Here is a 57389-nt window from a genome sequence, read left to right as displayed (position 1 = left end):
GCCAGAGGTCGATGACGCCGTCGTGGATCGAGGCGTTCAGCGCGGAGTAAACGGTGGCGACAGACATAGATTACCTCGGAGAAAAAACTGGAGCTTCAGCACGACCCATCAGGGACGCGGGGTCAGACGACGCAGGTTGCGCTGTGCATGTGCAGGCGCGCGGGCGGCCCCGTTGGCGGGCGCAGGTGCTGGCGGCGGGCTGGTTCTGGCAACCTCGTCGGCCAGAGGAACGCTGGCGAAGGCCTCGGCGAGCTGCTTGCTGCTCTTGGGCAGGCGGTTGCTGGAAAAACCGATGAAACGGATGTTGCGCTGGTCCACGGAGGATTGCGCAGTCACCTCGTAGCCCCAGTTCATGCCTTCGGCGAACGCGGCGGTCGGGGCCGTCAACTCCTTGGCCGGAGGGAAGCTGAAGTTGCCTTTCTTGGTTTCCCGCCCCCAGTACAGGTTGGTGTAGTAGTTCTGGTCGGTCTGGTAGGTGTAATTGGTATTCAGCGCGCCCTGGGTGTTGGAAAGCGGTACGTCGAAGTAGGTCGAGACCAGGTGATTGGGCTGGACATGTTCATCGGCCCACCAGGGGCCGCGATGGTCGGCGAACGGCAAGAACGCGTTGATGGTGTCCAGGGAGGGATGGTCATGGCTGGTGTCTGCGCTGACGATGATCGTCGCGCCGTAGGTCAGCGAGGCGAAGGTCCTGACCACTTGCGCGGCCTCCTTGCTGATGAGCGCGTTGGACACCTTCAGCCCGAAGGTTGTAGAGCGGCTGCCATGGTGCGGTGCCTGGAGCATGAAAGAATTGGACAGCCAGACTTTGTGTTCGAGGAAATGCCGATTGACGAACTGGAAGGTCGAAAAGGTCGCGTCGCCGAAGATCACCGCGCCGACGTTGAACATCTGCAGGTAGATGCCCAGCGAGGTCGAGTTGGCCAGGTTGCCGTCGGGCTCATCGTAGGCTGCGTAGGCAACATCGACGTCTACTCCCTGTTTGGTATCGGCCATCGGTGTATTGACCGCGATCACATAGGCATTGACGCTCTCGTTGCCCCAGATCGAGTGCCAGTGCTGCGGGTCGCCCGTGGGGAAACTGCTGGTGCCTACGGCGAAGTTCAAGACGTGGGTGCTGGCATCCTCGGTACGCTTGCCCAGTTCGCCCAGCACATTCTTGGTTTTCTTGCCGGCGTACCACTTGTAGCGACCGCTATGGAATACGTGGCCGATCTTCATGTTCGGCAGTTCTTCCAGCAGGCCGCGGATCAGGTTGATGTGGTCGGCATCCTTGTGCGAAAGAAAGACCGCGTCCAGGTAGCCTTCGTCGTCATCGCTGCGCGCGATGATCCGCTGCTTGAGAAACTGGATGGTCGGGCGTCCCGCACGGCGGCGGGTTTTTGTCGAGCCGAGGTCGAAGAGGGCGTTGGCAATGACGTTATCGTCGTCGTCATACCCTTCGAAATAGGTACACATGCCCTGGCCGACATCCAGGCAGTAAAGGCGTTGTTTGCTCATGGGCAGCGTCCCTTGCTGTTGATTTTCAGATAACCGGCGGCGTGCGCCGTCCGGAACGCGCCAGGCGCTTGCTGTCCGGCGTTCGCCGGGCCACCTGGCGCGGTGCCGGGGCGGCAAGCACGGCTTGCTGTTTCTTCTTGTCCTCATCCTTGAGGTAGGCCGCGTACCACCCCAACGAAGTCTTCGGGCTGCCGGGAGCGCCGAACAGCATCAAGTCGGCATTGCCCGGCGGGAAGCTCCAGGCCAGCACCGACAGGGCGAAGCGGCGCATGCGCAGCAGGTAGTTGAGGCGGTTGTCGCTGTCGCGCCAGGTTTCGAAGAGGAAGGTGCGAAAGCCCAGCTTGAGCACGCCCTGCAACGGCAGGCTGCCATTGATGGCATTGGACATGCCCAGCTTGATCCCGAAGTAGACCGGTGGGTCGCCGGCCACCGGTTCCGGGCCCCAGGCGGCGAGCACGGTGATCTTCAGGCCGATGGCGCCGCTGAGGGCGCCGAGGGTGCCCATGTCCAGGGCCAGGCTGAGGCCGAACCAGGGCGCCGCCAGGGGTTGCTGGTCCAGGGGCGCGCCGATGGAGGTGAAACCGAGGCTTTCCGGGGTGGCCCCTTGCGGCGGCTGGCCGACGGGGGCCAGGTCGGGGGCGGCGACCAGGCCGTCGAGGCGCAACGGAAAGTTCTCCACCAACGAGGCCGGACGCGCCAGCGAGGCGCCGGGGCCGGTGTTGAAACCGACCCCGGCCTCGCCGGAAGTGAAGCGTTGCTGCGACGGATCCTCCATGGCAAAGGACATGGCCACCACCAGCCCTTGAAAACTCAGGTAGCCGTTGACCGCGTCGCCGGGGCCATAGCCGAACAGGTCGAACTCGGGAATCTCGACGAAGGCCAGGCGCCCCGCCAGCACGAAGTTGGCGGTGAGTAGGCCGTCCACCGGGGCGGCGGCGGTCTCCAGCCGGCAGTCGCGGATATCGATGGAGGCCAGGGCCGCGCCATTGCTCTGGAACACGTTGTTGCCCAGCAGGCTGAAGGAATAGCTCGGCTGGCCACCAACACGCTGATAGCTGCCAGTGAGGATCAGGTTGTTGCCACGGGCCCGATCGACCTTGGCCAGCCATGAGGCGAACAGGCGGTTGACCATCAGTTCGGCTTCGGCGGAGAAGTCCACCACCCGCGCATTGTCGAAGCGCACGCGCATGGAGAGGGTCTTGTAGCCGAAGGGGATGGTGGTGGAGGCCACCAGGTCGTCCGGGTCGTTGTAATCGATCAGGCCGAACACGGCGGTCTGGCCCAGGTCGATGATGCCGTTTTGCGGCGTGTACGGGGTCAGCGAGAAGCCGACGTGATGGGCGTAGAAGCGCGAGCGGTCGACCCCAGCGGCCATGAAGCGCAGGGCCGAGGGCATGTCCTGGAAGTCGATCGGCGCATTGAGGAACAGCACGCCGTTCCAGCGCGGGTTGTCCAGCACCTCGTGATAGAACAGCACCAGCGGATCGCTGTCGCCGATATCCGGGTCGAGAACGGCCAGGCGCGCCTTGCTGATCACCGCGTCGAGTGCGGCCTGGGTCGGGGCCAGCGAGCCGTCCGCAGCCTGCGCGACTGCTGGCCAGCACCAGGCGCCGGTGTCCGCTGCGAGGTCGGTGATGGCCCGGCCGCAGTACTTGAACAGCATCAGCGTCGGGGTCAGGGCGTCGTTGCGCCAGGAGCGCGGCGAGAGTTGGAAGGTCCAGCCTTCGATATCGGCGCGCAGTAGGCCCGCCGCCGCTTGCGCCGCGGCCAGGTAGTCGCCGGCGCTGGCCGCCACTACGGCATCGAACGCGGCTTCGTTGGGGAATTCCGGGTAGCCGAGTGCCTTCAGGGCATTGTTGATCGCCTGGGCCTGGGCGGCCGGGACCCCGGCGGCGAGCAGGCGCGAGACGGCGTTGGCGGCGGTCAGTTGATAGGCCACCGAGCTGCCCTGGTCCATGAAGGTGTCGACGTCGGCCACCACCATGAACAACTGGTTGGATTGCAGCGCGGCCTGGAAGGGCGGCTTGACCTCGGTGAGGATCAACTGCCCGGTATCCGACTGCGGCATGTTGGCGAACAGCACGCCGGCCCATGCCGATTGCGCGGCGTCGAGCACGGCGATCAGGCCGCTGGGGGTAACGCCCAGCGGTGGGGTGTCGGCATTCGCAGCCTCGGCCGGCACGCCGAGGCGCAGGCGTCCGGTGGGCGCGCTGCGCGGTGCTTCCAGTGGCGGCAGGCCGATCAGCTTGCGCCGGATGGGCGCCAGGGCGGCGTCCTCCAGATGGGCGGCCTGGTCGATCGCCTGCGGTGCAATCCGTGCATAGACCCCCATGGGCCAGACCACCGGCGTGCTCTGCTGGCTCGCCTGCAAGGTCGGCAGGGTGGCGGCGTTCATGTTCAGGTAGGAGAGGAAACCCGCCACCGGCACCCTGGCTGCGTTGAACAGCGGCGAGCGCGGCGGCTGTGCTTCGTAGCTGCGGCCACCGCCGCCATCGGACAGCACGGTGGCCCAGGCGGTGGTGCCGAGGTCGCTCAGGGCTGCGCCGTTCGCCTCCTCGCTGGCGGGCGGCAGATAGGCCGCGCCATTGGCCTGGAACAGCAGCAGTGAGGTGCTGTCCTGCGGCAGCACCACGGTCTCGGTACCGGCGACGCCGAGGATCAGGCGTGTGTTGCCATCGCTGCTGTGCGCCTGTTGGGGCGTGCCGAGGTCGAACAGGCCATCCGGCGCCAGGTGCCAGACCAGGTTGGCACTGGCGACATCCGCGGCATCGAACAATGGAGTACGCCCGAAGCTCAGGCGCGCCCCCGGCAGGTCGCCGCTGCTGGCGCGTGGCGTGGCCAGGGTGGTGTGTCCGGTATTGCTCAGTTGGGCAAATCCCAGGGTCGGCACGCTGCCTTGCCCGGTGGCGAAGACCAGCGCACTGCGTTGCGGCAGTTCGGGGTTCAGCGGATCGAAGGCCACGGCCAGGTCGAAGGGCGTGGCGTCCAGTTGGCGGAACAGCGGCATGTCGATCAGGTTGACTTCGCCCACCGGGCTGTCGATATCAGCTTCGCCGTAGCGCAGCATGACGCCGAGACGCTGCATGTCGTCGGCCTCCTCGTCGAGGCCATTGCCGGCGCGGATACCGAAGGTCAGGCAACCCAGCTGCGTACCGTTCAAGGGCAGTGGGCATTGGGGTTGGGTGGCGGCATAGACGCCACCCGGGGCGAAGAAAGACAGGCCAGCGCCGTCGAACAGCAGGCTGTCGCTGCCGGCGACCAGGCCGCTGCCACCTTTTATCGCCACCGCGTATTGGCCGAGGCCGAAGCGCATATCGCGCACTACCCGCCAGCCGCCGCTCGGCTCGCCAACGGGCAGCGCGTCGATGCCCTGGGTCTGCCACTGGCTGGCGCTGTCCGCCGGGTTGGCGATCCACAGCAGGCGCAGCCAGCCCTTGGGCGACAGGCGCGGCCACAGTGCGCGCAGGTCAGCGACGAACGTCGCCGGATCGGCGGGGGCGTTCGCGCAGAACAGATAGGCGCCGCCCTGGTCGGCCCAGGTCTGCGCCAGGCTGGCGCTGGCGCCGAGGTCGCTGCCGGGGCTGGCCAGATAGCCTGCCCAATAGTGCTCCAGGCCACTCTCTGCGAGGGTGGAAAGGCGGTAAAGACCCGCCGTGACGTGTTCGAACACCGGTACGCTCATGACGGCTCCCTGTCGCGAGGCGGTGATGGATCAGGGCTGGGTGGTGATAACGGCATCACCCGGCAGCAGTGGTACGGCCAGCGGTGTCCAGCCTGGGGCATAGTTGCCCAGCCCGCTCCAGTCCAGGCGCAACGGCCAGGCGCCGGTGCCCAGGGCTGCGGTTGGGTCCAGCACGGCGGCACCCAGCCCGCGCAGCACCCGCACGCCATGCACCGGTAGCGCCGCAGGCACTGGCATGCGCCCGGCCAAGGCCAGCAGGTTGGCCACGGTGGTGCCCACCGGTACCACCAGCGGCGTGCCGTCGAGGGTGACCCGCAGGCACGCCTTGGGCACCGCGCGACCGCGGAAAAAAGCCACCGGCACGGTGCCGCCGGGCACGTTGCTGGCGCTGTTCAGGGCGGTGAAGCTGGCGGCTGCGGCGAGCGTGAAGTTGTTGGTCGTGGTAGTGATTGCCGGGTCGCTGGCGCTGGCCAGGGCAGACGGCGAGAACAGGCGGTAGAACGGGGCGATGAAAGCCGGGAAATACAGGTCGGCGGCATCGGCGACCCCGCCCATCTGCTGGGTGCTGTCATGGGATGGCGGCGGGTTGACCGAGAGTGCGCCGCCGCTGACCAACTGACCGATAAAGGAATCCCAGCCGGTGCTGATGCTGCCCGAGCTGTCGACGAACTGGCCGACCGGGTAGTCCACCGTCGGCCCGGCGACATAGCCGTTGCTCCACTTCAGGTCCGAGGCGGTCGAAGAGATAGTCTGGAAGGGGCTGGCGGCCACCCGCAGGATCATCCCCGGCCGCAGGTCCACCGAGCCGAGGGTAGCCCCGGTATCGGGGGAGGGGAACGCCAGGCCGAAGCCGTAGTACAGCGATTCCTCGAAGGTCTGCGGCATCACTCGAGCCAGGGCGTCCTGCACGGCGATGATGCCCCACGCAGCGGCACCGGCGCTTTCCAGGGCCTGGAGAAAGGCCACGTAGGCCTTCAGCAGGCCGCTGCGCAGGGGGCTGCTGTCGAAGGTCCAGGGCGAGTCGATGCCGCTGGAGGCGATGGCGAGACTGTAGGGGTAGGTGGCACCCGGGGCCGCCGCCAGGGTGAATGGGCCGTTGCTGATGGGCAGGCCGCTGAGGCTGCCGGTCTTGCCGATCTGCGGCAGGTACAGGGTCAGCGCGGCGGCCGGTGCGTTGCCACTGAGGGCGGTGCTCAGGGTTTGCGCCGGGATCAGGTGCGGGAAGCTGGTCGAAGCGGCTTGCGCGGATGGAATGAAGGCGCTGCGGTACAAGGCCGAGGCCTGGTTGGACGGGCCGATATTGGGGGTGCCGAGCACCGGCTGGTTGGCCTGGACCACCACGCTCAGGCTGGCCTCGGCGTTGCTTGGGGTGTAGGCCCAGCTTTGTTCGAGCACCCCGGCGCTGGAGGTGAAGGCCTGGTCCACGCTGGTCGTGCCGGTCACGGTTTTCAGTACCGAAATCCGATAACTCTGCCCCTCACTCACGGCGCTCCAGCGGGCGCTGAGGGTGGCGCCGTCGTAGTCCACCGCGACATCCCGCACGGGCGTGGTGGCCAGGGCGAACGGCGCGCTGGCAGGGCCGACGAGGGTGCAGCCATTGACCACACCGGCGCTGCGCAAGGTGACGCGCGCCGGATTGCCGCCGCTGGCCAACTGGGCGGGGGTAAGCGTGGTGCTGGTGCCGCTGAGGTCCAGGTGCTGGCCGCCGGGCAGGCTCAGGCGGTAGCCAGGAGCGCCGCTCAGGACGGCCCAGCTCAGGGTGCCGCTGCCACTTACCGCATCGGTGTCCCAGGTGCTGATCTGCGGGATCGTCAGCGGCACGCCGAGGGCCGTGGTGCTGGTGTTGCGCACCACGCCCGTGGCGGGCGCCAGGCCGACGCTGAGGGTCGCGCCGTCGACGTTGACCGGCAGGGCCAGGCGTGCGGTATTGCCGTTGACGCCGAGGCTGCTGATGGCCGCGCCGTTGAGCAGCAGGCTGACCGTGGTGAGTGCGGGGCTGGTCAGCGACGTCGGGGCTTGCCAGGTGACATCGATACTACCGTTATCGGCGCTGACCACCAGGCTGGTGAAGCTGGCGCTGCCGGTGATGATCGGCAGCAACTGGCCCTCGGCGCCGACGCCGCCGTCGGTGCCGAGGGCGATGATCTGCGCGACCCAGGCCTGGGCGCTGTCCAGTGCGGTGTTCAGGGTGATGCTGCCCGAGGTGGCGCTGGCATCGCTGACCGTCGCGGCAAAACTCTGCCCGCTGGACAAGGACACCGCCTGCAGGGTGTAACCGGTCACGGCCGGGTTGTAGGGCATGACCCAGTCGAGCTTGAGTGCGCTGCCGTTATAGTCGACCGCAGTCAGCACCGGGCGCGTCGAGACGATGGCGGTCAGCGGGCTGACCAGGCCGGCGCCGCTGGCGGTGAGGGCGGTGACCGAGAGCTGGAAGTTCAGGCTGTCGGCCAGGGCGGCGGGCAGGGCCAGGGTGGCGCTGCTGGCATTGCCGCCGGGGACGTCGACGCTGTAGCCGGTGGCGCTGGCCAGGTTGCTGGCGCTCAGGCGGTAACCGACGATTGCGCCGGCATCGCTGCCGGTCCAGCGGGCGACGATACAATTGCCGTCGCGGTACAGGTTGGTCTTGCCCAGCACCGGGCGGACCATCGACGTCGGCGGAAAACTCGCAGCGTTGGAGCGTGCGCTGGCGCTGTTCTCGCCGACTGCAGCGACGTACACCTGCCACTCCGAGTTGTCGCCCAGACCGCCGCCGAGCTTGTCGTTATCGACCACCGCGAAGCCGGTCTGGGCGCCGCTGACCGGGATGTTGTAGGTGGTGCCGATACTCTGCGACACCACGACGATTTCATAGCCGGCCGCCGCCTGCGACGAGGGTTGCCATGTCACTCGCAGGCCGAGGCCGTCGTACAGCGCCTCGTCCAGGGTGGGGCGCACGGTGGGCAGGATCACCGGTGCGCTGTTCTGCCCCGAACTGGTGCCCCACTGCGCCTGGACCACCACTTGGTAGGTGACGTCGGTGTTCAGTGGCTGGTTCAGGGGCAGGTTGCCGATCCCGGTGTTCCGGCCCTGGAAGACCGGGCTCTGGTAGGCGACCACGGGAGTGCCTCCGCCCAGCCAGGCCAGCTGGATGATGTAGCCGGTGACGCCAGTGTCGCTCGAGGGGGTCCAGATCACCCGCACGTTGCTGCCGTCGTAGATGGCGGACTGGATAACTGGGTCGTTGCTGTTGTTCTGAACTTGTGCGTGGACGGCCATGCGTGCCTCCGGAAGAAGGGCTGGAAAGAGGAAAGCCGGAATAGAGGGGCGTCAGGGGATGCGCTGGCGCATCCCCGCTGGCGTCACTGGTCGGGGGTATTGTCGAAGTCCTGCAGCCACTCCTTAGGCAGGGTGGCGCGGATTTCGGCGCGGCTGCGCAGTGGCATGCGTTCACCCACCGAGGCCAGCGACTGCTGCATATTGGCGTCGCCGGTGAGCAGGCCGCCGGCGTAGTAAGTGCCTGCGGTCGGGTAGGGTTGGGTCAGCAGGTTATGGACCTTGCCGCTGTACTGCTCCAGGTTCAGTTCGGTGACCATGGCCTTGCCGTCGATGCTGCTCAGTTCATCGCCGACCCGCAGGTAGCGGGCCTGTACCGGCAGGCCGTTGGCAAGGATCATCGGGTGAGTGCGGGTGACCAGGACGTTCTGCCCGCCATCGGTCTTGATCCGGATCATCGGATGGGGTTCGGTGCCCAGGGTGGTGCCGTACACGTCGTTGGTCTTGCCGTCGGCGCTCTTCACCGACTCGCCGCCCTTACCGGTAAAGGCTTCCACTGGGCGCTTGCTGCCGTCGGCCAGGGTGATCTCGGTGCCCTCGGCCAGGCAACCCTGCATGATGTATAACGGCGGGATGATATTGACCCCCGGGGTGCCGAGGTAGGTGCGGTCGCTGGTGAAGTTCAGGGTGCCGAATGGCGGCTGCTGGCCCGGGCTGCCGTTGAGCGAGACATAGGCGGTAACCCACAGGTTGGCGGCGGTGCCGTTGTAGTAGTTGATGCAGTTGCCGGTGTTGGGGAAGGCCGAGGCCGGGTAGTTCCACGAGATGGTCTGGTCCTTGGCTGTCCAGTACTGCTGCTCGAGCACGGTGCCCTGCTGGAAGTACACGTTGCAGCCACCGCCGGCGGGGTTCTGGATATAGATCGAGGTAACCCCGGCCGGTGGCGAAACCACGGTGTTGGCGAAAGTGGCCGAGCCCGACAGCGGGAAGACGAAGTTGGTCGGGTGTGCGTCGGCGTTCCAGTAGTCGCATTCCTGCTGGCTGCCGCGGTACCAGCACAATTTGATCGGCGTGGTGTTGGCCTTGGTGTTGGTGCAGGTGGTCTCGTAGGTGCCGGTGCAGTTGCCGTTGTTGCGCACGCAGTAGTTCGGCTGGTTGAGGCAGGCGCTGGTGGGGTTCAGGGTGTCCTGGAAGGTCTGCACGAAGACCACCGGCGGTTCGATCGGACCGGCGTTGGCCGGGTAGTAGTAGAACAGGCCCTTGGCCTGGGTGGTCGGGTTACCGTCCGCAGCGGGCAGCAGGCCGGAGACCTGCACACGGAAATCCGTGCCCTGGCTGAACTGGCTGCTGGACTGGGTGGCGTAGACCTTGCCGGTTTCCACCTCGTACAGCTCCATGACGATGGACGTGGAGGTGGTCCCGCCTACCACCGAGGAAATCCCCGTGGCCTGGTAACCGGGCTGGGCGGCCGCGAGGGTCGCCTTGGCCTTGTTGGCGCTGGAACCGTTGTCCTGGGAGAAGGTGGCGATGAAGTTGAGGTTCTGGATGCCGTCCGTGGCAGTGGCATTGACTGCCAGTGCGCGGTTGGGGCGGGCGGCGTTTTTCTTCAGCTCGGCGACACCGATGTCCCGGCCCTTTTCCAGGCTGCGGAATAACTGCGGCGAGTTCTCCGGGGTTTTCCCGGCGCGCTTGAAGGTTTTGGTGATGTACCGGTAGTGCAGCGGATTGGCCAGGTCGAGGCGATGCGGGATGCCGGGGCTGACTTCTGCATCCAGGGCCTTGATGTCGGTCAGGGTCTCGGCACTGAGTGCTTTGCTGTCGGGGGTCTTGTAGGCGGCCTGGACCGGAGCGATCGCCACGGGGGCGAGTACGGCCAGAGTGAGAAAAGCGTGACGCACAGCTCGAACGAAATCGCGAGTCGCCATGATGTCTTCCCTGAGGTGGTGGCTAGCGGCTCACTGGCACCCTGTGCCAATCCTTATGAGCGCTGGGTACTCAAAAACATAGTAGGGGGGGTAGGAAATTGCAAATTAATATTTCAGCGGTTTTTAGCGTGCTAAATAGCGTTGCGTTCTGAGTAAGTGCCCGTAAATATTGTGTCAAAAGGCTTTTTGTGACCGGCTGGTCAGCCTTGGGGCGGCGGAATTCGAGGCTTATAGCGGGGAGGGTGGCGAAGTCTGGTGAGGCTTTTTGACATCATCTTTGCCGAGGTATTGAGCAGGGGAATCGGAAGTGTTTGCTGAAAAAAACTTCTTCGTCTGTTCCGGTTTCATCGTCGTGAGCCATTTCTAGACGCGTCCATGATTCAACCATCATTGACACCTTGCTTATCAGGTCGGCGTGAAACGTTGGCCAGGGTTCGTCCTTTGAGTGGGTCACATCTTGCCTAGTTGTCTCTGCGAAATGCTCGAACGGTGTCCAAGAATGACTTGAGTAGCGGTGATGGGTCGTCGAATCGATAAATACAGTTCAGGTCAACACCGGCGTTTTCCGGAAGGTCAATCAATGGACGATACACGACCCCGGACAGCGCCAGTACGGTGGCGGACTCCGGTACCAGGCATACGCCGAAATTACTGGCGACCAGCGCCACGCCCGTTATCGTGTCACCTACCTCCTGAGCGACGTTTGGCGTAAAGCCTGCCTGCTGACACAGGCTCATCACCTTGTCGACAAAGCTGGGGCGCGGCCCGGACGGAAAGACGATAAGCGGATAGTCAGCCAATGCTCGAAGCGGGATCGAGGCCCGGTGCGCGAGCGGCGATGTTTCGTTGACCGCCAGCAGCAGCCGTTCGGTCGTGACCACCTCATTGGCGATGTCGTTCGACGGTGAGATGAACCGGTTAAAACCGGCGTCGATCCGCTTCTGCCGCAAGGCTTGAATCTGCGCCTCTTTGTTCATGTTGTGCAGCACCACCTTCACGTCTGGAAACGCGCTGCTGAACGTCAGCAGCAGCTTGGGGATCGTGTCAAGAATGCCCGAGCCGAACACGGCGATATCCAGCCGTCCAAGCTTGCCCTGGCCCGCCCGCTGGGTGCGTTCGGTGGCCTGTTCCACCACTGAGCGAATGTTGCGCGCCTCTTCGAGCAGCAGCTCGCCGGCGGGGGTCAACTCCATCCCGCGGGGTGTGCGGTTGAACAGTTGCACGCCCAGGTCTTCTTCCAGTTGCTGAATCTGGCGGGTCAGCGGTGGCTGGGAAATATGCAGGCGAACGGCCGCGCGGCCGATATTTTTTTCCTCGGCAACGGCGACGAAATAGCGGAGGTGACGAAGGTCCATCAGGCAGGCCTTTTCTGGGGGGATCGGGAGCGCTGCAGGCAATCGCGCGAGCGTTTTTGAGCAGACTACGCGAACCGATCAGCGCCGTGAACGGCCCTCTTAGCCTACCTATAGAAATACCTAAAAGGTATTGCTCCATTGGTTTTATGGTATTGGACGGTAATCCTCGACGGTAATAATTTGTGATTCGAGAGCACATACCAGCAGGCGCCCCACGCGTCTTCGAGGTGTGTGACCCCCCACATAAAAATAACAAGTCGAGGATCTCAACATGCTGTATGGAGCCCGTCTGCCCAAATTTCCCCTCAAGACGACCTTTCTCGCCCTTGCCAGCGCCTGTGCCACGGGACCGGCTCTTGCATTCCAGATTGATGCTGGCAACCCTGACCTGCGTATGTCGTTGGACAACACCGTTAAATACAGTGCGGCCTGGCGTGTCGAAGGCGCCAAAGGCAGCGTGGCGGACAATTCCGTCGGGGTGCAGGCCAACACCAACGATGGCGATCAGAACTTTGGCAAGGGGCTGATCTCCAACCGTTTCGACCTGCTCTCCGAGTTCGACCTGCGCTACAAGCGTAATTATGGGCTGCGCTTGAGTGGCGCGGCCTGGTACGACGATGTCTATAACAAGTCGAACGACAACCCCGGTGCGTTGGACGGCGCGTTGGTCAATTCCAGGTCGGTCAAATACAACCAATTCACCGACGACACCCAGAAACTACACGGTCGCAAGGCCGAACTGCTGGATGCGTTCCTCTATGGCAGTTTTGCCCCCGGCGACATGGGCCTCAATCTCAAGGCCGGGCGTTTTACCCAGTTGTATGGGGAAAGCCTGTTCTTCGGCAGCAATGGCATCGCAGCGGCGCAGACTTCGCTGGACCTGATCAAGGCACTGTCGGTGCCCAACTCCCAATTCAAGGAAATTCTGCGTCCGGTGGGGCAGTTTTCCGGCCAGTTACAGATCACGCCCGATGTGTCGATCGGCGCCTACTATCAACTTGAATGGCGCAAGAGCCGGCTGCCCGGCGCCGGCAGTTATTTCAGCTTTGCCGACTTTGTCGATGAAGGCGGCGAGACACTGATCCTGGGGCCGGGGGTCAGCGCGCGGCGCGGTGATGACATCGATGCCAAAAACTCGGGGCAGGGCGGCCTGCAGTTGAAAGTCAAGTCGGGTGACTTCGAGTACGGCCTTTACGCCGCGCAGTTCCACGACAAGATGCCGCAGTTTTACCTGCACCCGGATACCGGTGTGTACGAGCAGGTCTACGGTGAGGACATTCGTACCGTCGGCTTCAGCGTGAGCACGCTGGTGGGCGAAACCAACGTGGCGGCGGAGATGTCCTTTCGCGACAACATGCCGTTGGTGGCGTCCGGCAACACGGTCATCGTGCCCGAGAGCGCCGGGGCTGATGGCAACAAGCACGCCGCGTTCCCGGTCGGCCGCACCCTGCATATGAACCTCTCGGCCGTTTCGGTGTTGAGTGCAAGCCCGATGTGGGACGCCGCCTCCTTTCTCGGTGAGATCGCCTTCAACCGGCGCCTCAGCATCACGGATAACAAAGACCAACTCGACCCGCTGGCCACCCGTGACGCCACGGCCCTGCAATTCATCTTTTCGCCGGAGTACTTCCAGGTCCTCCCGGGCCTCGACGTGCAACTCCCTGTTGGCTTGAGTTACGGGCTGTCCGGGCGCTCGTCGGTCAACGGGGTGCTGTTTCCTTCCGAGCATGGCGGCAACGTCAGCTTCGGCATCAAAGGCGAGTACCAGAAGACGGTCCAGGCCAGCCTGAACTTCACCCACTACTACGGTCCGGCTGGCTCGATCATCCGCTACGACACCCCTGCGCCCGAGCTCTCCTACAAAAACTTCCACGGTGACCGCGATTTCATTTCGCTGTCGATTCAACGCACGTTTTGAGTTGGACCCCCCTGGTTTAAGGACAATAACAATGCATAAGAAAACAGCGATTTATCTGACCCTCACGGCCTTGATCTTCAGCGCCAACGGTGCGCAGGCAGCGGTCAGCGCCCAAGAGGCCGCGACCTTGAAAACCACCCTGACGCCCATGGGGGGCGAGCGTGCCGGCAACAAGGACGGCAGCATCCCGGCGTGGAGCGCGACCCCGACGATAGCGGCAGCCAGCGACAAAATCGGCGATATTCCCACCAAGGTGTTCGCCAACGAAAAAGTGCTGCTGCAGATCAACGCGCAGAACATGGCGCAATACGCCGACAAGCTCTCGGATGGCACTCAGGCGCTGCTGAAAAAGTATGCGCAGAGCTTTCGCCTCGACGTGTACCCGACCCACCGCACCGGCCTCGCCCCGCAGTTCGTGTACGACAACACCGCGAAAAACGCCACCCAGTGCCAGATCAAGGATGGCGGCAAGTCGATGCAGGGCTGTTACGGCGGTGTGCCGTTCCCGATTCCCAAGGAAGGCGTAGAAGTCATCTGGAACCACTTGCTGCGCGTGGAGAACGAAGCCACCGACGTCGCCAGTTTCAAGAACGTCATTCTGACCGCCGACGGCTCGCGCACCATCGCCACGGAAAACGACCAGTCCAACCAGTACCCGTATTACTACAAGGACGGTTCGCCGGAAAAATGGAACGGCGAGTACTTCCTCCAGCGCTTCAGCACCATCGCGCCGCCCTTCAAGTCGGGTGAATCCCTGGTGTTCCGCGACAGCATCGACGTCAAGCAGTCACGCCAGGCCTGGCAGTACCTGGTCGGGCAGCGTCGGGTCCGGCGCGCGCCCACCGTGGCCTATGACACTCCGGACTTCGTCGCTTCCGGCGCCAACTACTTTGACGAGGTGCTGGGCTTCCTCGGCCATGTGGATCGTTTCGACTGGAAACTGATCGGCAAGCGCGAGATGTATGTGCCGTACAACGACAACGCACTGGTCACCGCTTCGGTGGATGAAGCCTACGGCGCCCATCACCTGAACCCGGACAAACTGCGCTGGGAACTGCATCGGGTCTGGGAAGTGGAAGCCACGGTTGCCAACGGCAAGCGCCACGCGGTGCCCAAGCGCAAGTTCTACATCGACGAAGACTCGTGGATGGTGCTGTTGGTCGATGGCTACGACAGCGAAGGCAAGCTCTGGCGCACCAGCCAGGTGACGCCGTTCGTGTTGCCGCAGGTGCCGATGCTGGCCATGAAACCGGCGAATATCTTCAACTTGCAGGCCAACACCATGAGCTCGACGCAGTCGCTCAACGGCGCGACCTACACGATTGTCCCGCGCCATCCCGAGGCCCATTTCACGGGGGACGCGGTCGCCGCCGAAGGCGTGCGCTAAGGCCGTTGTCTACCTGCAGTTCCGGCATCCGGCGCTTGTTCGGTTGCCGGTTCCTTTGCCATGACTCGCCCCGTCGGCGCCGCGCATAGCGGCGACGTCGCGGGGACGTTTTGAAGTCGAGTACGTACCATGCTCACCCAGAATCTGCTTTTCCGGCGCTCGTTGTCCGCTGTTGTTGTCCTCTTCATCGCCGGGTTGTCGAGCGTTGCCCAGTCTGCCAATACCCCGTCCGTTCCTGATCTGCTGGATCTTCCCGCGTTGGAAAGCCAACGCGCCCAACAGGCACTGCAACTTGCGGTCACCCGTGCCGGCGACCGCCTGGTGGCGGTGGGCGAGCGCGGCATCGTGCGGCTTTCCGATGATCGCGGGCGCACGTGGCGCCAGGCCAGGCACGTGCCGGTGAGTGTGGCGCTGACGGCGGTGGTGTTTGTCTCCGCCACCGAAGGCTGGGCGGTGGGGCACAGCGGTGTGGTGCTGCACAGCGCGGACGGCGGTGAGACATGGACACGCCAGTTGGAGGGCAATCAGGTCGCGCAGATCGTTGTGCAGGACGCCCGTGAACGCGCGGCAGCAGGCGAGGCAGGCGCAGACCAGCAACTGCGTAGCGCCGAAGCGCTGGTTGAGGAAGGCCCGGATAAACCGTTTCTCGATGTGGCGTTCGTGAGCGCCACGCAGGGGTATGTGGTGGGGGCCTATGGACTGGCACTGCAAACACGCGACGGCGGCACCCATTGGCAATCGCTGATGGGACGGGTGCCGAATCCGCGCGGCCGGCACTTGTATCAGGTGCAGGTGCTCGACCAGCAACTGCTCCTGTGTGGCGAACAGGGAGCGCTGTTCCGTTCCACGGATGGCGGGCGCAGCTTCGCCGAAATCCGCACCCCTTACAGCGGTACGTTTTTCGGTGCGCTGCTGCTCGACGGTCACGGCTTGCTCGCCTATGGCCTGCGCGGAAACGCCTGGCGCAGCCTTGACGATGGCCTGACGTGGCAGAAGGCGCAGATCGGCCAGCCGGTGACACTGAGCGCCGGATTGCGCCTGCGCGATGGATCGTTGTTGCTGGCTGACGAAAGCGGTCGCCTGCTGCGCAGTACCGATCATGCCGCCGATTTTGCAACGTTGCCCCTGCACCCCGGTACCGGTATCACCGGTCTGGTGCAAGCGAGTGATGGCGCGTTGATCCTCTCCAGTTCGCGGGGAATGTCGCGAATCGAGCCCGAGGCAATTGAAGCCGGAGTCAAGCCATGAGCCATATGCCGTCCCTGCCCGCCGATGCGGTGATTGCCGATCTGAACAAGTTCGACCAGCGCTCGGGCACCTTCGCCGAACGGCTGCTGTTCAACAACCGTCTGGCGATTACGCTGATCTGCCTGCTGATCACCCTGGTGCTGGGTTACCAGGCCCTGGGGCTTTCGCTGAATGCCGCTTACGAAAAGATGATCCCCACCGGCCATCCGTACATCGCCAATTTCCTGGAAAACCGTAAACAACTGGCCGGGATGGGCAACACCTTGCGCATTGCGGTGGAGGCCAAGGAGGGGTCGATTTTCGACGCCGACTACCTGGACACCGTGCGTCAGCTCAGCGATGAGGTGTTCCTGATTCCCGGCGTCGACCGGCCTTACATGAAGTCGCTGTGGGCCCCGGCGGTGCGCTGGACCGGCGTGACCGAAGACGGCCTGGACGGCGGCCCGGTGATTCCCGACGACTTCGACGGCTCGCCCCAGAGCCTCGAACAGGTGCGTATCAACGTCGAGCGCTCCGGTGAAATCGGGCAGTTGGTGGCGGCCAACTACAAGTCGAGCATTATCCTGGTGCCGCTGCAGGAGAAGATCGCCGAAACCGGCGAACGCATTGATTATCACGCGTTGTCCCAGCGTATCGAGCAACTGCGCGCCAAGTATGAGTCGGACAAAGTCGCCATCCATGTCACCGGCTTTGCCAAGGTCGTGGGGGATTTGATCGACGGTCTGAAGCAGGTGCTGGTGTTCTTTGCCGCCGCCATCGCGATCTGCACCGCGGTGCTGTTCTGGTACACCCGATGCCTGCGCAGCACCTTGCTGGTGGTGTTGTGCTCGATGGTGGCGGTGGTGTGGCTGCTGGGTTTGCTGCCGACGCTGGGGTATGAGTTGGACCCGTACTCGGTATTGGTGCCGTTTCTGGTATTCGCCATCGGCATGAGCCACGGCGCGCAGAAAATGAACGGCATCATGCAGGACATCGGGCGTGGGACCCACCGGCTGGTGGCGGCGCGATACACGTTTCGCCGCTTGTTCCTCGCCGGCATGACTGCATTGCTGGCCGATGCGGTGGGCTTTGCGGTGCTGATGGTGATCGACATCCAGGTCATCCAGGACCTGGCCATCACCGCGAGCATGGGGGTGGCGGTGCTGATTTTCACCAATCTGGTGTTGCTGCCGATCCTGCTGTCGTACACCGGTGTCAGCCCGGCGGCGGCTCAACGCAGCCTGCGGGACGAGCTGCAGGAGCGTGACGACAGGGCGCACAAGAAACACCCGTTCTGGGCGTTCCTCGACCTGTTCACCCGTCGCCCCTGGGCCACGGTCGCCGTGGCGCTCGGGCTGGTCCTGGGGGGCGTGGGCCTGGCGGTGAGCACGCAGTTGAAGATCGGCGACACCGACCCGGGCGCGCCGGAGTTAAGGCCGGACTCGCGCTACAACCGCGACAATGCCTTTATCGTCGCCAACTACGCCGCGAGCAGCGACGTGTACATCGTGATGGTCAAGACCCCGCAATATGCCTGCGCCCACTACAGCACCTTGCACACCGTGGATGCACTGGAGCGCGAGTTGCAGCAACTGCCGGGGGTCGAGACCACCAGTTCGCTCGCCGGGTTGGCCAAGACCGCCAATGCGGGCATGAACGAGGGCAGTCTCAAATGGTTCGAGATGCCGCGCTCCCAGGACATGCTCAATTCGATCATCACCCGCGCGCCCCGGGAAATGTTCAACCAGAACTGCGATCTGCTGACCCTTTACGCCTACCTCAAAGACCACAAGGCCGACACGCTCACCAGTGTGGTCAATACCGTGGAAGCCTTCGCGGCCAAGTACGGCACGGACGACATCCGTATCCTCAATGCCGCCGGGAATGCCGGGGTCGAGGCTGCGACCAACATCGTGGTGAAGAAAGCCAACACGCAGATGTTGTTCCTGGTCTACGCCGCCGTGATCGTACTGGCCTTCATCACGTTCCGCTCATGGCGTGCGGTGGTGTGCGCGGTGCTGCCGCTGATGCTCACCTCCGTGCTGTGCGAGGCGTTGATGGTGGGGCTGAACATCGGCGTCAAAGTCGCCACGCTGCCGGTGATCGCACTGGGCGTGGGCATCGGCGTGGACTACGCGCTGTATGTGATGACGGTGACCCTGACGCACTTGAAAGCGGGCATGACGCTGTCGCAGGCGTATTACAAAGCACTGATTTTCACCGGCAAGGTGGTGGTGCTCACCGGTATCACCCTGGGCATCGCGGTGGCCACATGGGCGTGGTCGCCGATCAAGTTCCAGGCCGATATGGGCATCTTGCTGGCCTTCATGTTCGTCTGGAACATGCTCGGCGCGCTGATTCTACTGCCGGCCCTGGCGCACTTTTTGTTGCGCCCCAAGGCAGCGGTTGCGCACGTCTGAGTGGAATGATTGCCAACGCCGGCGCGGTCCCTCCGCGGAGCGCCGGATAAGCGTCACGTCGGTGAAAAGGACGGAGTTACGATGCTGAGTAAATTGAGCCTGCATCCACGGGATCTGCTCGCGCTGCTGTCGCTCGCGGTTGCCGCGTTCGCCAGCGGAGTCGATGCCCTCGGCTGGCAGGCCGGCTGGTTGCTGGTGATGGTCGTGTCGGGGGTGTGCCTGCTGCACGGGATTGGCCAGCGCGAGCAACGGGTTGTGGCGGCGCTGGCGCATACCCGTGCACTGCTCGACGACCGGCAACGGGTGGCGGGTGGCGCCGTGGATTCAATCGAGCGCCTGCAGGCGGTGCTGCATGACAAGGTGACCGCGGTCAAACGCATGCGCAGCCTGGCCTGCGACCTCACCGTGGCGACCGGCACGCTGGTGTCGGGCTTTACCGAAGCGGTGGCCACGGCGGACCGTCAGTCCGCGATGGCCCGCGACGCCATGGTGGACGTTGAAACCATGGCCGAGCAGGCCCGCGTGACCGCCACCGAAGCGACGGTTCTGGCGGAGGCGAGCAGCAGCGCACGCGACCAGGTCAGCGCCGGTGGCGAGCAGGTGCAACGGGTCGCCGACGATATGCTGGATCTGTCCAACGTCGTGGCCTCGGTGGCCGAAGAGTTCGACTGCGTGCGCGAGCAGGTGGCGCGGGTCGGTGAAATCGTTGCAATCATCCAGAGCATTGCCGGGCAAACCAATCTGTTGGCGCTCAATGCCGCCATCGAGGCGGCGCGTGCCGGTGAGCAGGGGCGCGGTTTCAGCGTGGTCGCCGATGAAGTGCGCAAGCTCGCCGAAAACACCGGTAGCGCCACCCTCAGTGTGGGCGAGATCATTTCCCTGATTGGCCAGAGCATCGACCGCCTTGACCAGCGCCTGGCCCAGACCCGGCAAGGGGCCGCGCAAGGGGTGACGCGTGCCAACCAGGCCTCGGCGGTGTTGAACGGTATTGCCGCCACGTCCCACAGCATGCAGCAGGCGGTGCATGGCATTGCCGAACGCGCCGGCAGCGAGACGCAAACGGCGCGCAAGGTGCTGGCCGACTCCAGCATAGTGGCGCGCCTGGCCGCCGAACTGGACAACAACGTCAACGGTTGCAACGCCGGCCTGCGCGGGCTGATGCTGGGCCTGGTCGACCTCAAAAGCCTGGCCGGTGAAATTGACGTCAGCCGCGATGCACATGCCGCCATGCTGGAGGCTGTCGAAGAAATCCGTGCCCATAACATCATGGTGTTGAATGCCCGCGAAACAGCGCAGATGCTCGCGCATATTCAGCGTATTCACGTGCTGGACCGGGAGATCGATGCCTGGCTCGCGCAGGCGATAACCGAATGCGAGCCGGTTGATGCACGGCGCAGTGACAATCTGTTGGCCGTGCGCAAAGCGCTGGACGCCTACCGGCAGGTGCGTGACGAGTTGCTGGAGGCCGCGCAAAGTGGGAGGCTTGAGCACGCGCTTGAACGCGGTACGCCATTGGTTCGTCAGGCCTACCACGTGGTAAAGGAGGCATGCGCCGCATTAGCCGCTTAGACTCGGCCCATGACGAAGGCACTGGATCGCTTGTAGAACAATAAACGCCAGCGGCGTGGCAAGGGCTCAGGCCTTCCAGTCGACTGGTCCGCGATGGGCTGGGCTTTAGGTATTTACATGGCAGAGCAACCTCTGATTGAGCGCTTCAATCTTCGTTCACGACTGCGCTTCAATGTCGAAACCGGGCAAATCTGGCTCGACGAGAACCGCATGCTCTTGATGCATGCCAAGGCGTTCGGCGCTTTACGCCAGGAACTGATCGAATCCCTTGGGCCCAGCCGCGCCAAAGGGCTGCTGTTTCGGATGGGCTTCGCCGCCGGCCAGCACGATGCCGATCTCGCCCAGAAACTGTTCGGTGAAGGCGACAACTACGACGTATTCAAGATCGGCCCCGAGTTGCACGCGTTCGAGGGTTTGGTGCGCTCGACCATTATAGAGGCCAAGATCGATTGGGAAGACGGCAGCTTTTTTGGCACGGTCAATTGCGATAACTCCTGGGAAGCCGAGTCCCATTTGCAGTTGTTCGGAGTCAGTGCCGAGCCGAGTTGCTGGAACCTGGCCGGCTACGCATCGGGCTATGTCACGCGCTTCTTCAATCGGGTGGTGATCTTCCGCGAAACCCAATGTGTCTGTTGTGGTGCCTCCAGTTGCATGTTGGAAGGACGGCCAATCGAGGCCTGGGGGGATGCGGATTTTTTGCAGCATTGTCTGCGCCCCGAAGATGCGCAAACCACCTTCGAGCAGTTGCAGGAGGAGCTATGGCAACTGCGCGGCTGGCAACGTGAACAGCGCCCGCCGGGCAAGTTGGTGGGCAGCTCGCCGGCCTTTACCGCCGCCTTCAGCCTGCTGAGCAAAGCCGCCAACAGCCCCATCACCGTGTTGCTGCTCGGCGAAACCGGGGTGGGCAAGGAAGTGTTCGCGCGCTGGCTGCACGAAAACAGCGGGCGCGATGAAAAGCCTTTTGTGGCGGTCAATTGTGCCGCCATTCCCAATGACTTGATCGAGTCTGAACTGTTCGGTGTGCAGAAGGGCGCCTATACGGGCGCCCAGGTTTCGCGCCCCGGCAAGTTCGAGCGCGCCGATGGCGGCACGCTGTTTCTCGATGAGTTGGGCGAGCTGTCGCCGGCGGCTCAGGTCAAGTTGCTGCGCGTCCTCCAGACCGGCGAGGTCGAGCGCCTGGGCGATGACAAAGTGCGCAAGGTCAACGTGCGCCTGGTGGCGGCGACCAACGTCAATTTGCAGCAGGCGATTGCCGACGGTCGTTTTCGCGCTGACCTCTACTACCGCCTGGCCACGTACCCCCTGGAGATTCCACCGCTGCGCAAGCGCAAGTCGGATATTCCCGTGCTGGTTGCCGTGCTGCTGGAAAAATACACGCCGCTGTACCACAAGACCATTCAAGGCGTGAGCGATCTGGCCATGCAGGGCCTGATGGCCTACGACTGGCCGGGCAATGTCCGTGAACTGGAAAACCTGGTGGAGCGTGCGGTATTGCTGGTGCCGTCTGGCGGGCACATTGAATTGCAGCATCTTTTCCCTGGCGTGGCGCCGGTGACCGCACAAGGCGCGGTGATAGACCGCGAAGGCAAAGTGGGCAACGCCGACGAGGCCAGGACCGACCAATTGTATGAAACCTTGCTGGTCGACGGTTTCGACCTGCAGGCCCATGAAGCGCGTTTGCTGCAGCTTGCCGTCACACGCGCGCATGGCAACCTGACCCATGCGGCGCGCCTGCTGGGTATCACCCGCCGGCAGTTGGCGTACCGGGTGAAACAGGCATTGGGGGATGACAGCCCGGCCGCGAGCGCCTGACAAAAACGTACAGCCGCCACCCCTTCGGCGCGCCGCTACTGCGCCTTTGCGCTTGCAGTTGTTTTGGCTCGCGAGTGGAGGATGCGGCTGCGCCGTTTTCGCCTTAAAGCACCCTGCGGTGCTTTTTTTTCGCCTGTTTTACTGACCGTCGCGGCCGTTCGTTGGTCGGTGCCCCGGCCTTTGCGCAAGCGCCCTGACGTTTTTGTAAGGCTGGAAGGGGGGATGGACATAAACGTCAGTCCAGGGGCTGGGTCCAGTGTCCGGTTTTTCATGGTAAGTCGTTTTAAATCAATCATTTACCTTTATTGGCATCATCTCTGCAATGCAGGGTTGAGTGTGTGAACCCGGCTCCTGTCCGCCTGCCCAGGCGGTACGGAGCCAACCTCATCCAGCCAATAAAGGAGACAATAAATGGCGATGACAGGTGTATTGCGTCCGGGCCATGCCCAGGTGCGCGTGTTGAACCTTGAAGAAAGCGTTCATTTCTATCGCAATGTGCTGGGGCTGGTCGAGACCGGGCGTGACGATCAGGGACGGGTGTACTTCAAGTGCTGGGATGAGCGCGATCACAACTGCTATGTGATCCGTGAAGCGGACACTGCCGGTATCGACTTCTTCGGCTTCAAGGTACTGGACAAGGCCACCCTGGAGAAGCTCGATGCCGACCTGCAGGCCTACGGGCTGGCCACCACCCGCATCCCCGCCGGTGAGTTGCTGGAAACCGGCGAGCGTGTGCGCTTTGAATTGCCCTCGGGCCATCTGATTGAGCTGTACGCCGAAAAGAGCTGTGTCGGCAACGGTATTCCTGAAGTCAACCCAGCCCCGTGGAATGCGCTGCGCGAGCACGGTATTGCGCCGATTCAGTTGGACCACTGCCTGCTGTACGGTCCCAACATTGCGCAAGTGCAGAAAATCTTCACCGAGGTCCTGGGCTTCTACCTGGTCGAACGCGTCCTCAACCCGGAGGGCGACGGTGACGTCGGCATCTGGCTGTCGTGTTCGCACAAGGTCCATGACATCGCCTTCGTTGAATATCCCGAGAAGGGCAAGCTGCACCACTGTTCGTTCCTGCTCGAGTCCTGGGAGCAGGTGCTGCGTGCCGGCGACATCATGTCCATGAACGAAGTGAACGTCGATATCGGCCCCACCCGCCATGGCGTGACCCGCGGTTGCACCATCTATGCCTGGGACCCCTCCGGTAACCGCTTCGAGACCTTCATGGGCGGCTACCACCCCTATCCGGACTACCAGCCGCTGTCCTGGACCTACGACAACTTCGCCCAGGGCCTGGACTACCCGCAACGCAAGTTGCACGAATCGTTCCTGACCGTCGTGACTTGAGGGCGCTCCCATGAGCTTCCCTGATCAGTCACTCGAGATGCAGCCGGCCGACATGGACACGCGCAAGCGTTACGTGCGTGTCACCGGCAGTCGTGGCAGCCAGTTTGTCGAATTCGACTTTGCCATCGGCGAGCCCGAATTATTCGTGGAAATGATCCTGACGCACGAGGCCTTTGCCGAGTTCTGCCAAGCCAACCAGGCGCGCCCCATGGCGGCGTTGCCTGAGGTCGCAGATGAGGATGAGGACGACGCCCGGCAATGGGACTGGCGTCTGGCGGATGCCACTCAGGTTCGTTTCAAAAACTAATCGTTGTTGACGCTTCACCCTGAGTGAGGCGTTCGTGGGAGTCAGCTATGCACATCGATCTTCGTACGGTCAGCATCCAGCCCTTGCGGCAGACGTTCGACCATTTGGCCCGTCGGTTTGGCGACAAACCTTCCTCGCGGTACCAGGAAGGCAGCTACGACATTCAACCGGTGGAAAACCTGCATTACCGGCCGACCTGGGACCCGGATCAAACCCTCTACGACGCCAGCGTCACCCAAATCGTGATGAGCGACTGGTACGTGTTGAAAGACCCGCGCCAGTTCTATTACAGCACCTACACGCTGGCACGCGCGCGGCAGCAGGAAACCACCGAAGCCAACTTCAACTTCGTGGAAACCCGCGGTCTGGTGGACCTGTTGCCGGACGCACTGCGCCAACGCGTCCTCAACCTGCTGGTGCCGCTGCGCCATGCCGCCTGGGGCGCCAACCTCAACAACACGTTCATCTGCAGCTATGGCTACGGAACGGTGTTCACCCAGCCGTGCATGTACCACGCGATGGATAACCTCGGCATCGCCCAGTACCTGTCGCGCATCGGCCTGCTGCTGGGCGCAACCGAAGCCCTGGACGCCGGCAAGGCGGCCTGGATGGAGGGCGATGCCTGGCAAGGGCTGCGTCGTTACACCGAGGACTGCCTGGTGGTGCGCGATCCGTTCGAGCTGTTTGTCGCGCAGAACGTGGCTTTGGACGGCTTGCTGTACCCGCTGGTGTACCAGGGCATCGTCGACGATCAGTTCGCCGCCGCTGGCGGATCGCTGGTGGCCATGCTCACCCAGTTCATGAGCGACTGGTTCGATGAAACGCGCAAGTGGGTGGACGCGGTGATGAAGGTGGCGGCTGCCGAATCCGAACATAACCGCGCGCTGTTGCAGGCCTGGACAATCCAGTGGCGCGACCGCGCTGCCGCGGCCCTGCTGCCGGTGATCGAGCAAGAGTTTGCCGGCAACGCGGATGAAGTGATGAGCGAGCAACTGGCTGCCTTCCGGGTACGCCTGGATAAAACCGGTGTTGAGGTCTGAGGAGCGGCTATGTCGACTGTATTTATTGCACTGCAAACCAATGAAGAAACCCGCCCGATCATCGAAGCGATCGAGCTGGATAACCCCGAGGCCGTGGTCAACCGCGAGCCGGCCATGGTCAAGATCAACGCCCCGGGCCGCCTGGTCATTCGCCGCGAAAGCATCGAAGCGCAACTGGGCCGCAGCTTCGACATGCAGGAGCTGAACATCAATCTGATCACGCTCTCCGGCAATGTCGACGAAGACGAAGACGCCTTGACCCTGACCTGGGGCAACTAAGCGAGGATATTTGGCATGGACATGAAAACCGTTCACAAAAAGCTCAATGCAAAAGACAAATACCGCCTGCTCACGCGCGACCTCGCCTGGGAGCCGTCGTACCGCACCGAGGAGGAGATTTTCCCCTACATCGCCTATGAAGGCTTGAAGATCCATGACTGGAACAAGTGGGAAGATCCGTTCCGCCTGACCATGGACGCCTACTGGAAATACCAGGCCGAAAAGGAGCGCAAGTTCTACGCCATCATCGACGCCCACGCGCAGAACAATGGCCACCTCAACATCACCGATGCGCGCTACCTGTCGGCGCTGAAAATCTTCCTGCAGGCCATCAGCCCCGGTGAGTATGCCGCGCACAAAGGCTTTGCCCGCGCGGGTCGAGAGTTTCGCGGCGTCGGTACGCAAGTGGCCTGCCAGATGCAGGCCATCGACGAGCTTCGCCATGCGCAGACGCAAATCCACGCCTTGTCCAACTACAACAAGTTCTACAACGGCTTCCATGCCTTTGCCGATCAGCGCGACCGCATCTGGTACACCTCGGTGGCCCGCTCGTTCTTTGACGATGCGATGTCTGCCGGTCCGTTCGAGTTCATGATCGCCATCGGCTTTTCGTTCGAGTACGTACTCACCAACCTGCTGTTTGTGCCGTTCATGTCCGGCGCCGCCTATAACGGCGATATGGCCACGGTCACCTTTGGCTTCTCCGCGCAGTCGGACGAAGCGCGGCACATGACCCTCGGCCTGGAGTGCATCAAGTTCATGCTCGAGCAAGACCCGGCCAACCTGCCGATCGTCCAAGGCTGGATCGACAAGTGGTTCTGGCGCGGCTTCCGCGTGCTGGGCCTGGTCAGCACCATGATGGATTACATGCTGCCCAAGCGCGTGATGTCGTGGCGCGAGGCCTGGGAGATCTACGGCGCCGAGAATGGCGGCGCGCTGTTCAAGGACCTGGCGCGTTACGGTATCCGCCCACCCAAGAGCTGGGACTATGCCGAGGCCAGCATCGACCACATGTCCCACCAGTTCATGCTGGGTCTGTACCAGTGGAGTTTCGGGACCGCGTTCCACGCCTGGATTCCGTCGGATGACGACATGCAGTGGCTGTCCGCCAAGTACCCGACCACGTTCGACAAGTACTACCGCCCGCGCTGGGAGCACATCAAGAAAATGGCGGCGGCCGGCACCCCGTTCAAGAACTACGGCCTGGCCAAATTGTGCCAGTGCTGCCAGTTGCCTACGGTGTTCACCGAGCCGGATGACCCGACCCTGATCTGCCATCGGCAGGTGCAGTACAAGGGCGACAAGTACCACTTCTGCTCCGATCACTGCATGGGCATCTTCAACAACGAGCCGGAGAAATACATCCAGGCCTGGCTGCCGATGCCGGCGCTGTTCCAGGCGCCCACCCATGGTGACCTGGGCGCATGGATGGACTGGGTGTCACTAAAGGACGGCCAGGACAACGGCGACTTCGCCGACTCCCAGGACCGCCGCAACTTCGAGATGTGGCGCGGCATGGCGACGTCCAACCAGTAACCACGTGACAACCCGACGGGCGTGGCCGACGCATTCGGCGGCCACGCCCCGCTAACAAGAATAAGGAGAGCACCATGCCTGTAGTCGCCCGTAAAGAGTACGTGGGCGTTGCCCGTGATCGCGTTGAAAACTTCAATGGCAAGCAGTTGGTGTACGCCAGCTGGGATCACCACTTGCTGTTCGCAGCCCCGTTCCTGCTGTGTCTGACGCCGCAAACCACGTTTGCCCAGTTGCTGGAAACGGCCCTTGCACCTTTGCTGCAGGCCGACCCGGATGCCGCGCTGATCGACTGGCAGCACGTGCAATGGCTCAAGGACAACCAACCCTGGGTGCCCGACCTGGACGCCAGCCTGGTTGCCAACGGCATCGGCCACAAAGACCAGTTGCGCTTCAAGACGCCCGGTCTCAACACCCTATGTGCGACCCACTGAGGGGGCGAGTCATGAGCTATGAATTAACGATCGAGCCGCTGGGTCAAACCATTGCAATCGAAGAAGGCCAAACCATTCTCGACGCCGCGTTGCGCGCCGGTATCTACCTGCCGCATGCCTGCTGCCACGGGCTGTGTGCCACCTGCAAAATCCAGGTGGTCGATGGCGAGATCGAGCATGGCGAAGCCTCCAGCTTTGCCCTGATGGATTTCGAGCGCGAAGAGAAAAAGTGCCTGGCCTGCTGTGCCACCGCCGAAAGTGATTTGGTGATCGAGGCGCAAATCGACGAAGACGACGACGCACAAAACCTGCCGGTGCGTGATTTCGCAGGCACCGTCAGCCGCATTGAAACCCTGACGCCGACCATCAAGGGCGTGTGGATCAAGCTCGACGCGCCCGAAGGCATGCACTTCCAGGCCGGTCAGTACATCAACCTGCAGCTACCCGACGGCATTGGCAGTCGGGCCTTTTCGGTGGCCAACGCACCGGCGCCCGGCAGCGAGATTGAGTTGAACATCCGCATCGTGCCCGGTGGCCGAGGCACTGCGTATGTACACGAGCAATTGCAGGTCGGCGAGCGGGTGGGCATCACCGGTCCGTACGGGCGCTTTTTCGTGAAAAAGTCGGCGCGCCTGCCCGTGATCTTCATGGGCGGCGGCTCGGGGTTGTCGAGCCCGCGCTCGATGATTCTCGATCTGTTGGCGCAAGGTTTTGAGCTGCCGATTACTCTGGTCTACGGTCAACGTAACCGTGACGAGCTGTACTACCACGACGAGTTTCTCGCCATGGCCGAGCAATACCCGAACTTCACCTACGTGCCGGCGTTGTCCCATGAACCTGAAGGCTCATCGTGGCCGGGCTTTCGTGGCTTCGTGCATGAGGCCGCCAAAGCCCACTTCGACAACGACTTCCGCGGACACAAGGCGTACTTGTGCGGCCCGCCGCTGATGATCGACGCCTGTATCAGTACCTTGATGCAGGGACGCTTGTTCGAGCGCGATATCTACATCGAGAAGTTCATCTCGGCGGCGGATGCGCAGCAGGTTCGCAGCCCCCTGTTCAAAGCGATTTGATCCACCGGCCCCGCCCCTCGAACGATGCGAGAGGGGCGGACGAGGCCTGCCGCCCAGCCGTTTTAGACATACCTTAAGGGTATCGAGTGAGGCCAAATAAAGTATTAGTCGGTATTTGCCGGCTTTTCTAGACTCGCACTCAGTGACTCATGCCGGACTGGCCGTGGCAGGTACAGGCGGTCGTCATACGAACAATAACTACGGAGCTCTCATGCGCCAGATCAAGCACTTCATTGCCGGTGAGTTTACCGACGCTGCCAGTGGTGTACGGTTCAACAAACACTCCCCGCTGGACAACAGCGTCATCTGCTCGGTCAGCGAAGCCGGGCGTGGCGAGGTGGATGCGGCCGTCAGCGCCGCGCGCAATGCCCTGCAGGGCGAATGGGGCCGCCTGAGCACCGACCAGCGCGTGGAGCTGCTGTACGGCGTGGCCAACGAAATCACCCGCCGCTTCGATGACTTCGTCGAAGCGGAGATGTCCGACACCGGCCAGCCCGAGCACGTGATGAAGCATGTGTTCATCCCGCGCGGCGCGGCCAACTTCAAAGTGTTCGCCGACGTGATCAAGAACGTCGCCAGTGAGTCGTTCCAAACGGACACCCCCGACGGCCGTGGCGCATTGAACTACACGACGCGCCGGCCCAAGGGCGTGATCGGGGTGGTCTGCCCGTGGAACGCGCCCTTCATGTTGATGACCTGGAAGGTCGGCCCGGCCCTGGCCTGCGGCAATACCGTGGTGGTCAAGCCATCGGAGGAGTCACCGCAGACGGCCACCTTGCTGGGCGAAGTGATGAACACGGTCGGCATTCCCAAGGGGGTGTACAACGTGGTGCATGGCTTCGGTCCCGATTCGGCCGGGGAGTTCGTCACCCGGCATCCGCAGGTCGATGCCATTACCTTTACCGGCGAGACGCGTACCGGCACGGCCATCATGAAAGCCGCTGCCGAAGGCATGCGTGATGTGTCGTTCGAGCTGGGCGGCAAGAACGCTGGCATTGTGTTCGCCGATGCCGACTTCGAAGCGGCAGTGGAGAGCTTCTCCCGTTCGGTGTTCCTCAATACCGGGCAGGTGTGCCTGGGCACTGAGCGGGTGTATATCGAGCGGCCGATCTTCGAGCGTTTCGTGCAGGCGCTGAAGGCCAGGGCCGAGGCGGTGAAGTACGGCCGCCCCGATGATCGTCACGCCAATTACGGCCCGCTGATCAGCCAGGAACACCGGGAAAAAGTCCTGTCGTACTACCGCAAGGCGGTCGAGGAGGGCGCCACCGTCGTGACCGGCGGCGGGGTGCCGCAGATGCCGTCCGACCTGGCAGCTGGCGCCTGGGTGCAACCGACCATCTGGACCGGCTTGCCGGAGAGCGCGACGGTCGTGCAACAGGAAATTTTCGGCCCGTGCTGCCACATCTCTCCCTTCGATAGCGAAGACGACGTGGTCGCCAAGGCCAACGCCACCGAGTACGGCCTGTCGACCACCATCTGGACCAGCAACCTGGCGCGTGCGCACCGCATGGCGACCCGCATCGACGTGGGCATCACCTGGATCAACAGCTGGTTCCTGCGCGACTTGCGTACGCCGTTCGGCGGTTCCAAACAGTCCGGGATCGGCCGTGAAGGCGGCGTGCATTCGCTGGAGTTCTACACCGAAACCCGCAACGTCTGCGTGAAACTCTGAGGCTCCCCCATGAATCAGCAAACCATCGAGCAGTATGGCGACGAGCTGTATCAGGCGTTCGTGTCCCGTCGCGTCATCGCGCCGTTGCTCAGTCGTGAACCGCAGATCCGCATCGAGGATGCCTACCGCATCCAGGAGCGGTTCATTGCCCGTCGCCTGGCCGCCGGGGAAACCATCGTCGGCAAGAAGATCGGCGCCACCAGCAAGCCCGTGCAGGACTTTCTCGGGGTGTACCAGCCGGACTTCGGCATGCTCACCTCGGGCATGGTGTTTGCCGACGGCGACACCCTCGACCTGGGCCAGATGATCCAGCCCAAGGCCGAGGCGGAACTGGCCTTTGTCCTCAAGCACGACCTCAAGGGCCCGGGCATCACCGCCATGGACGTGATTCGGGCCACGGACTATGTGGTGCCGTGTTTTGAAGTGGTCGATTCACGCATCCGCGACTGGCAAATCAAGATCCAGGACACCGTGGCGGACAACGCCTCCTGTGGTGTGTTTGTGCTGGGCACGACCCAGGGCGATCCGCGCCGGCTGGATATCACCCTGGCCGGCATGGTGCTGGAGAAGAACGGCGAAGTGTTCTCCACCGGCGTCGGCGCCGCCGTGCAAGGCTCGCCCGCCAATGCCGTGGCCTGGCTGGCCAATACGCTGGGTGAGCTGGGCATTCCGTTCAAAGCGGGGGAGGTGATCCTCTCCGGCTCGCAGTCGGCGCTGGTGCCGGTGGCGGATGGCGACGAGTTGGTCTGCCGGGTCGGCGGCCTGGGCAGTTGCCGGGTGAAGTTTTCTGGAAGGAGTGCCGTATGAGCCGCGAACTGACGCTGTCCCGCGAAGATATCGTGCGCCTGTGCGAACGGGTCGAAGGCGCACAGACCCGCGCTTATGCCATTCCAAAACTGACCGACGACTACCCGCAGATGACCATCGCCGATGGCTACGCGGTGCAGAACGAACTGCGTCGCCGCTATATCGCCCAGGGGCACAGGCAAGTCGGCTGGAAAGCCGGGCTGACGTCCAAGGCGAAGATGCTGCAAATGGGCGTCAGCGTGCCTTCGATCGGCTTTCTGACCGACCGCATGGCGCGCCCCGAAAGCTCGGCGATCAGCACCTCCGACCTGGTTCATCCACGGGTCGAGTGCGAAGTCGCATTCGTCATGAAGGCCGACCTGCGCGGCCCGGGTTGCACTGCCGCCGATGTGTTGGCCGCGACCGACTATGTACTCCCGGCGGTGGAAATCATCGACTCGCGGTTTTCCGGCTTCAAGTTCGACCTGGCCAGCGTGATTGCGGACAACGGTTCGTCGGCGCGTTTCGTCGGCGGCGGGCGCAGCCGCTATGTCGCGGATCTGGACCTGCCGACCCTGGGTGTGGTGATGGAAAAGAATGGCGAGATCGTGACCATGGGCGCCGCCGCCGCGGTGATGGGGCATCCGGCTGAGGCCATCGCCATGTTGGTGAATATCCTCGCCGAGATGGACGAGTCATTGCCCGCCGGCAGCTTTGTGATGAGCGGCGGCATTACCGAAGCGATCGCGGTGAAGCCCGGCGACAGCATCGTGGCGCGCTTCCAAGAGTTGGGCAGCGTATCGATGCGCTTCGTTGAATAACCACAAGCACCCAGGAGGCAGTCATGCCCATTATTGAAATGCATTTGGCCGAGGGCCGTACTGCCGAGCAAAAGAGCCGTATGGCTGTCGCGGTCACTGAAGCGGTGTGCCTCAGCCTGCAATGCCCCGCGGAAACCGTAAGGATTCTGATCACCGAGCACGCGCGCGACGGGTTTTACGTGGCCGGCCTGGACATGGCCCAGCGCGCCGCCAAGCAGCGGGAGCAGGGCCAATGAAAAAGATCAAATGTGCGCTGATCGGTTCCGGCAACATCGGCACCGACCTGATCTACAAGATCCTGCGCAGCCCGGTGCTTGAACCGGTATGGATGGTGGGCATCGACCCGAACTCCGAAGGGCTGTTGCGGGCCCGCGAAATGGGCTTGAAAACCACCCACGAAGGCGTCGATGGCCTGCTCCCGCACGTGTTGGAGGACGGCATTCAGATCGCTTTTGATGCCACCAGTGCCTATGTGCATGCGGAAAACAGCCGCAAGCTCAATGCCCTGGGCGTGTTGATGATCGACCTGACCCCGGCGGCCATCGGCCCGCTCTGTGTACCGCCGGTGAACCTGCGCGAACACGCCAAGACGCTGCAGATGAACGTCAACATGATCTCCTGCGCGGGGCAGGCCACCATTCCCATCGTTAACGCTGTCTCGCGCATTCAAAGCGTGGCATATGCGGAAATCGTTGCCAGTTTGGCGTCAAAATCGATTGGCCCGGGCACCCGCGCCAACCTGGATGAATTCACCAATACCACTTCGAGCGCCATCGAGAAAATCGGTGGTGCGCGCAAGGGCAAGGCGTTGGCCATCATCAACCCGGCCGAGCCGCCCATGATGATGCGCAACACCATCTATTGCCTGACCGATGAAGAGCCCGATCGTGTGCGCATCCGAGAATCGATCCTGCAAATGATCACCGAAGTGACGAAGTACGTGCCCGGTTATCGCCTGGTCAACGGTCCCATTTTCGACGGCAAGAAAGTCTCGATATTCATGGAGGTGGCCGGCCTGGGTGACTACCTGCCCACCTACGCGGGTAACCTGGACATCATGACCGCGGCCGCCACCCGCACTGCCGAAATGTTTGCCGAGGAAATTCTCGCCGGCACGCTTCACCTTAAAGCCCCGGAGGTCGCGTAATGAGCCAGTCCAACCCTACGAGCCTGCAGGGCCGCAAAGTGATCCTGCATGACATGTGCCTGCGCGATGGCATGCACGCCAAGCGCGAGCAGATCAGCGTGGCGCAAATGGTCAAGGTCGCCACTGCGCTGGACGATGCCGGGGTGCCTTACATTCAGGTCACCCATGGCGGTGGTTTGGGTGGCAATTCGCTGCAGCACGGCTTTGCTCCGCACAGCAACGAGGAATACATCAGCGCGGTAGCTCCGCTGATGAGGCAGGCGAAGATTTCCGTGCTGCTGATTCCGGGGCTGGGCACCATGAAAGAGCTGCAGTCGGCTTACGATTGCGGCGCGCGCAGCGTACACGTCGCCACCCATTGCACTGAGGCGGACACATCGCCGCAGCACATTGCCTACGCGCGAAAGCTGGGTATGGATACCTCCGGGTTCCTGATGATGGCGCACCTCAATGATGCGGCCGGCATCGCCCGGCAGGGCAAGCTGATGGAGTCCTACGGCGCGCAGACGGTGTACGTCACCGACTCGGCCGGCTACATGTTGCCGGAAGACGTGAAGGCCCGGGTCGGGGCGCTGCGCGAGGTGCTGAACCCGGAAACCGAGATCGGCTTCCATGGCCACCACAACCTGGGCATGGGCGTGGCCAACTCGATTGCCGCCATCGAGGCCGGCGCGAGCCGGATCGACGGATCGGTCGCGGGGCTGGGGGCCGGGGCGGGCAATACACCGTTGGAGGTGTTCGCCGCCGTGTGTGAGCGTATGGGGATCGAAACCGGCAGCGACCTGTTCAAGCTGATGGACGTGGCCGAGGACATCATCGTACCGATGATGGAGCACATCGTGCGGGTGGACCGTGAGTCGCTGACCCTTGGCTATGCCGGTGTCTACTCCACCTTCCTGCTGCACGCCAAACGCGCGGGCCTGCAGTTCGGCGTTCCGGCGCGCGACATCCTGGTGGAGCTGGGACGCAAAAAAATGATCGGTGGCCAGGAAGACATGATTCAGGACACCGCCCTCACCATGGCTAAAGAGCGTGGCGTTCTGTTGCCGACGTGATGGCTCGCAGGGGCGTGCGCTGCATGCCCCTGACTCGATGCGAGGGTTGAACATGAATACGCAAAAAGAATTGGCTGTGGTCGTCGGGGCCACGGGGGCGTTTGGCCGGCAGATTGTTGCGCGGTTAAGCGCCAGTCACCTGGATGTGGTCGCCGTGGCGCGCAGTGCTGACGCACTCGACGAACTGGTTGATCGACATCCCGGGTTGATCGCCTGCATGGCCGACATCGCCAGCGATAGCGCGGTGGCGAGCATCCGCGCCGCGCTGGACCGGCCGGTGCGCATGATTGTGCATGGGCCCGGCGTGGCGGTCGTCGGCGGAATTCTCGATGCGCCCACCGCCGCGCTGACGGATGCGGTGAATATCAAGGTCGGCGGGTTGTTGCGCCTGGTGCGGGCGGTGGATGAGCGCCTGGTGAAAGGCTCGCGGTTGGTGGCCATCGGTGGTCACTACGGCTTTGAACCTACGGCCTATGCCGCCGCTGCCGGGGTGGCCAATGCGGCGCTGGTGAATGCCGTGCGCCAACTCAGCCTGGCCTATGGCGAGCGCGGTATTACCGCGCACCTGATCGCTCCAGGACCGGCGGACACCGAGCGCTTGCACCGGGTGGCGGCAGACCGTGCCCGGCAGCGTGGCATCAGTGCCGAGGCGGTGCTGCGCGAGATGTGCGCGGAGTCGTCTATCGGCGCCTTTACCACGCCTGCCCAAGTGGCCTGGGCCGTGAGCCTGTTGCTGGCGCCCGAAGCCGATGCGATGACCGGCTCGTCGCTGATGTTGGATTCCGGGCGGCGTCGCGGCCTGCCGTAAGTGTCCTGCGCATCGACCTGTCAGGTAATAAAACCAAGAATAGCCAGCGAGATTGCCCCTATGCCTGTCGTGAACTTTCACCTTGTGGACGGCCATTGCACTGCCGAGCAAAAAGCGCGATTGCTCAAGGACGCTTCACAGCTTTACAGCCTGCTGCTGCATTCACCCATTGAACGAGTCAGGGCCTTTATCACGTCGCACGCGACCGCCGAGTGTGCAGTGGGCGGCGAGATGGTTGAGGTCAGTGGTGTGCATGCGCCGTTTTTTGAGTTCATCGTGCTGGAAGGTCGCCCGCTGGATGAACGTCAAGCGTTAATGAGCGGCTTCACCGATCTGCTCAGCGAGCTGCTCGCGGTCGAGCGCAGCCTGATACGCGGTCGCTGCATCCGTGTTGACCCGCAGGATTGGTGCATTGGCGGGCGCGATGCCGCTGAGTTACGCAAACAGGAAATCCTCGACCGTGCAGTGCAAGCAGGCGGTGCCGAATGAACACAGGCGCGCTAGCGGTGGAAGCCGCGCCGAGACGTGAGCGTGCGTGATGAAATACCAGATCGTGATTGAAGATACCGGCGAGCAGTATCCCTGTGATGAGCGTGAGTCCGTTTTGGAAGGCATGGCGCGACTGGGGCGGCGGGGCATTCCCGTCGGTTGCCGGGGTGGCGGTTGCGGGGTGTGCAAGGTACGCATTCTCAGCGGCGAGTATGTCGCCAAGGTGATGAGCCGCGCCCATGTCAGTGCGGCCGAGCTGTCCGATGGAATCGTGTTGGCCTGCCGTGTTTTACCCGGCAGCGACTTATCGGTCGAGGTCACCGGCAAGATGAAAAAGACCATCGCTAATCCGAAATGAACGGTACATTTTTCCCGGCGCTCAATGAACTGATCGAACAGGCCCGTCACGTCCTTTGAACACTACGGTTCCCGTTGGGTGAGGCTGAGACAACCGAACTTCGCCGGGCTGATGCTGATCGTGTCCGCCAAGGGCAGTGGGCAGGCCACCGGCGCCGAGTACTTGATCGGCGTCTGCCTGGCCATGGCTTCGGCCTTTTTCTACGCCGTGGCGGCGGCGATCACCAAGCGCCTCAAGGACTTGCCTTGGGCGCCGATGGGCATCACGTCGAAAGTTTTGATAGGCGCGGTGGCCACCTGGTGTGCCGGGCACGATGACCAGCCCTCGGCCGCACGGTGGAACCCGCCTTGTTTTAACCCGCTGTTAGACGATGGAGCGCTGCGTGTTCTTCATCACCTTCCAGCATGGACTGGAGGATCTCGGGGCCGCTCCGACTCAGGAGCGATATTTTCATAGTTGATCCTTGGTGTTCCGGGCGGGGTTGCGGGTGAGCGAAGGGCCTAACGGGGCGTGCCCAGTTCGCGTATCTCGTCGTAGCGAGCCTGCAGTTCCTGACGCTGTTGCCTGCGTAACTGGCCCTGGGCGTAGCGACGGCGCTCGGTCAGCGTGTCAGGCAGCAAGGGGCGCACGGGGCTGGGGCGCCCAGCGGCGTCGACGGCGACCATGGTGAAGTAGCAACTGTTGGTGTGGCGCACGGTACGCTCATGGATATTCTCGGTCATGACCTTCACGCCGATCTCGAGCGAAGTGCGTCCGGTGTAGTTGACTGACGCCAGGAAGGTGACCAGTTCGCCGACGTGGATCGGCTCCTTGAAAATCACCTGGTCAACCGAAAGGGTGACCACGTAACGGCCTGCATAACGCTTGGCGCAGGCGAACGCCACTTCGTCGAGCATTTTCAACAACGCGCCGCCATGCACGTTGCCGGAGAAGTTGGCTTTGTCGGGGGTCATGAGCACGCTCATGCTCAGTTGGTAGCTGCCAGGTTCCATAGTTTCCTCATCACGGTAGGCATTGTCAGGGGCCCTTGTCGCCATGTAGGTCTGGCGCTTGAGGCTTTGCCTGGGGCGCATGACGTTAACAGCCAGCCGATGGAAGTAGCTATGTAACGAAGTGAAAGAGTGTATTTCGAATAAGTTAATAATTTACCGCAGTGCGTGTATGTTTTAGCGCTAGGTATAATTTAATTTTGTAAAATAAGAGCGGATGATAAAGTGCGCTGAACACAGCGCGCCTGTTATTGGGCTTTATTGTTGCATTATCTGAAATTACTATTTGCGCCGGGTGAAATAATGCGTCGCTATACCACAGTTTTAAGCAGCTTTATGTTGGCATTGATTATTCCGCCATTGACCCAGGCCGCCGTTTTCGGTTGGCAGGAAAAGGCACTGATTCAACCTGAGCAAGGGAGTGTGGAGGTCGAACTTAGTCCCACTTCGCCGAAGTCTTCCATTGAAGTTCATGACCTCGTTCTATTCCAGAAAAATGGCGAGAATTGGGCGCGTTTCAGTGTACCGGTGATGCACGCATTGACGGGCACGACCGATTTGACGCTGGAGAGGAAAGTACTGCGCACCGAAAAAACCAAAAGCGCCTTTGGCAGCACTCAGCATCAGTTGGTGCGGATGTCGCTGTGCCTGGGTGACAAGGTATACGCCGAGGACCTTATGCTGAAAACCCACAGCAAAGGTGGTTCGCCGGTCAAGCTGGGGCGTGATGTGCTTGCGCACCTGGGCTTGGTTGATGCGTCGCGATTCGACACCCTCAAGCCTGATTGCAAGCCGTGATACCGCGCCAATCAGGCGTCGGGGGGCCCCGGAGCCTGATTGGCGATGATTTACTGGTTGAGGATCCCGCGATCCCAGTTCTGCTGATTCCTGCGCGCGTCCTGTATGAACGGCGACCACTGGATCAGCTTGAGCACCACCCGGTTCAGCAAGCGGCCTGGTAATGTCAGGGGCCGCTGCACATCCAGGAACAGCACCACGCGCCGCTCGTCAGTGTCGTTCCAGACCTGATGCTTGTAAGTGTCGTCGAATACCAGGCAACTGTCCTGCTGCCAATGGTGGACCTCATCACCCACCTCTATACGACACTGTTCGGCCTGTTGCGGGATGATCAACCCCAGATGCACCCGCAGCAATCCGTTGTAAGGCCCGCGGTGGGGCGGAATGTGCTTGCCGGGGCTGAGAATCGAGAAAAACGCGGTGTACATGCCCGGGATGGCCTCGATGGCCTGGGTCGTTTGTGGGCACTGGGCGCAATTGCCGTCGATCTTGTAGCCATAGCCGTAGAGGAAGAATGTCTTCCAGCGGTCGTCCTGGGTCAGTCTGGCCTGGTCTTTGGATATCTGCTGAAAACTGGGAATGGCATCGCTGTTGCGCAGCACGGCATCGAGCTCGGCGCGAATCACCGCCGACCGGGATTCCAGCTCCCGGGTCCAGGCGAAGATGGCCGGGTCAAAGAACGGCGTGTTACCCACCGTAGAGCAGCGCCGTATCAGATTTTCAAGGCGTTTGATGATCCACAGGCCGATGGCGACGCTGGGACGATGTTTGCGTTTTTTCTTGGGGGTCAAAGCCGTCTTCCTGGTGCTCATGGGAAATATCCTGTCGGTTTCATGTATGAGGTCGTTGTTTCAACAGCTTCCACAGCAGCGGCCAGCAGAACACCAGCGGATAGCGGCGCAACCGTTCCGGCTGTTTGATCGGCTCGCCCCAATGGCGCTCCAGTTTCCAGATGGCGTAATCCACTGCGCCCTTGACGGTAAACAGCGATTTGATCAGACGCACCAGGTTCAATGCCCGGCCCTGAATGCGCCGGGTCCGCCAGTGCCGCGCCTGCCGTCGCTGCTGTTCAGCGGTGCTGTGGTTGATATACAGCTCGTCGGTCATCGACCCGGCAAAGCCAACGCCATCGACCTGAGCGGCCGCGACCAGGAGGGCGGCGAGGTAGCCTTGATTCTGCTGGGTAATCAGTGCCGGGCGGTTGCTGCTTTCGGGCCGCAGTTCGCTGCCGTAGGTAAAGCTCAAAGCGCGGGTCCAGAACGTGTCGCTGTTGAACAAGGGAGCTTGCAGGGAGACCGTTTCGCTGATCATGCGCAAGGCCGCGCGGCACACCGCTCGCTCCACGCGCCGTTGGATGGCGGGCGTGCGGCTGAACACCAGGCGGCTAGGCTGGGCAAAACGCGCCCACAGGTAGCTTTGAAACCAGCTATGGGTGCCTTGTTCAAAGTCGCTCACCGAAAGAATGGCGCACTTGGCGCGCAGGGTTTTGCCGGCGGTATCAGTGGCCGTGAACAGAAACACCGTGGGCGGCAGCAGGGCGTTGGCCCATTGACTGAGCCGGGAGGTGTGGATGTCCTGGTAGTGATCCACCAGGACGTACAGGTCGATCAACCCCTCATCGGTGGTGCGTGTGCGCAGGCAAGAACCGTAGAACAGGATCGCCGAGATGCCTGCGCCGAACCGCGCCATCAGCGCTTCAGTCAGTGCGTGCAGGTCTTGGTCCACCGGGCGCGCCAGTTCACGGCTCACCAACTCGAACAGGGGGAGTGTCGTCGGGTCCCGTTCAATCTCGATCATGGAATGTCCTTACAAGGTGATGAAGCGCACGGGCGGGCTGGCCTTGATTTCCAGTGTTCCGGTCACCGGGAATATCTCGCCGTCCAGTAGGTATTCGTGCAGGTGGTCAATGCTGGCGTGCTGGGCGTTGTGGCTCAGGTAGCCCGGATCCTGGCGCATGGCCGCGCTGGGTCGCCCGCGCAGTACGGCGGGCAAGGCCCGGCACAGGCGGGCAGGGGCCTGGGCAATGGCGGTCAGGCGCATGGGCTGGTGCTCGGCGCCCCAAAATGGCGTGCTGCCCAGCAGCAATTTGTCGAGGGTGGTGGCCAATACCAGCAGCCATGGCGCCTCGCGTGTCGTGCCGTTCACCGTGATAGGGGCGTTGACGGTCGGCAGCAGATGGCTGGCCGTGCGGGAAAACAACGCCAGCAGCATACGCACGAAGGCGGTCAATGGCCCTGCCAGCCCCTTGAGGCCGGTGGGGCGAACCCGTTCATGAAAATAGCGAACGCCGGTGACGATTGAACCCGCGCCAAAGAACAGGCCGCATTGTGCTCGCCGGGTGTGCGAGTCAGACACTTGCAGTACAGCCGTGGGTTTCTCCCGCGCGGTGTGGTCGTCATGGGTCAGCCAGCGCGTCAGCGCCTTGATTGCCCTGAGTGGGCTGCCACGCAACCCGATGGCATTGGCACTCATGTTGGTGGTGCCTGCGGGGACGATGAACACCTTGGGGACTTTCGCCCCCGGGGTTTGCAGCAGGCTGGTGAGCGCCGCCTGCAGCGTGCCATCCCCGCCCACTACGACCAACAAGTCGTTTTCCATCAGCGCCCAGCTGGCGATGGCAGTCTCGACCTCGGCCGGGGTGCACACCTGCGCGACGCGGGCGCGGGGCAATCTATGGATCAGGCGGCACATGCGTGCCTGCTGGCGACGGACGCGGCCGCTGAGGGGGTTGATCAAAACGCCGATGCATCGTGGCTTAGCAATTGAAGGTGGGTTGATGTTCATGACGTTGCCTAGGCGTTTCGGTCGAAGCGATAGACCAGCATCAATGCCGCGCCCAGAATAAACAGCGGTGGCAACAAGGTGGTCAACAGCGGATTCAGGGCAAACAGCAGCCCCAGGTTGACGATGATCTGATTACCCACATAGGTCAGCAGACCGACGACAGCGCCCACCGCCAGGCGGCTGCCCATCCCGGGGTCGCGCTGTTGCACGAAGGTGAAGGGTACCGCCAGCAGGATCATCGCCAGCGTCAGGATCGGCCGGCCGAACTTCTGCCACAGGGCGATGCTGTACTGATCGACCGGTTGATCGGTGGCCTTGAGAAAGTGGATGTAGCGGCTCAACTGCTTGATGGAAAAACTGTCGCTGGGCAGGGTCAGCTCCTTGAGATGAATACTGGAAAAGATCGACGTCCATTGCAGGCTATCCAACTCGCAGACCGTTTCTTCGCCGTTGCTCCATTGCTTGAAGTTGACTTGGTTGAGCGTCCAGCTGCCGTCCCGGGATACGCTGGCATTGTCAGCGTGAATGTAACTGGCCAGGGTGTTGTCCGGGTTGTAGTGGAATATCTCGATGCCCATGGGCCGGTTGTGCGCGGCCACGCTGTCGATCCTGGCGATTTCATTGCCGCGCCTGGCCCACAGCGTCCCCTTGGCATTGACTGCCTCATCGGAACTGGTGATGGCGGCGTTGCGCATCTGCAGGCCGCGCTGCTGCAATGGTGAGGCCACCCATTCATCCAGTGCTGCCAGGCCGGCGGTCAGCAGCACGCCTGCGGTGACGGCCGCTAGGGCAATACGCACGATGGACACACCAGCGGCGCGCAGGGCCGTGAGCTCCTGGCTGACCGCCAGTTGGCCCAGGCCGACGATGCCGCCCAACAGGGCGATGAAGGGCCCCAGGTCGATCAGGCGACGGGGCAGCGTCATCAGCACCACCGCCACCGCCTGGGTCCAGCGGTAGCCGCCAGCGCTGACATTGTCGAGTTCGCTGATCAGATCAAAAGTCGTGAACAACGGAATCAGCAGCGCAGCGGCAGCACCGAAACCCACGAACACGTTCCTGACCAGGTAGCGACCCCAAAGGCTCATCGCGAAAACCTCGGCAGCAGCCGCAGGTCACGAGCCATCAAGGCCCCCAGACCAACCAGCATCAGCAGGGGGACCAGCCACAGGCCCGGGATCAGGGGCAGGGCGGTATTGGCTACCAGGGTGCGGCACAGGTTGCCGGCATAGAAGATCACCGTAAACAGGATCGCGATCGGCAGCAGGGTTGAGAACCGGCCTTTGCGTGGTGCGGTCCGGCTCAGCGGCACGGCCAGCAGGGCCATGAGAATGGCATTCAGGCCGCGGCTTTCACGCCATTGCAGTTCGGCTTTGTCCTGGGGCATGGCCGACATGGCCAGCGTCGCGCTGGGGGTGGATTTGCGCTTTGACTCATCGGTCGGTTCCACCGGCTTGAGGTGTAGCAGCAACGCTTTGTAATTCAGTGTGCTGTCCTTGCTGCCGCGATGCTCCAGCGTATAACTGGTGCCCTGTTGCAGGGTCAGCGCCGGCGTCGTGGGGTCGGGATCGGTGATGGTCGCCACGTTGGCGCGCAGCACGCGGCTTTTGCCTTCGGTCGGGTCGTAGATCAGCGCGTCGGTGAGCTGGTTGGTGTCCGGGTCGATGTGCTGGGCCAGGATCATCCGGCCGTTGTCATCGTTGAGGTTGAAGCGTTGGGCCTGCAGGTGACTGACGTCGAGGTCGGAGCGCGATTGCTGTTCCAGTTGATAGGTTTGTGTATAGGCCCAGGGCCGGCCGTAGAACGACAGCGCAGCCACCGCCAGGGCCAGCGGTGTGGCGATGATCAGAATGGCCCGGTAGATACGCAACGGGCTGGCACCGGACGCCAGGATGGCGGTGATTTCCGAGTCGTTGTATAGCCGACCCAGCGCGATGGCCACCGAGGCATACAGCCCGACGGGCAGCAGCATCTCCAGCGCGATCAGCACTTTGTAGAAAACGATGTCGAGGACCACCCCCAGCGCCAGGGTGCCGTTGGCGGCCTCCGTCAGGTAGCGTTCGGCGGAGTAACTGGCGAAAACAAAGGTCAGGAAACCAACCATCATCGTCACAGGACGGCGTACTTCGGAAATGATGTAGCGCTCGATCGTAAGCATGTACCGCAAGCCTTCAACGCGGCATCAGCCGTGCACAGTAAAAAGGGGAATGAAGCGGGTGAGTCGGTCAGGCCGCAGGGCGCCCGTGGTCCTTGGCCATCTCGCGCAGGGTGCGTTCCACCAGCGCGAAGTCGTTGGCTGAATCCACATCCACCGCCGCTTCCGGGAAGGGCATGACCACAGCGCCCACGCGTGCGCCGAGCACCCGGGAAAGCTGGTTCAGCGCATGCTTGAGGGACAGTTCGCCCAGCAGGTAGCGCACGGTAGCCAGCGGGCCCAGCGCACGGGCCACAACTTGTCGGGGACGCTTGCGCGCTTCTTCCATGCCACGCCAGTACTGCGCCACCTTGGCACCCTGTGGGGTGAGGAAGGCGAACAGGTTGCTGCCGCAATACGGGCCACCCTTGAGCCGGATGGCCGTTCTGGCCGTGCCGGGGAATCGTTGCAGCACTGTCTCCAGGGGCGTCACGGCAACCGCCACGTCACAATCCAGGGCGGCTGCCTGGGTGAGGAAGTAGTCGACCATGTCGCCGCGCAGCAAGGCATGGTCGGCGGTCGTCACCAACAATGGCCAGTGTTGTCGCCTGGCCAGGCCATGGGCGACGCTTGCAGCCGGGGTTGCCTGGGGTTGCAGAAAGCTCAACTGCTCGCTGAGGATCATCGACCGTACATGGAGGTCCTTCTCCAGCAGCGCCAGCGAAGGCCCGATCAACGTTACCCGGCCAACCTGGGCGCTGTCGTGCAAAGCGCCCAGCACACGGTGCAGCATCGGCACCCCTGCGATTGGCGTCAGCGCCTTGCAACCGGCCGAGCCCAGCGCAGCCACCGGGTCATGGCCATGGCGATCCGCACCCAGCACCAGCGCGTCGAAACGCGGTGGTTCAAATTGCTTTTTCATACAGGCGATACCGTTTGTAGGGGGCGGCACCGATGCGATCCAGAATCGTCCGCATACCGGTGTTGGTTTCCAGGATCCAGGACATTTCCAGTGCTTCGATGTCACGTTTTTCGAACGGCGCCTTCAAGGCTTCGATCAGCAACAGTGCGATGATCGGCCCCATTCGGCTGAACTGGTACTGCTGTCGCACGCCCATCAGCGGTACCCGCGCGGTGCGTACGCCACTGACTTTCAGACGCCACAATAATTTGGCCCAGCCCAATGGCAGCAGGCGCCCATCCAGGTCGGCGATGGCTTCGTTGATGTTGGGCAGGGCAACGATGAAGGCACAGGGCTCACCGTCGACCTCGGCGATATAGATCATGTCTTCGGGCACCAGGAATTTCAGTTGCGCGCCCATCTCGTCGAACTCACGTTCGGTGAACGGTACAAACCCCCAGTTTTTCTGCCAGGCATCGTTGAACACGGCGCGTAGTACCTGCATTTCCCGTGCGAAATGCTTGCGGTCAAGCTGCCGGACGGTGACTCTACCGCGCATGCAGTCCATCAGTGATGTCAGCGCCGGGGTGAAGGACAGGTCGGTGCGTCGCATCCAGTAAGCCAGCAGGTCCATGCCCTTGGCGTAGCCTTGCTGCTCCAGGCGTGCGGCGTAGTAGGGCTTGCCATGCTCCATCAGCGCCGACGGCGGTGTATCGAACCCGTCGACCAGCAGGCCGCTTTCCTGATTGATGTTCAAGCCAAACGGGCCGGTGATTCGGTGGGCGCCCTGTTTGCGCAGCCAGGTCTCCGCCGTATGAGTCAGCAGGCTGAACACTGCCTCGTCATCGATGGCGTCGAGCATGCCGAAATGGCCGGTGTCCATGCCGTGCAGATCACGATGCAGTGAATCCACCTGAGCGGTAATGCGGCCCACCACTTCACCGCCGCGTCGCGCAATCCAGGCCTGCCAGTGAATGTGGTCCGATGCCGGGTTCTTCGCCGACAGATGCTCGATACGTTCCACATGCAGGGGTTGGACCCAGTGGGGATCGTCTGCGTACAAGTGGGAGGGCAGGGAGATGAAGGCTTTTAAACCAGCCTTGTCGCTGACCTGTTCTATGGAAATCATGGCTGACCTAAATCCAACTAACTTCGAGGGGGTGTTAACTTAACTAACGTAACGCGCGGTTGATCACCGCAAATGCGGCGTAAATGAAACCGCTATTAACTAAGTTTGTATATAAAATCTTCATCGCTGTTTCAGATGACGGGTATCTGATAAATGAATAGTCGTTCAGAAAACAACTCCTGTTAATCTTCGCGCCGAATTTGATTCAATCAGAATTTGAACACTGCGCAGGCAACAATCGCTTGCTGGCTGCGGCGCAGATGCGCTGTTTCCTATCTTATTGTCACCTGATAAATGCATCGGCCAAATGAAATGTTGCGGGTGGATTTGCCGTCATGCGATCAGGCCGAAGGTTCTCATCTAATGGCTGTGCTGTATATGTCAGAAACAAGCTCAAATCATTCCATACCCATGCGTCACGCAAACTTTGAAAGTCTGGTAGAGGCATTGGATTATGCCGCCACCGGTCATGCCGGCATGAACTTCTATGACCGACGCAGTCAGTTGGTCAGTTCGTTCGAGTACCGCATGCTGAAACGGCGCGCTCTGATGGGCGCACGTCGCCTGCTCGGTCTGGGGCTGGTGCGGGGCGACCGGGTGGCACTGATCGCCGACACCAACGCCACGTTCGTCGAAGTGTTCTTCGCCTGCCAATACGCGGGGCTGATCCCCGTGCCGTTGCCCATTCCCATGGGGGTTGGCCAGCATTCATCCTACGTGGACAAGCTGCGTGGGTTGCTGAACAGTTGCAGCCCGGCTGCGGTGTGCGGTGGCGAGGAATGGCTGCCGCTGGTGCGAGAGGCCGCTGCCGATATGCCGCCGATGCCCTTGCTCAGTGGTGTCGACATCGACGCGCTGCCAGAGGCCGAGGTCGAATTGCAGGCACCTGGCGCGGACGATGTGGCGTACCTTCAGTACACCTCGGGCAGCACCCGCTTTCCTCGAGGCGTGGTGATTACCCAGCGCGCGGTCATGGCCAACTTGCAGGTTATCAGTCGTGACGGCATCAAGCTGCGCGAAGGCGACCGCTGCGTTTCATGGCTGCCTTTCTATCACGACATGGGCCTGGTGGGGTTCGTCCTCACACCCGTCGCCACTCAACTGTCGGTCGACTACCTGCGCACGCAGGACTTCGCCATGCGCCCCTTGCAATGGTTGAAGCTGATCAGCCGCAATCGTGGCACGGTGTCCGTGGCGCCACCGTTCGGTTACAACCTGTGCCTGCGGCGTTGCAGTGACAAGGACCTGGCCGAGCTTGACCTGAGAAGTTGGCGGGTTGCTGGTGTGGGCGCAGAGCCGGTCCCGTTCGAGGCACTGACGCAATTTGCCGAACGTTTTGCGGCAACAGGTTTCGTGACAGAGGCGTTCATGCCGTGCTTCGGTCTGGCGGAAAGCACCCTGGCGGTCAGCTTTGCCGACACCCCCAAAGGCCTGCGGGCCGATGTGATCGATCGCGATGTACTGGAGCACAGCGGCAAGGCCGTACCGCCCACGTCACGCACACGTGCCGTCAGCACGTTCGTGAACTGCGGGGCGGTCCTGCCCGGGCACCGGCTGGAAATTCGCAACGCCCAGGGTGAGGTGCTCGGCGAGCGCGAGGTGGGGCAGATCTTCATTGCCGGCCCCAGCCTGATGAGTGGCTATTTCCGCGACCCTGACTCGCAACTGCAGGCCTCCCAATGGCTGGGCACCGGCGACCTGGGTTATTTGTTCGAGGGCAATCTACATGTCACCGGCCGCAAGAAAGACCTCATTATCATTCGCGGGCGCAACATCTGGCCTCAGGATATCGAACACGTGGCCGAGGGCGAGCCTGGCGTGCGGCCGGGCGATGCGATCGCCTTCGTGACGTCGCGCGGTGATGAGTCAGTGGTGGTGATGCAGATCCAGTGCCGGGTGGCCTCGCCCGCATCGCGCGAGCAAATGGTCCGCTCGCTGTCGGGGCGCATCCAGAGTGAGTTCGGCGTCAGCGTCGACATTCAGTTGGTACCGCCGCAAAGCATTCCGCGTACCTCATCCGGCAAACCGGCACGTGCTGAGGCCAAACGTCGCTACCTGAGCATGCTCGACGCTCTTGCGTTGCCTGCCGCGGCCATCGCCTGATGAGCTTGACCGTGGCAATCACGGGGGCCACCGGCTTTATCGGCCGGCGCATTCTGCAGGCCCTGTTGGCGCGCGGTATCGCCGTGCGTGCGTTGACCCGCCGATCGGTGGCGAGCCTGGACGCCGTGACGTGGGTGCGCGGGTCGCTGGAAGATGAGGCATCGCTGGCCAGGCTGGTCAGCGGCGCCAGTGCAGTCATCCATTGTGCTGGCCAGGTGCGTGGTCGCAGCCGCGTAGTGTTTCAGCGCTGTAACGTCGAGGGCACCCGGCGCCTGGTGCAGGCAGCCAAGGCTGCCGGTTGCGAGCGTTTCCTGTTGTTTTCTTCGCTGGCTGCCAGGTACCCGCACCTGTCGTGGTACGCCGAGTCCAAGTTCGATGCCGAAGTCGCTGCCCTCCAGGCGGCCGCCGACATGCCCATCAGCATTTTCCGGCCTACGGCCGTCTATGGGCCAGGCGACAGCGAATTGCAGCCGGTACTGTCGGCACTGCTGCGTGGCTGGCTGCCCCGGCTTGGCCATGCCGATGCACGGCTGTCTTTTCTGCATGTGGAAGACCTGGTCCAGGCCACCCTGCGCTGGCTAGACGTGGAGGCCATTCATGCCGTGCGCTACGAAATCAATGACGGTGCCAAGGATGGCTACGGTTGGAAGCAACTGGCCGCCATGGGGGCGCTGATACGCGGCGGGCCGGTGCGTCTGATCGGTGTTCCCACAGCCTTACTCTTGCAGCTGTCACGCCTGAACCTGGCCTGGCATCGCCTGGCAGGTGGCGAGCCCATGCTGACGCCGAGCAAGGTCAACGAGCTTATCCATCCCGACTGGTCATCCAGCAACCGCCTTATCTCGAAGGACCTGGGCTGGTACCCGGCCATCGAGCTTGAACACGCGTTGCGTGAACGGTTGTTTTGATCCCACTTTCATACAGATATCAGACTCTTTTTATGTTGAAGCGCGAAGTCGTCACCGACTACATCCTGGAATGCCTGAGCGGCTTGACCGCCGACAAGCAACGGCCAGTAGGCCTGCACAGCAACCTGATCGAAGACCTGGGCCTTGAGTCCATCAAGATCATGGACTTGCTGATGATGCTGGAAGACCAGTTCGACCTGTCTATCCCAATCAATATCCTGATCGATGTCAGCACACCCGCCGATCTCACCGACGCACTGATGATCTACCTGGAGGAGCATCATGGGGTTGTATGACAGTTTTTCCCGCCTGGCACAGGAGCGCGAAGCGTTCCAGGACGACGGCCTCAACCCTTTTGGCACCTGCATCGATGAGGTCCATTGCGCCACCCAGGGACGCATCGGCAATCGTCGCGTCATTTTGGCCGGTACCAACAACTACCTGGGCCTGACGTTTGACCCTCAGGCCATTGCCGCCGCCCAGGCTGCCCTGGTCGAGCAGGGCACTGGCACGACCGGTTCGCGCATGGCCAACGGCAGTTACGGCGGGCACGTGGCACTGGAGCAGGAGTTGGCGGCGTTCTTCGAGCGGCCATCCGCCATTGTCTTCTCCACCGGTTATGTCGCCAACCTGGGCATCATCAGCGCCCTGGCGACGCCCAAGGCCGTGGTGCTGCTCGATGCCGATTGCCACGCCAGTATCTACGATGCATGCGCCCTGGGAGGGGCGCAGATCATCCGCTTTCGTCACAACGACGCCGCGGACCTTGAGCGACGCATGGTGCGCCTCGGCGAACAGGCCAAGCATGCGCTGATCATCGTCGAAGGCATCTACAGCATGCTCGGTGACGTGGCTCCGCTGCAGGCAATCGTCGAGATCAAGCGCCGCCTGGGTGGTTACCTGCTGCTGGACGAGGCGCACTCCTTCGGCGTGATGGGCGCGACTGGCCGTGGCCTGGCCCAGGCGCTGGATGTGGAGCAGGACGTCGATATCATCCTCGGGACGTTCAGCAAGAGCCTCGCGGCCATTGGCGGCTTCGCGGTGGGTAATGACCGCGGCATGGAAGTGCTGCGCTATGCCAGTCGTCCTTATATTTTCACCGCCTCGCCGTCGCCATCGGCCATTGCCTCCGTGCGTTCGGCGCTGCAGACCATTGCACAAGCCCCTGAGTTGCGCGAAAAGCTGTGGCAAAACGCCCATCGCCTGTATGACGGCCTGGCAGCATTGGGTTACCAGGTGGGCCCGCATGCCAGTCCGGTGGTGCCGGTGATGATCGGCACCAAGGAGCAGGGCGTGCGCTTCTGGCGAGCGTTGATCGAGCACGGGGTGTACGTGAACCTGGTGCTGCCGCCGGCCGCGCCTGCGGGCATCACGCTGGTGCGGTGCAGTGTCAGCGCGGCCCATTCGGAACAGGAAATCGACGTCATGGTGGAGGCCTTCGCCGCCCTGCGTGACAGCGATATCCTGGAGTCGGTGGCATGAGAATCATCCTGGCATTCGGCAAATCCTACCCCCTTCGCACAATCTTGATGCTGCTCAGCCTGGTGGTCGCCGGTGTGGTGGAGGGCGCGAGCCTGACCACCATGCTGCCCCTGGTGTCGGTCATGCTGGGTGACAGCGGCCACTCAAGCATGGTGGCCGGCCATGTTGCCAGCGTGCTGCACAGTGTAGGGCTGGAGCCCTCCATCACCGTACTGTTGATTATCATCGTGGTCGGCATGTCCTTGACCAGCCTGCTGATTCTGCTGGCCAACCGTCAGGTGGGCTACACCGTGGCACACGTAGCCACGGACCTGCGTGTCGACCTGATCAATGCCACGCTGGGCAGCCGATGGGAGCATTACCTGCGTCAGCCGGGCGGGGCCCTGGCCAACGCCGTGGCCACCGAGGCGTTCCGTGCCTCGACGGCCTACGAGCACGCCGCCAACATGGTGGCCCTGACGATTCAGGCCATTGCCTACGCCATCATTGCCTTCGTGGTGTCCTGGCAGGCCGCCCTGGTGTGTATTGCCCTGGGCCTGACCATTTTACTGGCCTTGCGAGGCCTGGTGAAAACCTCGCGCAAAGCCGGCAAAAGCCAGACCGGGCTGATGCGCGAACTGCTGATCAACCTGAGCGACACCCTGGGTTCGGTCAAACCGCTGAAGGCGATGGCCCGCGAGGACATCGCCGATTCGCTGCTGCGCAGCCAGGCGACCGAGCTCAACATTGCCATGGAAAAGGAAGTCACCAGCCGCGAGACCCTGCGCGCCCTGCAGGAGCCGCTGCTGGCGCTGCTGGCCGCAGGCGGTCTGTACGCCGGCCTGGTGATCTGGAAGCTGCCGATGTCCTCGGTGATGGTGCTGATATTCATGGTCGTGCGCGTGCTTGGGCTGATGCACAAGGCGCAGCAGCGCTATCACCGCATGGTCGGGCAGGAGAGCGCGTTCTGGGCCCTGCGCGAGGCGGTGGAAGAAGCCGAGGCCCAGCGCGAACCCGCCGGCGGCAGCCTCCAGCCAACGTTGGCCCGGAACATTGTGTTCGATCAGGTTTCGTTTACCTACGGCGGTCGACGCGTCCTCGACGAGGCCAGCGTGAGTTTCGAGGTGGGAACCATGACAACGCTGGTTGGCCCGTCGGGCACCGGCAAAACCACGGTTCTTGACCTGCTGTGCGCTTTGCTGGTGGCTCAAGACGGCAGCATCCGCGTGGATGGCCGGGCGTTGGGCGATCTGCAACGGCGCAGTTGGCGCCGGATGATTGGCTACGTGACCCAGGAAACCCTGCTGCTACACGACAGTGTGCTGGCCAACGTCACCCTCGGTGAACCGTCATTGACCGAAGCCGATGCCGAGCATGCGTTGCGTCAGGCCGGCGCCTGGGAATTCGTGCAGGGCCTGGATTACGGCCTGCACACGCGGGTTGGGGAGCGGGGCGGCCAACTGTCCGGTGGTCAGCGCCAGCGGATCATTATCGCCCGCGCGCTCGCGCACCGGCCCCGCCTGCTGATCCTGGACGAGGCCACCAGTGCGCTGGACGCCGAATCCGAAGCCGACATCTGCGCCACGCTCAAGGCGTTGACGCCGAACATCACCATTATCGCCGTGTCGCACCGTCCGCGCCTGATCGAGGTGGCGGACAAGGTTGTCGAGTTGGTCGAGGGTAAATTCAAGGTCGTGACAGGTGGGCATGCGCCGCTGCCGCGTCCCGCTCTGAGCCATGGCACGGGAGGCCGCTGAGATGTCGATGAACCATGAGAACGAACTAGCACCGGTGATCGCCTTTGTAGGCTGCGATGGTGCGGGCAAGACCACTGTTTCCGACGCTATCCTGGCGTGGATGCGCGAGTCCGGACAGGTTGAAAGCTGCCATCTGGGCATCCAATCCAAGGCCTTGGGCGAGAAACTGGTGGGCTTGCCGATGGTGGGGGGCGTACTCAAGCGTCTGATTGCCAAAAACTCGCCGAAAACAGTGTCGCCAGGCGAAGCGTCGCGAACCTCGATCGAGGCGCCGAGTACCCTGGCGGCGGCCGCGATTTTTCTGCTGTCTGTACGGCGTTGGCGGCGCTATCAGAAGATGATGTCGCTGCGACGCCAGGGTGTTGCGGTGATCGCCGATCGCTTTCCGCAAATTGCCGTGGCCAAAATGAAGATCGATGGCCCGGGCCTCAGTGGCGTACCGCATCGCAATGCGCTGGTGCGCTGCCTGGCACGTTGCGAGCGCTTGCTGTACTGCTACATGGTGAGCTATCGCCCTGACGTGGTGATTCGGCTCAATGTCGATCTGGAAACGGCCTACAAGCGCAAACCGGACCACCGCTACGCGTCGTTGGCCACCAAAATCGCGTTGGTGCCGCAGCTGGAATACCAGGGCAGTCCGATCATTGATCTGGACAGTACCCAGCCCCTGGATACCGTCATCGACCAGGCCAAGCATGCCATCAACGCATGCCTGGCCCGCCAGCGCGCCGTGTAATGGCCAGCCGTAGCGCCTTCCGGCGCCTGGCGCCGTTGGTCGCCATCATCGGCCCGGACGGTGCCGGGAAGACCACCACGGCGCACTACCTGTGCTCGGTCATTGCCAATAGCCAATATGCCTACCTGGGGCTGGGCTCCGGGGCGCTGGGGTTGAAGATTCGGCAGTTGCCGTGGATAGGCGCGATGCTGGAGCGGCATCTGTCCGCCAAGGCCAGTCGGGCTCGAACGCCCGGCGAGCGTATTCCCGGGCCTGTCACGGCTGCGGTCATCTACCTGTTCGGCAGGCTGCGCTGGCGTCGTTTCCTGCACATGCTGCACGTGCGCGAGAGCGGGCGGCTGGTGATCTGTGACCGCTACCCGCAGGCGCAGATCGCCGGGCTCAACGATGGCCCTGGCTTGTCGGCCGCCCATGCCACTGGTTGGTTAACTGCGTTGCTGGCCCGGCGTGAGCGCGACCTCTACATCGAGATGGCCCAGATACCGCCCACGCTGGTCATCCGGCTCAATGTGGACGCCCACACGGCCTGGGCGCGCAAGCCCGACCATGACCTAGCCCTGATCGAGCGCAAGGTGGCCGCCACCGCGGCCTTGACGTTCCCCGGGGCGCGGGTGGTCGAGGTCGATGCGGGCTTGCCGCAGGCCCAGGTGCATGCCATTTGCCGTCAGCTCATCGAAACACTGGTCAGTGAGACCCCGGGCTTTTCCTCATCTCTTGAACCGCAGGTTACACGCGTTGAATAAACCTATGCCCCATCTCGGCGCCCAGCCCTTTGCGAATGCCTCTGGCACGCCGCTCCTGCGCCGTTCCAGTGCCTGCTCGCTGGCCGTCATGTACCTGTTTTTCTGGTATTTTTCCGGCCCCCTGCAATGGTTGATCTACCATGCCGATGTCGCCGGCCTTGACGGCTTCTGGCAAGCCAGCGCGGCAAGCCTGCTGTGGCTGATCCCGCCATTGCTGTTTCCGCGCTGGACGCGGCCCATCGTCGGGTTGATAGGGCTGGTGTTGTGGATGTGCTCGCTGACTGCGCTGGCTTACTTCCTGATCTATGGCCAGGAGTTTTCGCAAAGCGCGATCTTTATCATGTTCGAGTCCAACATGAGTGAGTCCAGTGAGTATATTTCCCAGTATTTCTCCTGGTCTAAATTGGCCGTGCTGGTGGCCTATACCGTCATCGCGCTGGGGTTATGGTCCAGGGTTCGCCCCGTCGCGTTCTCGGGGCGTGCCAAGGTGGTGTTGTGCCTGCTGATTGCCTTTGCATCGGTGGGCTACTCAGCCCTCCATGAGTACCGCAAGCGTGGCGACCTGGACATGCGCATCGGTAAGTTTCAGCAGAATCTGCAGTCGGCATCGCCTTGGCAGATGGTCATTGGCTACACGCAGTACCGTCAGCAATTGGCCGATATGGCGAATATGTTCGAGGGCTGGAAAGCCATTGCACCCTTGCAGCATCAAGTGGATGCCCATGCCGGGCAGCCAGCGACAATGGTGTTGGTTATCGGCGAGTCGACTGATCGCCAGCGCATGAGTCTGTACGGCTACACTCGCCAGACCACGCCACAGCTGGATGCCTTGCGGCCCGAACTCGACGTGTTTGATCAGGTAGTGGCGCCGCGGCCGTATACCATCGAAGTGCTGCAGCAGGTGTTGACTTTTGCCGACCAGGAGCACCCGGACCTGTACCTGACGACACCTTCGTTGATCAGCATGATGAAGCAGGTTGGTTACAAAACGTTCTGGATCACCAATCAGCAGACCATGACCCAGCGCAATACCATGCTCACCACCTTTTCCAAGCAGGCGGACGAGCAGGTCTACCTGAACAACAACCGGAATCAGAATTCCACCAGCCAATACGACGAAGACGTGCTGGAGCCGTTTAGCCAGGTTCTCAAGGACAAGGCGCCGCGAAAGCTGATCGTCGTGCATCTGCTGGGCACCCACATGAACTACCGCTACCGGTTTCCCAGCGGCTACGCGCGGTTCCAGGACAGCGCCGAGGTACCGCGCTATATCACGGACAAGACGCTGCGCAAATACAACGACTATGACAATGCCGTGTTCTACAACGATTACGTGGTCAGCTCGTTGATTGATCGCTTCAAGCGCTCCAACCCGCATGGCTTCCTGGTGTATCTGTCAGATCATGGTGAGTCGGTGTACGACCCGGTGGCCCCGCACATGCTGGGGCGCAATGAAGAGGCGCCGACACGGCCAATGTACACCGTGCCTTTCCTGGTATGGCGCTCGCCGAGCTGGAAAGAAGACAACCCACTCGATCTGCGCGATGCATTACATCGCGAGTGGACCACGTCGCACTTCATCCACACGTGGGCGGATCTGGCAGGGCTGCGCTTCGACACGTTCGAGCCATGGAAAAGCATCGTCAACCCGGCCTATCAGCGAGGTCAGCTACTGATTGGTGATCCGCGCCAGCCGGCCAAATTGCGTGACTTCAACACGCTGGGCAGCGCACCTTGAGTTGCCGGCTAAGCAGCAGTGGCGGCCAGGTTGCCCATGTGCTGCTCTAGCCGGGTGCGCAACCAGCGCTCGGCCGGGTCGTTGTCAGTCAGGCTCAGCCAGACCATGGACAACTCCTGTGCCGGCACCTCGAACGGGCAGGGTTCGTCGCGCAAATTGCCCCACCCCAGCAACGCCTTCGCCGCGTAGTCGGGGCAGCTCGCCAGCAGATTGGTCGCGTTGAGGGCCGCCGGCAGCGAGCTGAACTGCGGAATCGACAGTACCACCTTGCGGTCGCGGCCGATTTTAGCCAGGCATTCATCGACGATACCGTGGATATTGGCCGTGTAAGAGACTTGAACATGGGGGCGGGTACAGAACTCGTCCAGGGTCAAAGGTGCGTCAGCGTTATCGGCGCGCAGGATGCGTGGTTCGACGCGTCTGAGCAGTTTGCGCTTGGCATTTGCCGGCAGTTCACGGGTCTCGGTGATGCCGACGGTGATGTCGCCGGACGCCAATAGGTCGGGAATGCGCCAATAGTCGGCATGCTGGATGATCACGACCACGTTGGGGGCTTCATCGCGCAGCGCCGCCAGAAAGGGCGGCAGCAGGGCGAATTCGACGTCGTCGGAAAGGCCGATCTTGAAGGTCAGGCAGCTTTCCAGCGGATCGAACTGGTGCGCGAGGCTGAGCGCCGTGGCCATGGCATCAAGCGCTGGCGACAGATGCCGGATGATTTCTTCGGCGCGGCGAGTGGGCTCCATGCGGTGGCCTACTCGAACAAACAGGGGGTCATTGAACAGCGTTCGCAGCCGTCCCAGTGCTGTGCTGACGGTTGGCTGGCCCAAATACATTTTTTCGGCGACGCGGGTGACGTTTTGTTCCTGCATGAGCGCTTCGAAAATGACCATCAGGTTGATGTCGGATTTTCGCAGTTCATTTCGATTCATGGGCGCCTTTCAACTGCCGTGCAAGTTGGCGCATGGCAGTGCCGGGAAAGTTGAGCTAAGAGTGTCTGATGGTCGAGCTAGACGCACTCAGGCCATAGAAAATATTTCAAATTGTTACGCGGCGCGAAACTTAGCATGTGCTTTTCAGTGGCACCATCGCGCTTTCTGGAATGCCTAGTTACCGTTTTCGCAACAATGGTGAGCGATCGCTGTTACGGAAGCTCTGAAAAAGACTTACTACGTCAACTTTTTTGCGGGCAACGCGGATGTGTACCAACGGCGTGCGAGATCGTTAGTTCGTTATAAAATTCGATTTGCCGAACCAACCTCCGCGAACGGCGGCTTAGGTTACGGCAATGTCGACAGCAAGGAAGCAGTGAGTGATGAAGTCGCAATCCCGTGGGACGCTCGAAATGATCTCGGCCATGGTCATCTCCGGCACGGTGGGCTGGTTCGTCATTATGTCGGGGCAGAGCCCGGAGGCCGTGGTGTTCTGGCGTTGCTTGTTCGGCGCGATGGCGATGCTCGTTGCGTGCCTGATCCTCGGGGTGCTGCGCCGCTCCCGGATCAACGCTCGGCAGTTCATTCTGGTATGCCTGGGCGGGGTGGCGCTGATCCTCAACTGGGTGCTGCTGTTCAGTGCCTACAAACATTCCTCTATCGCCATTGCCACGGTGGTCTACCACGTTCAGCCGTTCATGCTGGTCGGTCTGGGTGTGCTGTTTTTCGCTGAACGCCTCAGCGCCGCCAAGGTTGGCTGGCTGCTGTTGGCCTTCGCCGGGCTGATGCTGATCGTGTCCGCCAAGGGCAGTGGGCAGGCCACCGGTGCCGACTACTTGCTCGGCGTCTGCCTGGCCCTGGCTTCGGCCTTCTTCTATGCCGTGGCGGCGGCGATCACCAAGCGCCTCAAGGACCTGCCCGCGCACCTGATCGTACTGATCCAGATGGTGGTAGGCGTGCTGGTCCTGGCCCCGTTCGTGGATTTCAGCAGGGTCGATACGGTCGAGGGCGCCTGGACATACCTGATCATTATCGGCGTGGTCCATACCGGGCTCATGTCGACCCTGCTGTACAGCGCCATCCAGAAAATCCCCACGGCGCTGGTCGGCGCACTGTCGTTCATCTATCCGATCGTCGCCATCCTGGTCGACTGGGTTGCCTTCGCCCATCCGCTCAGCGCCCTGCAAGTGCTTGGCGCGAGCGCGATCCTGCTGGCGGCGGCGGGCATGAATTTTGGTTGGTCGCTGGGCCGTGCCGCGCGTCAGGAAGCGAACTAGGGCCGGGCGTGACTATCGCCATGTTTGACGGCCGTGGATAGCCAGGATTGACACTGGGTAGTGTTCCAACTCAGCTACCTGTGGCTGGTGTGGCAGCTGCTGTCATATGACCTTGAGGGGTGGCATACCTTGCTGGTTGAACGAGCTGCCGGCTTGACTATTTCGGCAGGACATATCAGTTATGAACCCGGTAAGCTCCGTTGCCTGCTTTCGTTGTCTTCATTAATCGTTGCCGCTCTGAGCAAAGCCAGCGCAGATCCAACGACTGCGCACGATGAGGGTTTATATATTCAAGGTTAAAAAAACACGTCCAAAGTTGCACGTTGTTGTGAGGGCATCCCGGGAGCTGGCACTCGCCTTCGCGTTGGGAGGAGTGCCAGTTCTGTTAAATTCAGAGTCGTCAGCACAGTTCAAGGCAATGCTGGACCTTTTACTCGCGGCACCTTTTTTGATGGGCTACTACGCATGGCTGTGTTTAGCATTCGCGGTGGCTGCAATTGTTAAATACAAGTGGAGGTTCATGTCCGTTCGGTATCAGCGTTGGCTCGACGCTGTGCATCTTTTTTTAGGTGACATTGGTGGAAGTTTTTTGACCGCAGGCAGAACGGGTCTAGGAGCGATACTGGGATTTTTGACGGTTTGGCACTGGGTCGAACCGGACTCGTTGAGCGCTGAGAATGTAATTCGTACGCTTGTTATGGTTTTCAGTCTCACTTTACTTAGCGTGATGCTGGCGTTGGGCGAAGAAACTTTGAAAGACCCAAAGCTAGCAGCAGCCAGTAAATAGCTCTTCGAAGATCTGCCGCCAAGGGTGGGGACGACATTCATCATTCAGTTTTGATGATTGTGACAAGCTGCTAAGGATGCTGGCAGCGTAGGTAAATTGGGGCTTTAGGTGTGGTAATTTCTCCGGCATCAGCACAGCACTCGACCCACTCTGCGTCGCCGAATAACTGCATAACTACCGCGGTCACACCGATGCATTTTTGAACGCGAGCTTAAGCACCTCTCATTTTTCTCCATTCCAATTCTATTAATGGGCTTGCAACAGCGATTGCCCAATAAAAATTGATGAGAGACTGAGAATAGGTTGTGGTCAGGCGGCGTGATGTGAAAGCTTGCATGAGGCTCAAAACGCCGAGCTTGACACGGGATAAAAAAACTAACCCCCTGGTACGCAGTGCGAGACAGGTTCCGCCCAAGGCGTGGGGGCTAATCCACTTTGCACAATCAGGCGGTCAGGCGGTCGGTCGCGTAATTTCTTTTTCCGACACAATGACTCTGTTGACCAATCCGTATTCCAATGCTTCCTCAGCATTGAGCCAGAAGTCACGCTCGGTGTCAGCGCTGATTTTTTCTGTCGTTTGTCCGGTGGCTTGGGCGAAGATTTTGTCCAAGCGTTTTTTCATCCTGACAATTTCATTCATATAAATCTCGACATTACTCGCTGGCCCTTGAAAGCCTCCCGACGGTTGATGCAGCAGGAATCGTGTGTTCGGAAGCGAGTAGCGATTTTCTTTCTTGGCAGCGGCGTAAATCAGAGCGCCCGCACTCGCGACGCTGCCGGAGCCAATCATGACCACCGGCGGGGCAATAAAACGAATGGCATCGAAGATCATGTCGCCCGACTCAACATGTCCACCCGGCGAATTGATGAAGACGTAAATAGGATCATCGTTAATGGATGCAAGAATGTGCAGTTGTTGCACAACGTCCTTGGCTGGACTTGCCCCTACCAAACCGGACACCAACTCCCCGTTAAATTGATGCTGCCGCCAAGCGCCTGAACTCCCTCGGCGAGCGATAGTTCAA

The 57389-nt window shown here is 62.0% G+C and carries 50 protein-coding genes (1 of these 50 running past the window's edge); 33 read left to right on the top strand and 17 right to left on the bottom strand.

Annotation, left to right across the window (positions count from 1 at the left end):
- From NR164_RS15700 to NR164_RS15675, 6 genes are all read right to left on the bottom strand, one after another.
- Positions 1-67, bottom strand: partial view of a hypothetical protein gene (locus tag NR164_RS15700; protein ID WP_256822938.1) — the 5' end (the start) only. Its footprint begins 11789 nt before the window's first position; the window shows 67 of its 11856 coding nt (coding positions 1-67); it begins with the start codon at positions 65-67; the stop codon falls past the left edge of the window.
- A 41-nt stretch (positions 68-108) separates the two neighbouring features.
- The gene (locus NR164_RS15695) at positions 109-1500 is read right to left on the bottom strand and encodes a hypothetical protein (protein WP_079443712.1); all 1392 of its coding nucleotides are present in this window, start codon (positions 1498-1500) and stop codon (positions 109-111) included.
- 25 nt (positions 1501-1525) lie between these two features.
- The gene (locus NR164_RS15690) at positions 1526-5182 is read right to left on the bottom strand and encodes a hemagglutinin protein (protein WP_256822937.1); all 3657 of its coding nucleotides are present in this window, start codon (positions 5180-5182) and stop codon (positions 1526-1528) included.
- Positions 5183-5212: 30 nt separating this feature from the next.
- The gene (locus NR164_RS15685) at positions 5213-8437 is read right to left on the bottom strand and encodes a hypothetical protein (protein ID WP_256822936.1); all 3225 of its coding nucleotides are present in this window, start codon (positions 8435-8437) and stop codon (positions 5213-5215) included.
- Positions 8438-8520: 83 nt separating this feature from the next.
- A complete protein-coding gene (locus NR164_RS15680; protein WP_256822935.1) occupies positions 8521-10359 on the bottom strand; it encodes a Hint domain-containing protein in 1839 nt (612 codons plus the stop codon).
- 461 nt (positions 10360-10820) lie between these two features.
- Entirely contained in the window at positions 10821-11714 is an 894-nt protein-coding gene (locus tag NR164_RS15675) for a LysR substrate-binding domain-containing protein (RefSeq protein WP_017845611.1), read from the bottom strand.
- A gap of 271 nt (positions 11715-11985) precedes the next feature.
- On the opposite strand from NR164_RS15675, the gene NR164_RS15670 reads away from it, so the two are divergent.
- The 22 genes from NR164_RS15670 to NR164_RS15565 all read left to right on the top strand — a co-directional run bounded on the left by NR164_RS15670 (position 11986) and on the right by NR164_RS15565 (position 35190).
- Positions 11986-13632, top strand: a complete 1647-nt coding sequence (locus NR164_RS15670) for a DUF1302 domain-containing protein (RefSeq protein ID WP_017845612.1) — start codon at positions 11986-11988, stop codon at positions 13630-13632.
- Between the two features lie 31 nt (positions 13633-13663).
- Complete coding sequence (locus tag NR164_RS15665; protein WP_079443716.1) at positions 13664-15019, top strand: DUF1329 domain-containing protein; 1356 nt, start codon at positions 13664-13666, stop codon at positions 15017-15019.
- Between the two features lie 129 nt (positions 15020-15148).
- Positions 15149-16267, top strand: a complete 1119-nt coding sequence (locus NR164_RS15660; RefSeq protein ID WP_079443717.1) for a YCF48-related protein — start codon at positions 15149-15151, stop codon at positions 16265-16267.
- Complete coding sequence (locus NR164_RS15655; RefSeq protein WP_256822934.1) at positions 16264-18666, top strand: RND family transporter; 2403 nt, start codon at positions 16264-16266, stop codon at positions 18664-18666. Before NR164_RS15660 ends, NR164_RS15655 begins: the two co-directional genes overlap by 4 nt.
- Positions 18667-18747: 81 nt before the next feature.
- Entirely contained in the window at positions 18748-20235 is a 1488-nt protein-coding gene (locus NR164_RS15650; protein ID WP_079443719.1) for a methyl-accepting chemotaxis protein, read from the top strand.
- A gap of 117 nt (positions 20236-20352) precedes the next feature.
- On the top strand, positions 20353-22047 hold the full coding sequence (locus tag NR164_RS15645; RefSeq protein WP_017845617.1) for a sigma-54-dependent Fis family transcriptional regulator: 1695 nt from the start codon (positions 20353-20355) through the stop codon (positions 22045-22047).
- A 411-nt stretch (positions 22048-22458) separates the two neighbouring features.
- Positions 22459-23388, top strand: a complete 930-nt coding sequence (locus NR164_RS15640) for a catechol 2,3-dioxygenase (RefSeq protein WP_017845618.1) — start codon at positions 22459-22461, stop codon at positions 23386-23388.
- Between the two features lie 10 nt (positions 23389-23398).
- A complete protein-coding gene (locus NR164_RS15635; protein WP_079443720.1) occupies positions 23399-23695 on the top strand; it encodes a phenol hydroxylase subunit in 297 nt (98 codons plus the stop codon).
- 47 nt (positions 23696-23742) lie between these two features.
- Positions 23743-24735, top strand: a complete 993-nt coding sequence (locus tag NR164_RS15630; RefSeq protein ID WP_017845620.1) for an aromatic/alkene monooxygenase hydroxylase subunit beta — start codon at positions 23743-23745, stop codon at positions 24733-24735.
- 9 nt (positions 24736-24744) lie between these two features.
- Entirely contained in the window at positions 24745-25014 is a 270-nt protein-coding gene (locus NR164_RS15625; RefSeq protein WP_017845621.1) for an MmoB/DmpM family protein, read from the top strand.
- A gap of 15 nt (positions 25015-25029) precedes the next feature.
- Positions 25030-26550, top strand: a complete 1521-nt coding sequence (locus tag NR164_RS15620; RefSeq protein WP_256822933.1) for a YHS domain-containing protein — start codon at positions 25030-25032, stop codon at positions 26548-26550.
- A gap of 74 nt (positions 26551-26624) precedes the next feature.
- Complete coding sequence (locus NR164_RS15615; RefSeq protein WP_046484115.1) at positions 26625-26981, top strand: phenol hydroxylase subunit P4; 357 nt, start codon at positions 26625-26627, stop codon at positions 26979-26981.
- An 11-nt stretch (positions 26982-26992) separates the two neighbouring features.
- Positions 26993-28054: an NADH:ubiquinone reductase (Na(+)-transporting) subunit F gene (locus NR164_RS15610; RefSeq protein WP_017845624.1), complete on the top strand. Its 1062-nt coding sequence runs from the start codon at positions 26993-26995 to the stop codon at positions 28052-28054.
- Between the two features lie 211 nt (positions 28055-28265).
- Positions 28266-29726 (top strand): 2-hydroxymuconic semialdehyde dehydrogenase, encoded by a 1461-nt coding sequence (locus tag NR164_RS15605; protein ID WP_256822932.1) that lies wholly within the window; start codon positions 28266-28268, stop codon positions 29724-29726.
- 9 nt (positions 29727-29735) lie between these two features.
- The gene (gene dmpE, locus NR164_RS15600) at positions 29736-30533 is read left to right on the top strand and encodes a 2-oxopent-4-enoate hydratase (protein WP_017845626.1); all 798 of its coding nucleotides are present in this window, start codon (positions 29736-29738) and stop codon (positions 30531-30533) included.
- On the top strand, positions 30530-31333 hold the full coding sequence (dmpH, locus tag NR164_RS15595) for a 2-oxo-3-hexenedioate decarboxylase (protein ID WP_046484119.1): 804 nt from the start codon (positions 30530-30532) through the stop codon (positions 31331-31333). Before dmpE ends, dmpH begins: the two co-directional genes overlap by 4 nt.
- A 23-nt stretch (positions 31334-31356) precedes the next feature.
- Positions 31357-31569, top strand: a complete 213-nt coding sequence (locus tag NR164_RS15590; protein ID WP_010567288.1) for a tautomerase family protein — start codon at positions 31357-31359, stop codon at positions 31567-31569.
- The gene (locus NR164_RS15585) at positions 31566-32480 is read left to right on the top strand and encodes an acetaldehyde dehydrogenase (acetylating) (protein WP_017845628.1); all 915 of its coding nucleotides are present in this window, start codon (positions 31566-31568) and stop codon (positions 32478-32480) included. Before NR164_RS15590 ends, NR164_RS15585 begins: the two co-directional genes overlap by 4 nt.
- Positions 32480-33535, top strand: coding sequence for a 4-hydroxy-2-oxovalerate aldolase (gene dmpG / locus NR164_RS15580; protein WP_079443722.1), 1056 nt, complete (start codon positions 32480-32482; stop codon positions 33533-33535). Before NR164_RS15585 ends, dmpG begins: the two co-directional genes overlap by 1 nt.
- A 52-nt stretch (positions 33536-33587) precedes the next feature.
- Positions 33588-34343 (top strand): SDR family oxidoreductase, encoded by a 756-nt coding sequence (locus NR164_RS15575; protein ID WP_079443723.1) that lies wholly within the window; start codon positions 33588-33590, stop codon positions 34341-34343.
- A 60-nt stretch (positions 34344-34403) separates the two neighbouring features.
- Positions 34404-34832: a tautomerase family protein gene (locus tag NR164_RS15570; RefSeq protein WP_046484124.1), complete on the top strand. Its 429-nt coding sequence runs from the start codon at positions 34404-34406 to the stop codon at positions 34830-34832.
- Between the two features lie 49 nt (positions 34833-34881).
- A complete protein-coding gene (locus tag NR164_RS15565) occupies positions 34882-35190 on the top strand; it encodes a 2Fe-2S iron-sulfur cluster-binding protein (RefSeq protein ID WP_079443724.1) in 309 nt (102 codons plus the stop codon).
- A 62-nt stretch (positions 35191-35252) separates the two neighbouring features.
- Here NR164_RS15565 and NR164_RS15560 read toward each other — a convergent pair whose 3' ends face one another.
- Positions 35253-35375, bottom strand: a complete 123-nt coding sequence (locus NR164_RS15560) for a hypothetical protein (protein ID WP_256822931.1) — start codon at positions 35373-35375, stop codon at positions 35253-35255.
- A 315-nt stretch (positions 35376-35690) separates the two neighbouring features.
- Entirely contained in the window at positions 35691-36182 is a 492-nt protein-coding gene (locus NR164_RS15555) for an acyl-CoA thioesterase (protein ID WP_017845634.1), read from the bottom strand.
- A gap of 300 nt (positions 36183-36482) precedes the next feature.
- On the opposite strand from NR164_RS15555, the gene NR164_RS15550 reads away from it, so the two are divergent.
- A complete protein-coding gene (locus NR164_RS15550; protein WP_256822930.1) occupies positions 36483-36977 on the top strand; it encodes a RimK/LysX family protein in 495 nt (164 codons plus the stop codon).
- Positions 36978-37027: 50 nt separating this feature from the next.
- On the opposite strand, the gene NR164_RS15545 is transcribed toward NR164_RS15550, so the two are convergent.
- The 7 genes from NR164_RS15545 to NR164_RS15515 form a co-directional block, all read right to left on the bottom strand.
- Entirely contained in the window at positions 37028-37789 is a 762-nt protein-coding gene (locus NR164_RS15545; RefSeq protein ID WP_079443725.1) for an aspartyl/asparaginyl beta-hydroxylase domain-containing protein, read from the bottom strand.
- Positions 37790-37808: 19 nt separating this feature from the next.
- Positions 37809-38774, bottom strand: a complete 966-nt coding sequence (locus NR164_RS15540; RefSeq protein WP_104903125.1) for a hypothetical protein — start codon at positions 38772-38774, stop codon at positions 37809-37811.
- A 9-nt stretch (positions 38775-38783) separates the two neighbouring features.
- A complete protein-coding gene (locus NR164_RS15535) occupies positions 38784-39713 on the bottom strand; it encodes a diacylglycerol kinase family protein (RefSeq protein ID WP_052735787.1) in 930 nt (309 codons plus the stop codon).
- A gap of 56 nt (positions 39714-39769) precedes the next feature.
- A complete protein-coding gene (gene lptG, locus NR164_RS15530; RefSeq protein WP_256822929.1) occupies positions 39770-40849 on the bottom strand; it encodes an LPS export ABC transporter permease LptG in 1080 nt (359 codons plus the stop codon).
- Positions 40846-41919: an LPS export ABC transporter permease LptF gene (gene lptF, locus NR164_RS15525; RefSeq protein WP_017845640.1), complete on the bottom strand. Its 1074-nt coding sequence runs from the start codon at positions 41917-41919 to the stop codon at positions 40846-40848. Before lptF ends, lptG begins: the two co-directional genes overlap by 4 nt.
- A gap of 67 nt (positions 41920-41986) precedes the next feature.
- A complete protein-coding gene (locus NR164_RS15520) occupies positions 41987-42817 on the bottom strand; it encodes a nucleotidyltransferase family protein (RefSeq protein ID WP_046383321.1) in 831 nt (276 codons plus the stop codon).
- Positions 42801-43925 (bottom strand): N-acetyltransferase, encoded by a 1125-nt coding sequence (locus NR164_RS15515; RefSeq protein WP_079443729.1) that lies wholly within the window; start codon positions 43923-43925, stop codon positions 42801-42803. The genes NR164_RS15520 and NR164_RS15515 overlap by 17 nt, the downstream gene beginning before the upstream one ends.
- A 312-nt stretch (positions 43926-44237) precedes the next feature.
- On the opposite strand from NR164_RS15515, the gene NR164_RS15510 reads away from it, so the two are divergent.
- From NR164_RS15510 to cptA, 8 genes are read left to right on the top strand one after another with little or no spacing between them, the layout of a single operon-like run.
- Positions 44238-46028: a fatty acyl-AMP ligase gene (locus NR164_RS15510; RefSeq protein ID WP_306218188.1), complete on the top strand. Its 1791-nt coding sequence runs from the start codon at positions 44238-44240 to the stop codon at positions 46026-46028.
- Complete coding sequence (locus NR164_RS15505; protein ID WP_017845644.1) at positions 46028-46936, top strand: NAD(P)-dependent oxidoreductase; 909 nt, start codon at positions 46028-46030, stop codon at positions 46934-46936. Before NR164_RS15510 ends, NR164_RS15505 begins: the two co-directional genes overlap by 1 nt.
- A gap of 32 nt (positions 46937-46968) precedes the next feature.
- Positions 46969-47232, top strand: a complete 264-nt coding sequence (locus tag NR164_RS15500; RefSeq protein WP_017845645.1) for an acyl carrier protein — start codon at positions 46969-46971, stop codon at positions 47230-47232.
- Positions 47219-48418 carry an aminotransferase class I/II-fold pyridoxal phosphate-dependent enzyme gene (locus NR164_RS15495; RefSeq protein ID WP_079443731.1) on the top strand — a complete coding sequence of 400 codons (1200 nt, stop codon included), beginning with the start codon at positions 47219-47221 and terminating at the stop codon, positions 48416-48418. The genes NR164_RS15500 and NR164_RS15495 overlap by 14 nt, the downstream gene beginning before the upstream one ends.
- Entirely contained in the window at positions 48415-50154 is a 1740-nt protein-coding gene (locus NR164_RS15490; RefSeq protein WP_017845647.1) for an ABC transporter ATP-binding protein, read from the top strand. The genes NR164_RS15495 and NR164_RS15490 overlap by 4 nt, the downstream gene beginning before the upstream one ends.
- A gap of 1 nt (position 50155) precedes the next feature.
- Positions 50156-50890 carry a hypothetical protein gene (locus NR164_RS15485; RefSeq protein ID WP_026139859.1) on the top strand — a complete coding sequence of 245 codons (735 nt, stop codon included), beginning with the start codon at positions 50156-50158 and terminating at the stop codon, positions 50888-50890.
- Positions 50890-51633, top strand: coding sequence for a hypothetical protein (locus NR164_RS15480; RefSeq protein WP_017845649.1), 744 nt, complete (start codon positions 50890-50892; stop codon positions 51631-51633). The genes NR164_RS15485 and NR164_RS15480 overlap by 1 nt, the downstream gene beginning before the upstream one ends.
- Before the next feature lie 4 nt (positions 51634-51637).
- Entirely contained in the window at positions 51638-53371 is a 1734-nt protein-coding gene (gene cptA, locus NR164_RS15475) for a phosphoethanolamine transferase CptA (protein WP_052735788.1), read from the top strand.
- An 8-nt stretch (positions 53372-53379) separates the two neighbouring features.
- On the opposite strand, the gene NR164_RS15470 is transcribed toward cptA, so the two are convergent.
- Positions 53380-54300: a LysR substrate-binding domain-containing protein gene (locus tag NR164_RS15470; protein WP_017845651.1), complete on the bottom strand. Its 921-nt coding sequence runs from the start codon at positions 54298-54300 to the stop codon at positions 53380-53382.
- A 383-nt stretch (positions 54301-54683) separates the two neighbouring features.
- Here NR164_RS15470 and NR164_RS15465 point away from each other — a divergent pair, with 383 nt between their 5' ends.
- A complete protein-coding gene (locus tag NR164_RS15465; RefSeq protein ID WP_256822927.1) occupies positions 54684-55577 on the top strand; it encodes a DMT family transporter in 894 nt (297 codons plus the stop codon).
- Between the two features lie 274 nt (positions 55578-55851).
- Positions 55852-56364 carry a hypothetical protein gene (locus NR164_RS15460; RefSeq protein ID WP_256822926.1) on the top strand — a complete coding sequence of 171 codons (513 nt, stop codon included), beginning with the start codon at positions 55852-55854 and terminating at the stop codon, positions 56362-56364.
- 451 nt (positions 56365-56815) lie between these two features.
- On the opposite strand, the gene NR164_RS15455 is transcribed toward NR164_RS15460, so the two are convergent.
- Positions 56816-57325 (bottom strand): ATP-dependent Clp protease proteolytic subunit, encoded by a 510-nt coding sequence (locus NR164_RS15455; RefSeq protein WP_256822925.1) that lies wholly within the window; start codon positions 57323-57325, stop codon positions 56816-56818.
- Positions 57326-57389 lie beyond the last annotated feature (64 nt).

The organism is Pseudomonas sp. Pse79 (assembly GCF_024519615.1).
Taxonomy (GTDB): Bacteria; Pseudomonadota; Gammaproteobacteria; order Pseudomonadales; family Pseudomonadaceae; genus Aquipseudomonas; species Aquipseudomonas veronii.
Note: the sequence above shows the minus strand (reverse complement) of the source record. Positions and strands in the feature narration are given on the sequence as shown.

Excerpts from the sequence above, each read along its gene's own strand:
- NR164_RS15565 (WP_079443724.1), top strand. The coding sequence starts at position 34,882 with ATGAAATACCAGATCGTGATTGAAGATACCGGCGAGCAGTATCCCTGT.
- NR164_RS15555 (WP_017845634.1), bottom strand. The coding sequence starts at position 36,182 with ATGGAACCTGGCAGCTACCAACTGAGCATGAGCGTGCTCATGACCCCC.
- NR164_RS15470 (WP_017845651.1), bottom strand. The coding sequence starts at position 54,300 with ATGAATCGAAATGAACTGCGAAAATCCGACATCAACCTGATGGTCATT.
- NR164_RS15605 (WP_256822932.1), top strand. The coding sequence starts at position 28,266 with ATGCGCCAGATCAAGCACTTCATTGCCGGTGAGTTTACCGACGCTGCC.
- NR164_RS15510 (WP_306218188.1), top strand. The coding sequence starts at position 44,238 with ATGTTGCGGGTGGATTTGCCGTCATGCGATCAGGCCGAAGGTTCTCAT.
- NR164_RS15500 (WP_017845645.1), top strand. The coding sequence starts at position 46,969 with ATGTTGAAGCGCGAAGTCGTCACCGACTACATCCTGGAATGCCTGAGC.
- NR164_RS15695 (WP_079443712.1), bottom strand. The coding sequence starts at position 1,500 with ATGAGCAAACAACGCCTTTACTGCCTGGATGTCGGCCAGGGCATGTGT.
- dmpE (WP_017845626.1), top strand. The coding sequence starts at position 29,736 with ATGAATCAGCAAACCATCGAGCAGTATGGCGACGAGCTGTATCAGGCG.
- NR164_RS15680 (WP_256822935.1), bottom strand. The coding sequence starts at position 10,359 with ATGGCGACTCGCGATTTCGTTCGAGCTGTGCGTCACGCTTTTCTCACT.
- NR164_RS15640 (WP_017845618.1), top strand. The coding sequence starts at position 22,459 with ATGGCGATGACAGGTGTATTGCGTCCGGGCCATGCCCAGGTGCGCGTG.
- NR164_RS15575 (WP_079443723.1), top strand. The coding sequence starts at position 33,588 with ATGAATACGCAAAAAGAATTGGCTGTGGTCGTCGGGGCCACGGGGGCG.
- lptG (WP_256822929.1), bottom strand. The coding sequence starts at position 40,849 with ATGAGCCTTTGGGGTCGCTACCTGGTCAGGAACGTGTTCGTGGGTTTC.
- NR164_RS15520 (WP_046383321.1), bottom strand. The coding sequence starts at position 42,817 with ATGAAAAAGCAATTTGAACCACCGCGTTTCGACGCGCTGGTGCTGGGT.
- NR164_RS15585 (WP_017845628.1), top strand. The coding sequence starts at position 31,566 with ATGAAAAAGATCAAATGTGCGCTGATCGGTTCCGGCAACATCGGCACC.
- dmpG (WP_079443722.1), top strand. The coding sequence starts at position 32,480 with ATGAGCCAGTCCAACCCTACGAGCCTGCAGGGCCGCAAAGTGATCCTG.
- NR164_RS15610 (WP_017845624.1), top strand. The coding sequence starts at position 26,993 with ATGAGCTATGAATTAACGATCGAGCCGCTGGGTCAAACCATTGCAATC.
- NR164_RS15625 (WP_017845621.1), top strand. The coding sequence starts at position 24,745 with ATGTCGACTGTATTTATTGCACTGCAAACCAATGAAGAAACCCGCCCG.
- NR164_RS15540 (WP_104903125.1), bottom strand. The coding sequence starts at position 38,774 with ATGATCGAGATTGAACGGGACCCGACGACACTCCCCCTGTTCGAGTTG.
- NR164_RS15615 (WP_046484115.1), top strand. The coding sequence starts at position 26,625 with ATGCCTGTAGTCGCCCGTAAAGAGTACGTGGGCGTTGCCCGTGATCGC.
- NR164_RS15675 (WP_017845611.1), bottom strand. The coding sequence starts at position 11,714 with ATGGACCTTCGTCACCTCCGCTATTTCGTCGCCGTTGCCGAGGAAAAA.
- NR164_RS15490 (WP_017845647.1), top strand. The coding sequence starts at position 48,415 with ATGAGAATCATCCTGGCATTCGGCAAATCCTACCCCCTTCGCACAATC.
- dmpH (WP_046484119.1), top strand. The coding sequence starts at position 30,530 with ATGAGCCGCGAACTGACGCTGTCCCGCGAAGATATCGTGCGCCTGTGC.
- NR164_RS15545 (WP_079443725.1), bottom strand. The coding sequence starts at position 37,789 with ATGAGCACCAGGAAGACGGCTTTGACCCCCAAGAAAAAACGCAAACAT.
- NR164_RS15635 (WP_079443720.1), top strand. The coding sequence starts at position 23,399 with ATGAGCTTCCCTGATCAGTCACTCGAGATGCAGCCGGCCGACATGGAC.
- NR164_RS15665 (WP_079443716.1), top strand. The coding sequence starts at position 13,664 with ATGCATAAGAAAACAGCGATTTATCTGACCCTCACGGCCTTGATCTTC.
- NR164_RS15480 (WP_017845649.1), top strand. The coding sequence starts at position 50,890 with ATGGCCAGCCGTAGCGCCTTCCGGCGCCTGGCGCCGTTGGTCGCCATC.
- NR164_RS15655 (WP_256822934.1), top strand. The coding sequence starts at position 16,264 with ATGAGCCATATGCCGTCCCTGCCCGCCGATGCGGTGATTGCCGATCTG.
- NR164_RS15505 (WP_017845644.1), top strand. The coding sequence starts at position 46,028 with ATGAGCTTGACCGTGGCAATCACGGGGGCCACCGGCTTTATCGGCCGG.
- NR164_RS15685 (WP_256822936.1), bottom strand. The coding sequence starts at position 8,437 with ATGGCCGTCCACGCACAAGTTCAGAACAACAGCAACGACCCAGTTATC.
- NR164_RS15465 (WP_256822927.1), top strand. The coding sequence starts at position 54,684 with ATGAAGTCGCAATCCCGTGGGACGCTCGAAATGATCTCGGCCATGGTC.
- NR164_RS15570 (WP_046484124.1), top strand. The coding sequence starts at position 34,404 with ATGCCTGTCGTGAACTTTCACCTTGTGGACGGCCATTGCACTGCCGAG.
- NR164_RS15460 (WP_256822926.1), top strand. The coding sequence starts at position 55,852 with ATGAGGGTTTATATATTCAAGGTTAAAAAAACACGTCCAAAGTTGCAC.
- NR164_RS15620 (WP_256822933.1), top strand. The coding sequence starts at position 25,030 with ATGGACATGAAAACCGTTCACAAAAAGCTCAATGCAAAAGACAAATAC.
- NR164_RS15630 (WP_017845620.1), top strand. The coding sequence starts at position 23,743 with ATGCACATCGATCTTCGTACGGTCAGCATCCAGCCCTTGCGGCAGACG.
- NR164_RS15670 (WP_017845612.1), top strand. The coding sequence starts at position 11,986 with ATGCTGTATGGAGCCCGTCTGCCCAAATTTCCCCTCAAGACGACCTTT.
- NR164_RS15645 (WP_017845617.1), top strand. The coding sequence starts at position 20,353 with ATGGCAGAGCAACCTCTGATTGAGCGCTTCAATCTTCGTTCACGACTG.
- NR164_RS15690 (WP_256822937.1), bottom strand. The coding sequence starts at position 5,182 with ATGAGCGTACCGGTGTTCGAACACGTCACGGCGGGTCTTTACCGCCTT.
- NR164_RS15485 (WP_026139859.1), top strand. The coding sequence starts at position 50,156 with ATGTCGATGAACCATGAGAACGAACTAGCACCGGTGATCGCCTTTGTA.
- cptA (WP_052735788.1), top strand. The coding sequence starts at position 51,638 with ATGCCCCATCTCGGCGCCCAGCCCTTTGCGAATGCCTCTGGCACGCCG.
- NR164_RS15660 (WP_079443717.1), top strand. The coding sequence starts at position 15,149 with ATGCTCACCCAGAATCTGCTTTTCCGGCGCTCGTTGTCCGCTGTTGTT.
- NR164_RS15495 (WP_079443731.1), top strand. The coding sequence starts at position 47,219 with ATGGGGTTGTATGACAGTTTTTCCCGCCTGGCACAGGAGCGCGAAGCG.
- NR164_RS15550 (WP_256822930.1), top strand. The coding sequence starts at position 36,483 with ATGCGTCGCTATACCACAGTTTTAAGCAGCTTTATGTTGGCATTGATT.
- NR164_RS15560 (WP_256822931.1), bottom strand. The coding sequence starts at position 35,375 with ATGGCCAGGCAGACGCCGATCAAGTACTCGGCGCCGGTGGCCTGCCCA.
- NR164_RS15650 (WP_079443719.1), top strand. The coding sequence starts at position 18,748 with ATGCTGAGTAAATTGAGCCTGCATCCACGGGATCTGCTCGCGCTGCTG.
- NR164_RS15590 (WP_010567288.1), top strand. The coding sequence starts at position 31,357 with ATGCCCATTATTGAAATGCATTTGGCCGAGGGCCGTACTGCCGAGCAA.
- lptF (WP_017845640.1), bottom strand. The coding sequence starts at position 41,919 with ATGCTTACGATCGAGCGCTACATCATTTCCGAAGTACGCCGTCCTGTG.
- NR164_RS15515 (WP_079443729.1), bottom strand. The coding sequence starts at position 43,925 with ATGATTTCCATAGAACAGGTCAGCGACAAGGCTGGTTTAAAAGCCTTC.